The organism is Agathobacter ruminis (genome assembly GCF_002735305.1).
Taxonomy (GTDB): domain Bacteria; phylum Bacillota; class Clostridia; order Lachnospirales; family Lachnospiraceae; genus Roseburia; species Roseburia ruminis.
This window is the reverse complement of record NZ_PDYG01000003.1, coordinates 57,672-115,342: the sequence shown is the minus strand read 5'-3', so window position 1 is coordinate 115,342 and position 57,671 is coordinate 57,672. Positions and strand designations below refer to the sequence as shown.

The following is a 57,671-nucleotide window of genomic DNA, read 5'->3' as shown; positions in this document are numbered from 1 at the left end:
GGTTTGCGCAAGACAGATGCAGCAACCATGGAAGTTGCGGAAATGGTATTAAACAAAGTCAATAAATCTCTGGTAAAGCTCGTACAGGAGCTCGGTGTCAATGCAATCGGAATCAGCGGAAAAGACGGCGGTTTATTGAAGGTGACAAAGAAATATTCGGATGGACAGGACATCGGATTTGTCGGTGAAATCAATGAGGTCAATCCGCAAATTCTGTATGATTTGCTCGAAAAGGACTTTTTGCCGATTGTATGCCCAATCGGAATGGACAGCAATTATGAGACTTATAATATCAATGCCGACGATGCGGCATGTGCAATTGCACGTGCAGTCAATGCGGAGAAATTGGCATTTTTGACTGATATCGCAGGTGTTTACAAAGATTTTGACGATCCGAATTCTCTGATTTCGGAACTGACTGCATCTGAGGCCCGCGAATTAATCGAGAGCGGATATATCGGAGGTGGAATGCTGCCGAAACTTTCCAATTGCATTGATGCGATTGACAATGGAGTATCGCGCGTACATATTCTCGACGGACGGATTGCGCATTGTCTGTTGCTGGAAATCTTTACCAATAAAGGAATCGGAACTGCGATTTTAGGAGATAAGGAGGATCGTTTTTATCATGAGTAGTCAGGAGTATATGAACATTGCGGAAGCAAATTTGCTTCATACCTATAATCGGTTTCCACTCGTGATTGATCATGGAGAGGGTGTCTATCTGTATGATTGCGAAGGTAAGAAATACTTGGATTTTGCTGCCGGGATTGCGGTCAATTCTCTGGGATACAGTGACGAGTATTACAAAAATGCGCTGAAAAATCAGGTGGATGCAGTTTTGCACACATCCAATTTGTATTACAATCCACCGATTGCAAAAGCCGCGGAGAAACTTCTGAAGGCGGCGCAAATGGATCGCGTATTTTTTACCAACAGCGGAACGGAAGCCATTGAGGGCGCATTAAAGGCTGCAAAAAAATATGCCTATACCAAAACCGGACATGCAGGGCATGAAATTATCGCCATGGAACATTCTTTCCACGGACGTAGCATCGGTGCACTCTCCGTAACTGGGAATGCGCATTACCGCGAGGCATTTGAACCATTGATGGGCGGCGTGAAATTTGCGACCTTTAATGATTTTGAAAGTGTCAAAGCACAGGTCAATGAAAATACCTGCGCCATTATCATGGAGACCGTACAGGGCGAGGGTGGTATTTATCCGGCTGATCCGGATTTTCTGAAAGCAATCCGCAAACTTTGTGATGAAAAAGACATTTTGCTGATTCTTGATGAAATCCAATGTGGTATGGGCAGAACCGGTTCGATGTTTGCTTGGCAGGATTACGGCATCCGTCCGGATATTATGACCAGTGCGAAGGCACTCGGCTGCGGTGTGCCGGTCGGTGCATTTCTGATGACGGAAAAAGTGGCACAGGCTTCTCTGGTACCGGGAGATCACGGCACCACCTATGGTGGAAATCCGTTTGTGGGTGCGGCTGTATCTGCGGTAATGGATCGCTATGAGCAGCTTGACTTGTGCAATCATGTCAAAGAATTGTCTGCTTATCTCGATAGTAGATTAAACGGGCTGATGGAGCAGTATGACTGCATTACCGAGGTGCGCGGCAAAGGCTTTATGAAAGGACTTGTATGCACCAAGCCGGTCGGTAAAGTTGCGGCAAAAGCATTGGAGCAGGGGCTGATTGTGATTACAGCCGGAGCGGATGTGATTCGTTTGGTTCCGCCGCTTGTCATCCAAAAAGAGCACATCGATGAGATGATTGAAAAGTTGTCTGCCGTACTTTCTATGGAGATTGCATAAAAACCGAAATAAATTTGAAAACATCTTGTAATATTTTTAAAAACAATTTAAAATATGGATGGGCATGAAACCTCCTTCCCCATATCGGGAAGGAGTATTTTATGAAACTGAATTCGACAGTCACATTTGTGGCTGCTTTTTCGTTATTATTGATTGGTTGCGGCCGGGAACAGAAGATGGTGCTTGACCATGTCGATACTGAGAAGTCGACAATGGTAATTGAAGAAACGAGTACAAAAATCTTTGTCTACATCTGCGGTGCCGTACAAAAGCCGGGTGTATATGAGATGCCGGAAAATGCGCGCGTCTGCGATCTGATTCGTTGTGCCGGAGGCTTTTGCGAGAATGCAAAAGAGGACTATTATAACCAGGCCGAGTTGTTGTTTGATGGCGAAAAAGTTTATATTCCGACAGAAGATGAATTCATACAGAACGAATCGCAGGTTTCGACCGATTCCGGGAAAGTGAATATCAATCTGGCCGATTCAACGGAATTGATGACGATTCCGGGGATTGGTGCGACAAAGGCTGCAGCGATTGTTGCATACCGGGAGGCGAATGGAAAGTTTCAGCACATCGAAGATATTGTAAATGTAAGTGGAATCGGCGATTCGACTTATCAAAATATGAAAGATTATATTACAATAAGTTAAACCAAAGGAAAACAGTATGGCAAAGAAAGTTTTGGTCGTAGATGATGAAAAATTAATTGTAAAAGGAATCCGCTTCAGCCTGGAGCAGGATGGCTATGAGGTGGATTGTGCATATGACGGAGAGGAAGCACTCTCGATGGCACAGCAGAATGTATATGACATGATTTTGCTTGATATCATGCTTCCGAAGATGGATGGATATGAAGTATGTCAGGCAATCCGTGAATTTTCCAATATGCCGATTATTATGCTGACAGCCAAAGGGGATGATATGGACAAAATCCTTGGACTTGACTACGGCGCGGACGATTATATTACCAAACCTTTTAATATCCTTGAAGTAAAGGCCCGCATCAAAGCGATTATGCGTCGTACTGTCAGCGCACAGCCGGTTGTTTCAACCAATGAGTCTATCATCGAGAAAGGTGATTTGCGCCTTGACTGTGATAGCCGCAGATTGTTTATTCTCGGAGAAGAATGTAATCTGACTGCGCGTGAATTCGAAATTCTTGAGCTTTTGGTGCGCAATGAGAATAAGGTTTACAGCCGTGAAAATCTCTTGAATACTGTTTGGGGAGAGGGATATCCGGGAGATGTGCGTACAGTGGATGTACATGTGCGTCGCCTCCGCGAAAAAATTGAATCCAACCCGTCTGAACCGAAATATGTTCATACCAAATGGGGCGTTGGATATTATTACAACCAGAAGTAACAGGTGTCATGAACCATGAAGAAAAAAACACATTTTTATTATTTCATGAAAAGTCTTAAGACGCATATTATCTTACTCGTGATCATTCTTATTTTGTTCCCGAGTTTGATTATCAGTGCGGTTCTTGTCAAAAATTATGAGTCTCATGCGGTATCGGTTCGTGAAAGCGAAATCTCTGCGCAGGCGCTTCTGATTGCGAATCAGATCGGAAGCAGCGACAAATTCCAAAAAGACCAGATTACAAGTGATTTAGAATCTCAGATAGCAATCCTGTCTACACTTTACGACGGCCGTGTGCTTGTCGTAAATGATGTATACCGGATTATTTATGATACCTACAATCAGGATAACCGCAAAATAATTATTGCACGTGAAGTGATGCAAAGTCTGCGCGGCGAGACGATGATTTCGTATGACAGTGAAAACCGTTATATTGAGATGACGATTCCGATTACGAATCCGGAGGAGGCCAGTCAGAAGGCAAAAGGTGTGCTTGTTGTTTCGGTATCGACCGACAGCATCGGTCTCAACAAAGATTATCTGAAAAATCTGGCGATGGTTGTAGTTTCCATCATTGTTTTTGCGTTTGGCGCATTTGGAATATTTGCCGCATTTGTCCTGACGAGGCCATTGAAGAAAATTTCTTCCGCAATTGAGCATGTGCAGGGAGGATATCACGGCGAGGAAACATTGCAGGTCAATAATTTTACCGAGACCATTGAAATATCCGAGAAGTTCAATGAATTTTTCGCAAAAATGAAATTGATGAATGATTCGCGTGAAGAATTCGTATCCAATGTGTCACATGAGCTGAAGACACCACTGACTTCCATAAAGGTATTGGCGGATTCGATTAATTCTATGCCGGATGCACCGCTTGAGATGTATCAGGAATTCATGGGAGATATCACCAATGAAATTGACCGTGAGACAAAAATCATCAATGATTTGCTGTCACTGGTAAGAATGGACAAATCATCTTCTGATGTCAACATCGAGAACCTGAATATCAATGAATTGGTAGAACAGATTCTCAAACGACTGCAACCGATTGCGGACAAGCAAAAGGTGGCTCTGGTACTCGAGAGCTTCCGACCGATTATGGCCGATGTGGATGAAGTGAAGATTACGCTTGCGATTACCAATCTGATTGAAAATGCCATTAAATATAACAGAAATGACGGAGAGGGATGGGTCCATATTTCCCTCAATGCGGATCATCAGTATTTTTATCTCAAGGTGGAAGACTCGGGAATGGGCATTCCGGAAGAATCGCTGGATCATATTTATGAGAGATTTTATCGCGTTGATAAATCTCATTCCCGTGAAATCGGAGGAACCGGACTGGGACTTGCAATCACGAGAAATGCAGTCCTGATGCATCGCGGCGCCATCAAGGTATATTCTGTTCTCGGAGAGGGCACAACATTTGATGTGCGCATCCCGCTTAAATTTATTGTATAGGAGGCGCGGTATGAAAAAGAAAATGATTTCAATACTGTCTGTCCTTTGCCTGTTCCTGGGATTGTTTGCAACGGGTTGCGGCAAACAATCACATGACGGAGATATTCTTGTTTATTATTTGAATCTGGATGGAACATCCATCGAAGAAGGGTATTTTCATGTCGAGGATGCAAATGACAGACAGGGTGTTGATTTATATCTGTATGCACTTGCAAAAGGACCGGAAGCGGATGATATCACAAAAACAATTCCGGATTCTGTCAAAGTGCTGGATTATCATGTCAATGATTACTTTTTGTTTTTGAACTTTTCTTCGGAATATAATGATATTCCAAAGGAGGAAGAGGTGCTGATCCGGGCGGCCATTGTCCGGACATTGACACAGATTCCGGATGTGATGTATGTCAGCTTTCAGGTAGAGGGCGAGACTTTGACAGATGCCAGAGGCGACGCCATCGGACCGATGAGTGCAGAGAATTTCGTCGAGAACCCGGATGCGGCAATTAATACCAGCCATCATACGGATTTGACATTATATTATGCATCAAAAGACGGAAACACGCTGGTTCCGGAAGTGCAATCTGTATATTACAGTTCCAATGAATCCCTGGAAAAGCTGATTGTCAAGAAACTGATTCAGGGACCGAAAGATTCCGATCTGATGCAGACAATTCCGTCGTCAACCAACATTATTACGGTTTCCATGATGGACGGAGTATGCTATGTGAATCTTGATTCCAATTTTCTAAACCAGAATCAGGAAATTTCGGAAGAAGCGGTATTGTATTCCATTGTCGATTCGCTGACCGAACTCGAAGTGGTCAAAAAAGTACAACTTTCCATCAATGGTGATACCTCCGGAAAAGTGCGATATATTTATGATCTCTCTGAAATGTATGAGCGAAATGAGAGTCTGATTGAAATACCGGTTTCGACAGAGGAGGAGACGCAGGAATGATCAAACGCCCCGTGTTTTTTGTCGCGTGTGCGTTTGGATGCGGAATCCATTATGCGATTTTTCGTGATCCTTTGATATTACTAATCGGAGGAATTGTTCTGCTGTGTGGAACGGTTTCTCCGTTGCGTGCAAAGAAGAGAGGATGGTTCTTCTTTGCAATCTTTATTTATCTGACAGCCCTTGCACTGGGCTATTCTCATGGAGCTGCTTCCGAACACAGGAAGCAGATTCAACAAAACGGATTGTATGACGGCCAGTCGATTGATTTATGTGGCAAAATCGTCAAACGAATTCCCCAAAAGACAAGAACTGCATATTTGTTGCGCGAACAGGAACCGGTCGAAGGCCGCCTGGTATTGTTGTATGAAAACAAACCACAGGATTTCAGGGTGGGAGAGACTGTGATTTGCAACGGTACCGTTTCAGTATTTGCCCCGGCGCGTAACTTCGGCAATTTTGATTCAAAAACATATTATCAGTCGCTTGGAATTGCAGTTGCATTATATGATGCGGTTAAATTGAAAAGTGATGGCAAATATGATCTGCTGGCTGAATGGTACAACCGGTTGCACATACAAATCAGACAAAGATACGCACAATATCTGCCGACAGATACCGCAAATGCGTTGCTTGCAATGGTATGGAATGACAAGAGTGGATTGTCGGAAACAGTAGAAGAACGATATCGGAGGGCAGGCATCGCGCATGTCTTTGCGGTATCCGGGTTACATCTGTCCATTCTCGTTTTGGGACTCTATCATTTCCTGCGAAAGCGACGCGTGAGCTTTGCTTGTGCGGCTGCGGTCGGAACCTTGATCGGATGGGGCTATCTGGGAATCACCGGAAATGGGATTGCGACACAAAGAGCACTGTTTATGCTATTGCTTGTTTTATGGGCAAATGTATGCGGCAGGAGCTGTGATATGCTGAATTCGCTCGGTGCCTGCTTTTTGATTCTTTTGTGGTCGAACCCGTATTATCTTCAAAACACGGGATTTTTGCTTTCATTTGCTGCGGTGGGCGGCGTGGCGGTCTGGAATCTGTTTGGCAATCGGAAATGGACGCCTGTCGGGATTGCATTATTTACTTATCCTGTGATGTTATGGTTCTTTTATTATCTGTCATTGTATGCATTGTTTCTTAATCTTATTGTACTTGCGTTAATGCCGGTTTTGCTTGGGATGGCGTTTGCAGGCACGATTCTTTGCGCGGTGTTCGCGCCGGCACATCTGTTATTATATGGATGCAAACTCATTCTGGATTTGTTTTTATGGCTTTGTGATTTGAGTTCTCATTTGCCGTTTGCATGTTTGATTCGCGGCAGGCCGGCAATTTCATTTATGATCATCTATTATATGATACTTTTGTTTGGCATCTATTGTCTGAATCGGCATCCGGTTGGCAAGAGTGTGCTGATTGCAGGCCTTTTGCTTGCTCTGATTGTCCCGAAAAGCAGGCCTTTTTCAGTCGCTGTGCTGGATGTCGGGCAGGGAGATGGGACTTATATCCATACGAAAAGCGGAATGAATTTGTTTTTTGACGGAGGCAGTTCCGATATCGGCAAAGTGGGAAGCAATCGCATCCGGCCTTTTTTGGAGGCAAGCGGAGCAGGGAGGATTGATTACTGGTTTTTGTCGCATTTGGATGAAGATCATTATAATGGGCTCTGTGAAATGCTTGATGACGGATATCCGGTATCTCATATTGTGATGTCGGACTTCTCCGCACATACATTGCACGATGATGCGCCCGATTTATATGAAGCAATTCATAAAAATCAGATTGATGTGATTACGATGTCAAAGGGAAGCCTGATTTCCGACGAATCCATACGGATCGACTGTTTGTGGCCCCAAAAGGGCACTGTGGCTGATCGCAATGATGCATCTTTATCACTGGTCATACGAACAGATACATTCAATGGCTTGATTTGCGGAGATTTGCCGTCTTTTGCAGAACAGCAGCTGGTGCCACAGCTGGAGAATGAGAGAGTTGACTGGTACAAATGCAATCATCACGGGTCGAATTATTCGAGCATTGATGAATTCCTTTCCTGCATCAGGCCAACCTATACAACCATATCGTGCAGTCTCCATAACCACTACGGACATCCCGGAAAAGAATGTGTTTCGCGCCTGCTTGCAGTCGGTTCACAAATCCTGTATACTATGGATTCAGGACAAATAAGTTTATTTGCCGATCAAGATGGAATTAAAATTGAAAAATTTCTGATTTATGGTTGACAAAAGGAATAGGTTTGCCCTATTATATTTTAGTGTGCTTATGAAAGCTTTATCCGTGTCTTGCTTATCATAAGCGATTCATATTATTTTTAAGAAAACAGACTATCACAATTGGAGGTGAACAGATTGGCTAACATCAAATCTGCTAAGAAAAGAATTTTAGTTACAGAGACAAGAGCAGCTAGAAACAAAGCAATCCGCTCTGAGGTTAAGACTTGTGTAAAGAAGGTTGAGGCAGCTGTAGTAGCAGCTGATAAGGCTACCGCTGAGGCAGAGCTTAAGAATGCAATCGCTGTAATTGAGAGCGCAGCTTCTAAGGGCGTATATCACAAGAACAATGCAGCTAGAAAAGTTTCTCGTTTAACAAAGCTTGTTAACGGAGTAGCTTAATCGCTGTCAAAATCACCCTATAATAACAATAAATAAAAACCACTGGAACCGTCATTCCAGTGGCTTTTTTATTGTGAATGCCTGATGATAAACAACTCAACGGCAATTTGTTCATCGAGATTGCCGCGCTTAAATGCATAATCAAGATCGGCAAGTTCTTCGAGAATGTTTTTTAAATCCGCCAGCGTATAATTTTTGCACTGCGCAATATATTTCTTGACAAAAAATGATGCGACACCGGCTTTTTTGGCAATGTCATTGTAGGATGCGCTCGACATCGACTTGACGGTTAAGAGAATTTTGTAATGTCGTGCAATCAGATTGAGCGTTTTGACCGCTGCAACTTTTAATGTCAGCAAGTCATAATAGAGTGATAAAGCTTTGGCCTGGTTGCATACGCTGATGGCATCAATCATTTCAAAAACCTTGTCCTCAATGCGCGTACTGGTGATGGCTCGAATGTCCTCATCGGTGATCACAGGGCGCTCGCCGGTATAACTGATGACTTTTTCCATCTCCATATTGATGGTGCCCATGTCCGAACCGGTGCGGGACAGGAACAGATTCAATGTCTGTGCGGACAATTGTTTGCCTTCTTTTTTAAAGCGGGAGACAATCCATGTCTGGATGGTACGTTCATCCATCGTGCTAAAGTCAATGGCGCTTCCGTTTTTGGCAATGGCCTTGTATAACCTGCCACGCTTGTCTATGCTTTTTTCGCAAAAAATAAAATAGGTTGTCTCAGGAATCTCACTCATGTATTCGACAATGCGATCCGGATTGTCTTTGAAAAAAGAAGAATTCTCGATGAGAAGCAGACGCTTGTCGCTGAAAAAAGGCAATGTTTCTGCCAAATCGACGACTTCGGCAGAGTCGGTTTCTTCCCCTTCAAAGCGTGTGAAATTCATCGTATCTTCGCGCCCGGTAAGTGCATTGATCAGTTTGTCCCGGTATTGGAGAAGCAGATAACGCTCATCTCCAAACAGGAGATATACATGTTTCAGTTGTCCTGATTTAATATCTTCATCAATTGTTTTCATGAAGATATAGTATCATATATTAGCATTTTTAAGCAACAAATGGTATGATATAAAGATAATAAAAAAATAATAGGAGAGTTTGCGCTTATGGTTGATTACACAGAGGGAAGCGGTAAGCAATATCATACAAATGTAGGACCGGGAGATGTCGGCAAATATGTGATTCTTCCGGGAGATCCAAAAAGATGTGCCAAAATTGCAGCACATTTTGTTCATCCTGTACTGGTGGCAGATTCAAGAGAATATGTGACTTATACAGGTACAATTAACGGAACCAAAGTATCTGTCACTTCAACAGGTATCGGAGGTCCGTCCGCATCGATTGCCATTGATGAACTGGCAAAATGCGGTGCGGATACATTTATCAGAGTAGGAACAAGTGGTGGAATGCAGCCGGAAATCATCGGCGGCGATATCGTGATTGCAAACGGTGCGGTTCGAATGGAAGGAACCAGCCGAGAATTTGCACCAATCGAATATCCTGCAGTTCCGGATTTTCATGTCACCAATGCGCTTGTTCAGGCGGCAGACCGCTTAAACAAGAAATATCATGTCGGCGTGGTTCAATGCAAAGATTCCTTCTTTGGACAGCATGAGCCGGAGATTATGCCGGTCAGCTATGAACTTGAACAAAAATGGGAAGCATGGAAACGCATGGGATGCCTGGCATCCGAGATGGAATCAGCAGCTTTGTTTATTGCCGGTTCGTTCCTTCGTGTGCGTGTGGGAAGCTGCTTTTTGGTCGTTGCGAATCAGGAACGTGCAAAGCTTGGTCTTGACAATCCACAGGTGCATGATACGGAATCTGCAATCGAGTGCGCCGTGGAAGCCATTCGCATTTTGATCGAACAGGATCAGAGGGAAAGTTTATGAACAAAAGTGATTTAACAGAGATTCAAAAGAATAATTTAATAGATGCTGCATATTCTGCACGCAAATTTGCCTATGCGCCTTATTCCAAATATACGGTTGGAGCGGCACTGTTGGCAAAAAATGGTAGTATTTTTACCGGATGCAATATCGAGAATGCTGCATATACACCGACCAATTGTGCGGAGCGTACTGCTTTTTTCAAGGCGGTCAGCGAAGGCATTCGCGAATTTGATGCGATTGCAATTGTAGGCGGACCGGATGATGTCGAAGAACCGACTGCCGGAACTCCGTGTGGAGTCTGCCGTCAGGTGATGATGGAATTCTGTGATCCGCAGGAATTTTTGATCGTCCTGCCCGATCAGGTGATGACATTAAAAGAAATTTTACCGCTGGGATTCGGACCGGCACATTTAAATATCAGAGAATAATTTTTTTGGAGGATAACAATATGGATACAAACAAAATTTTAGGTGCATGTGATCATACTCTTTTGGCACAGACCGCAACTTGGGATGAGATTAAGGGAATTTGTGATGATGCAATGAAATATCATACAGCATCAATTTGTATTCCGCCTTGCTATGTAAAGCAGGCAGCTGAATATATGAACGGAGCGATTCCGGTATGTACCGTCATCGGATTCCCGAACGGAAATCATACCACTGCTTCAAAAGTTTTTGAAACCAAGGATGCCATTGCAAATGGCGCATCCGAAATCGACATGGTCATCAATATCGGACAGTTAAAAGCAAAGAATTATGATTATGTATTGGATGAAATCAAGCAGATTAAAGCTGCATGCGGCGATCTGGTATTAAAAGTCATCATCGAGACCTGCCTTTTGACTGACGACGAAAAAATCAAAATGTGTGAAATCGTGACAGAATCAGGTGCTGATTTCATCAAGACTTCGACCGGATTTTCTACTGCAGGTGCAACGTTTGCTGACATTGAATTATTTGCAAAACATGTCGGTAAAGATGTGCAGATGAAGGCTGCCGGCGGAATCGGTTCGTTGGAAGATGCAGAGAAGTTTATGGAACTTGGCGCAAGTCGTCTTGGAACCAGCCGCATTGTAAAGATCGTAAAGGCACAGGCATAACAAAAGAGAAGAGGTGGTGTCTATGGCACAAAAATATAATCGAATTTTCTTAATTGTTTTGGATTCTCTCGGAATCGGAAATGCAAAAGATGCAGCAAAATTCAATGATGAAGGTGCTGATACGCTCGGACATATCTCCGAAACCGTCAGCCATTTGAACATTCCGAATATGCAAAAACTCGGTTGGGCAAATTTAAAAGCATTAAAGCAGGTTGCCCCGGTAGACAAACCAATGGGACGCTTCCTGAAAGCGAACGAAGCTTCCAACGGAAAAGATACCATGACCGGTCACTGGGAAATGATGGGAATCCTAACCACAAAACCGTTTATCACCTTTACAGAGACCGGATTCCCGGATGAATTGATTCGGGAAATCGAAAAGCGAAGCGGTCGCAAGGTCATCGGAAACAAGTCTGCAAGCGGTACGGAAATTATCGAAGAACTCGCAGAGCAGGAAATCAATGAAAACAAACTGATTGTCTATACTTCGGCAGATTCTGTTTTGCAGATCTGCGGAAATGAAGAGACCATGGGTCTTGAAAAATTATATGAATATTGTGAGATGGCAAGAGAGCTGACCCTGCGCGATGAGTGGCGTGTGGGCCGTGTCATTGCGCGTCCTTATGTCGGCAAACATCCGGGCGAATTTAAGCGTACCTCAAACCGCCATGACTATGCACTTTCTCCAACCGGAAAGACAGCGCTTGATGCATTGAAAGAAAACGGACTGGATGTGATTTCGGTCGGCAAGATTCATGACATCTTTAACGGTGCGGGCCTGACGGAAGGTCATCATTCCGATTCATCGGTTCATGGAATGGAACAGACAATTGAAATTGCAAAGCGTGATTTCAAAGGACTTTGCTTTACCAACCTGGTAGACTTTGATGCCCTTTGGGGACATCGCCGCAATCCGATCGGATACGGCGAGGAGATTGAGCGCTTTGATGTCAAACTCGGAGAACTGCTTCCGTTGCTTCGCGAAGATGATTTGCTGATTCTGACTGCAGATCACGGAAACGATCCGACTTATACGGGAACCGATCATACCAGAGAACAGGTTCCGATGGTATTTTATTCTCCTTCCTTTGATCATGGAAATGAATTGCCGGAAGTGGATTCGTTCGGAGTGCTTGGTGCAACCATTACAGACAATTTTGGTGTGGCATATCCTAAGGACTGCATCGGAACATCCATTTTGGAAAAATTATAATTTAGAATAGGAATTTGTATTATGTCAATCGACCAGAGTAAAATCAGAAATTTTTGTATTATCGCGCATATTGACCACGGTAAATCTACCCTGGCAGATCGTATCATTGAAAAAACAGGAACACTGACAAGCAGAGAAATGCAGGCTCAGGTGCTGGATAATATGGATCTCGAACGAGAGCGGGGCATCACCATCAAATCTCAGGCTGTTCGCATTATTTATAAGGCCAAAGACAATGAGGAATATATTTTTAACCTGATTGATACGCCGGGCCATGTCGACTTCAATTATGAAGTGTCGCGCAGTCTGGCGGCCTGTGACGGAGCGATTCTCGTTGTTGATGCGGCACAGGGTGTTGAGGCACAGACACTGGCCAATGTTTATCTGGCAATGGATCATGACCTCGATGTATTTCCGGTTATCAACAAAGTGGATTTGCCATCTGCAAGACCGGAAGAGGTTGCAACCGAAATCGAAGATGTGATCGGAATTGAAGCAATGGATGCGCCACGCATTTCCGCAAAGACCGGACTGAATATCGAAGATGTGCTCGAGGCGATTGTACATAAGATCCCGGCGCCGACAGGCGACGCAAGTGCACCGCTTCAGGCGTTGATTTTTGACGCGGTATATGATTCCTATAAAGGAGTTATCACATTCTGCCGAATCAAAGAAGGAACGGTCAAAGTCGGCGACCGCATTTGTATGATGGCAACCGGTGCACAGGATATTGTCACGGAAGTGGGATATTTCGGTGCGGGCCAGTTTATTCCTTGTGAGGAACTTTCCGCCGGAATGGTTGGATATATTTGTGCAAGCATCAAAAATGTGCGAGATACCCGTGTCGGTGATACGGTGACCAATGCAGACCGTCCGTGCAAGGAGGCTCTGCCGGGATACAAGAAAGTCAATCCGATGGTTTACTGCGGTTTGTATCCGGCTGATTCCGCCAAATATCCGGATTTGCGGGATGCACTTGAAAAATTACAGATCAATGATGCATCATTGCAATTTGAGCCGGAGACTTCGTTGGCATTGGGCTTTGGATTCCGATGCGGATTCCTTGGCTTGTTGCATCTGGAAATCATTCAGGAACGTCTGGAGAGAGAGTTTGATCTGGATTTGGTCACCACTGCACCGGGTGTAGTTTATAAAGTGCACAAATCAAACGGGGAAGTGATTGATTTGACCAATCCGTCCAATCTCCCGGATCCGTCTGAAATTGAATATATGGAAGAGCCTTATGTTTCTGCCGAGATTATGGTGACAAAGGATTATGTTGGTGCAATCATGACATTGTGCCAGGAGCGTCGAGGCATCTATCTGTCCATGGAATATATTGAGGAGACCAGAGCCATCATCAAATATGAACTCCCGTTAAATGAGATTATTTATGATTTCTTCGATGCATTAAAATCACGTTCACGCGGTTATGCATCCTTTGATTATGAATTCAAGGGATATGAGAGAAGTGAGCTGGTTAAGTTGGATATTATGATCAACCGCGAGATGGTCGATGCGCTGTCCTTTATTGTATTTAAAGAGAGTGCATACGAGCGTGGCAGAAGAATGTGCGAACGATTAAAAGGCGAAATCCCTCGTCATTTGTTTGAAATTCCGATTCAGGCTGCGGTCGGCGGCAAGATTATTGCGCGTGAGACCGTCAAGGCGATGCGCAAGGATGTGCTTGCAAAATGCTATGGCGGTGATATTTCCCGCAAGAAGAAATTGCTTGAGAAACAAAAAGAAGGAAAGAAACGCATGCGCCAGGTGGGAAATGTAGAAATCCCGCAGGAAGCATTTATGAGTGTTTTGAAACTGGATGAGGACTAGTCAATCATGAAGAATTTTCGATTTATCTGGCATGGACTGTGGGTTGCCCCATATACCCTGTTTCGCCTGATTCCGCAGGCAAATCGTATCATTCGAAATGAACAATCCACAGTGGAAGAACGATTTCAAATGGCATGGAAGATTGTCAATTTTATGCGCAGACATTTCAAAACCAAAACTTACGTATATGGCCTTGAAAACATTCCGAAAGAGGATGGATTTGTCACTTACAGTAATCATCAGGGCAAGTATGATGCCCTTTGCATCTTCGAAGCGATGGACAGACATACCAGTGTGCTCTGGGAGCGAAAGCAGGCAAGCCGTATTTTAAGCCGACAGATTTGTTCCCTGATTGATGCGGTAAAAATTGATTTGCAGGATCCGCGTGATATCGTGAATGCAATTTCAAAATGCACGGATATCGTCAATTCCGGTCGCAATATCATCATCTTTCCGGAGGGCGGATATACGGACAATCATAATGAAATGCAGGATTTTAATACCGGATGCTTTACCGTGAATCTGCGAACCAAATGCACCATTGTTCCGGTGGTATTATATGATGCATATAAAGCGATGAATACGAATCATCTCGGGCGTGTTGAAACACAGGTCCATATCCTGCCGTCGATTCCTTATTCTGAATATGAGGGATTGAAAAAGGCAGAGATCGCAGAACTGGTAAAGGCGCGTATCGAGAAAAAACTGCAGGAGCTTCGTGCGCAATCGCCGGATCAAATCGGCATTGGCGCAGATAAGATATTGGAATACAAAAAATAATGGCTTATAAGAATCTCGAACTCTATGTGCATATCCCGTTTTGCATGAAAAAGTGTGATTATTGTGATTTCCTGTCATTTTCTGCAGATGAGAGGACACAGCGGGATTATGTGGCAGCGTTGTGCAAAGAAATTGAATATTATGGGAAGCAAATCGGTCATCTTTATGAGGTTTCAACTGTATTTCTGGGCGGAGGTACGCCAAGCTGGCTTGACACAGAATACATGGAAGCAATCATGGCTACACTGAAAAAGGCATTTCGCATCAGAGAGGATGCCGAGATTACCGTGGAATGCAATCCGGGAACCGTGACATTGCAAAAACTTGTCGCATACAAAAATGCAGGCATTAACCGGTTATCTATCGGTTGTCAGTCTGCGGATGCACAGGAGCTGAAACTGCTCGGCCGCGTACATACTTTTGAACAGTTTCTCAAAACCTATGAGCTAGCCAGAACGGTCGGGTTCCAGAATATCAATGTTGATCTGATCAGCTGTCTGCCGCATCAGACTGCAGAGAAGTTTTTGAAAACACTGCAGACAGTCTTACGCCTCAAACCGGAACATTTGTCGGTTTATACGCTGATCATAGAGGAGGGAACTCCTTTTTACGAGCGCTACAAATTCGATGATGTGCGACAGCAGGCGGGAATGCAGACAGAGGAACTTCCGACGGAGGATGAGGCATATCGCATTTACAAGATGACACAGGCTTATCTGACGGAAAACGGATATGAGCAATATGAGACCTCCAATTATGCAAAACCGGGATTTGCCTGTAGACATAACATCGGTTACTGGCGCAGAGAAAACTATCTTGGGCTGGGACTGGGAGCCGCTTCCTTATTGGAAAACATTCGTTATTCGAATACAAGGGACCTGTATCAGTACCTGACAGACTGTTATCAGATTACACAGGATCCTGACAAAGCGGGATACGGCAACAATCTGCATGAGAGTGTCTCGGAACTTTCGCGCAAAGAACAGATGGAAGAATTTATGTTCCTCGGTCTGAGAATGCCGGAAGGCGTGTATCGCAGTGATTTCGAAAAGGCATTTGCTATGCCGATGGATGTGATTTATCGGGATGTCATAGAAGAATTAAAAGAGCAGGAACTTTTGATTTCAAAAGAAGGACGTGTGACTTTGACGGACAAAGGACGCGATCTTTCCAATTATTGTATGGCGAAATTCTTATTGTAATTCGCACGATATCAAATTTGATCTCATTAATTATAAAGAAAACATAAAATTAGCATCACAATGTTGACAAGAAACATGGGTGGTGCTATTTTATTTATAGAGCAATTAGCACTCCAATTAAATGAGTGCTAACAACAAAGAAAAATTGCTGATATAGATGAAGGAGGATGAATGACAGAGCTGGAATTGGATGAGCGCAAAATCAAAATATTAGATGCAATCATTCGTAATTATCTTGAAACCGGTGAACCGGTCGGATCGAGAACCATTTCGAAATATACGGATTTGAATCTCAGCTCGGCAACCATCCGAAACGAGATGTCTGATTTGGAGGAGCTTGGCTATATCGTTCAGCCACATACCTCGGCAGGCCGTATTCCTTCAGATAAGGGGTATCGATTCTATGTAGACAATCTGATGCGCGACAATCGTGAAAAAGAGCGTCAGGTCAGCGAAATGAAAGAATTTGTCATTGAGAAGACCGAGAAGATGGAGCAGGTGCTCAAGCAGATGGCAAAGATGCTCGCGGCGAATACCAATTATGCAACAATGGTTACCGCACCGTCTTATCATGGCAACAAAGTAAAATTCATTCAGCTTTCCAAGATGACAGACGGACAGATCCTGGCAGTTGTTGTTTTGAACAACAATATTGTGAAGAACCAGGTAATTGCGGTGGATGAAGAGGAAGAACTCGATAATGATACCTTATTAAAACTCAACATCCTTTTAAACAGTGCGTTAAATGGTCTGTCGATTGATGAAATTAATCTGGCAACCATTTCAAAATTAAAAGAGCAATCCGGAATTCATCAGGGAATTGTCAGCAATGTGATTGATGCATTGGGACAGGCACTTTCCGAAGATGAGGATTTGGAAATCTATACCAGTGGTACGACCAACATCCTGAAATATCCGGAATTATCCACGAACGACAAGGCCTCCGAGCTTTTGTCCACACTCGAAGAAAAGGAAGAGCTTGCACAGCTTGTAAGCGATGTTTTTCATCCGGATGAGCAAAATGAAACCGGAATTCAGGTTTACATCGGTAATGAAGCTCCGATTCAGACCATGAAGGACTGTAGTGTGGTGACGGCAACTTACGAACTTGGCGAAGGTGTCAAGGGAACGATCGGAATTATTGGCCCGAAGCGTATGGATTACGAAAAAGTAATGGACAATCTGAAAAATCTAAAAACGCAATTAGATGACTTATTCGAGAAGAATAAGGGTCCGGGAAAGGAATGACATGTCAGTAGAAATTAAAGACGAAGAAATGAAAGACGAAGAATTAAAAGACGAAGCAACAAACGAGCAGGCTGAGGAAGCAACCGAAGCACAGGATGCAACCGAAGAACAGGAAGCAACCGAAGCACAGGAAGCAACCGAAGCACAGGATGCAACCGAAGCACAGGATGCGACCGAAGCAACTGAAGGCGAGGAAGCTGCCGAGAATGGCAAAAAGCTTTTTAAGAAGAAAAAGAAAGATAAAAGAGACGAGCAGATTGAGGAATTAACCGATCGCGTGAAGCGTCAGATGGCGGAATTCGAAAACTTCCGCAAACGCACCGAAAAAGAAAAAACACAGATGTTTGATATGGGTGCAAAGACCATTGTAGAGAAGATTCTCCCTGTAATCGACAACTTCGAAAGAGGTTTCTCAACAGTAGAGGAAGCAGACAAGGATGACGCATTCGTACAGGGGATGGATATGGTCTACAAGCAACTGATGACAGAGCTGACCAACGCAGGGGTTACACCGATTGAGGCTGTCGGCAAAGAATTCGATCCGGAACTTCACAATGCGGTGATGCAGGTGGAGAGCGAAGAGTTTGAATCCGGAGTGGTAGCACAGGAATTACAAAAAGGTTACATGTACAAAGACCAGGTGGTCAGACATTCCATGGTAGCCGTTGTAAGTTAATAAATGTAAATAATCCAAATGAAAATATTGTATCTAGGAGGAAAAAACAATGGGTAAAATTATCGGTATTGATTTAGGAACAACCAACAGTTGTGTTGCTGTAATGGAAGGTGGAAAGCCTACTGTTATCGCAAACCAGGAAGGTGCAAGAACCACTCCTTCCGTAGTAGCATTTACAAAGACAGGCGAGCGTCTTGTCGGTGAGCCGGCTAAGCGTCAGGCAGTTACCAACGCAGAGAAGACCATCGCATCCATCAAGAGACATATGGGCGAGGACTACAAGGTAGCAATTGACGACAAGAATTACAGCCCGCAGCAGATTTCTGCAATGGTACTCCAGAAATTAAAGGCAGATGCAGAGAGCTATTTGGGTGAGAAGGTAACTGAGGCAGTTATTACTGTTCCTGCTTATTTCAACGACTCTCAGCGTCAGGCAACCAAGGATGCAGGTAAGATTGCAGGTCTTGATGTAAAGCGTATCATCAACGAGCCTACCGCTGCAGCACTTGCATATGGTCTGGACAATGAGCATGAGCAGAAGATCATGGTATACGACTTAGGTGGTGGTACATTTGATGTTTCCATCATTGAGATTGGTGACGGTGTTATCGAAGTATTATCAACCAACGGTGATACACACCTCGGTGGTGATGACTTTGACAACAAGATCACACAGTGGATGATCGATGAATTCAAGAAGACTGAAGGCGTTGATCTTTCTACTGACAAGATGGCACTTCAGAGATTGAAGGAAGCAGCTGAGAAGGCAAAGAAAGAACTTTCTTCCGCAACTACAACCAACATCAACCTGCCATTCATCACTGCAACTGCAGAAGGACCAAAGCACTTTGATGTAAACTTAACCAGAGCAAAATTTGATGAGTTAACTCATGACCTTGTAGAGAGAACCGCAATCCCGGTACAGAATGCAATGCGTGACGCAGGCGTTACCAATGCAGATCTCGGACAGGTATTATTGGTTGGTGGTTCTACCAGAATCCCGGCTGTACAGGATAAGGTTAAGCAGTTGACCGGCAAAGAGCCAAGCAAGAGCCTGAACCCTGATGAGTGTGTAGCAATTGGTGCTTCTATCCAGGGTGGTAAGCTTGCAGGTGATGCTGGCGCAGGTGAAATCCTTCTTCTTGATGTAACTCCGCTTTCACTTTCTATCGAGACCATGGGTGGTGTTGCAACCAGATTGATCGAAAGAAATACAACCATTCCTACCAAGAAGAGCCAGATCTTCTCTACCGCAGCAGACAACCAGACCGCTGTAGATATCAATGTCGTTCAGGGTGAGCGTCAGTTCGCAAGAGACAACAAGTCTCTCGGACAGTTCCGTCTCGATGGAATCCCACCTGCACGTCGTGGTGTACCTCAGATCGAAGTTACCTTTGATATTGATGCAAACGGTATTGTAAATGTATCTGCAAAGGATCTCGGAACCGGTAAGGAACAGCATATTACCATTACTTCCGGAACATCCATGAGCGATGATGAAATCGAGAAGGCAGTTAAGGAAGCTGCTGAATTCGAGGCTCAGGATAAGAAGCGTAAGGAAGCAATTGATGCAAGAAATGATGCTGAATCATTTGTATTCCAGACTGAAGAGGCACTTGGACAGGTTGGAGAAGGAATCTCTGCAGATGACAAGTCTGCTGTTGAGGCTGACATTGCCGCTGTTAAGAGCTTCTTAGAGGCACATCCACAGGCTGAAGAAATGACCGAAGCTGATGTGACCGAGTTGAAATCTCTTCAGGAGAAATTGACAACATCTGCACAGTCTGTATTTGCAAAGATGTATGAGCAGGCTCAGGCTGCACAAGGAGCACAGGGTTCACAGTCTGCAGGACCTGATATGAGCGGTTCATATAATGCAGGTGATGCAACTCAGGCAGGTGCTGATGATGATGTAATTGATGCAGACTTCAAGGAAGTATAAAAATCATTATGGCAGATAAAAGAGATTATTATGAGGTACTCGGCGTAGCCCGAAATGCCTCGGATGCAGAAATTAAAAAAGCATTCCGCCAGACGGCAAAGAAGTATCATCCGGATATGCATCCGGATGATCCGGAATGTGAAGCAAAATTCAAGGAAGCACAGGAGGCTTATGCTGTGCTTTCCGACCCTCAGAAAAAAGCGCAGTATGACCAATACGGACATGCAGCCTTTGACGGAAGTATGGGTGGCGGAGGATTTGACTTCTCCGGCATGGATTTTGGTGATATTTTCGGAGATATCTTTGGCGATTTCTTCGGTGGCGGAAGAAGAAGCAGCGGAACGGAGCGCATGAAAGGCCGCAATGTCCGTATGCAGGTACGCATCTCTTTCGAGGAAGCGGTATTTGGATGTGAGAAAGAACTCGAATTCACATATCAGGAAGAGTGTGCAACTTGTCATGGCACAGGCGCAAAGCCGGGAACACAGCCTGAAACCTGTCCGAAATGTGGCGGTAAAGGAAAAGTGGTTTATTCTCAGCAATCCTTGTTTGGAATGATGCAGAATGTGCAGACCTGTCCTGATTGTGGCGGAAGCGGTAAAATTGTGCGTGAGAAATGTCCGGATTGTCATGGAAGCGGATATATTGCAAAGAAAATCCGCAAGACCATCAGCATTCCTGCCGGTATAGACAACGGGCAGAGTGTGCGCGTGAGAGATTTCGGAGAACCGGGCAAGAATGGCGGACCAAGAGGCGACTTACTCGTAGAAGTGATTGTTGCACGCAATCCGGCATTTGAGAGACAGGATATGAATATTTTCTCCAACGCTTCGATTTCCTATGCGATTGCAGCGCTTGGCGGAGATATCCGAATCAAGACCGTGGATGGAGATATCATTTATACAGTTGCAGCCGGCACACAGACCGGAACCAGAATTCGTTTAAAGGGCAAAGGTGTTCCGTCATTGCGTAACCAGAATGTGCGCGGAGATCACTATGTGACCTTAATCGTGAATACACCGACAGGCCTTTCCAAAGAGGCGAAAGAATTGCTTCGTGAATTCGATGCATTGACTGCCAATTCCCTGAATCAGGAGAATGGAGCAGATGCATCCATGAATAAAAAAGAAGGATTTTTTAGCAAAAAGAAGAAATGATAGTACGAACCTACTATTTTCATGACCTACTAAATATTGTATCATTGATGTGAAAGCGTAAATACATATTGAAACTGCTAAACTGATAGACCGAAATTGACGATATAATATGTAAAGGTTCTTGAAAAAGGGGAGACTGTTATGAGTTTCGAAGAAGAAAAGAGAGCTTTGGAAGCAGAACGACGCAATTTTGAAAAAGAGCGTAAGGAATTTCAAAGAAGAATCGAAATCGAAGATCGACGCCTGGAGCAGCAGCAAAAGCTTTTTGATATGAAATTTAAGATACTCGAAGACGAGCTGAAAAAACTTGCCGCTGAGAAAGAGCAGGTCGCAAAACAGAAAGAATTCTACAGTCGTGTCAGTGATTTTGAATCACAATCTGTGAATCGCTATGAGACTGCAGCTTCTTCCGAGATGTTCTTCTCCGGTGTGGGAAGCAAACAATCGCTTCGCAAGCGTTATCGTGATTTGATCAAGATTTACCATCCGGACAATGTGGATGGAGACAATGGTACCATTCAGGAAATCAATCGTGAATATGACCATTTGAATAAAGTATTTGGATAACAAATATTCCTTTAACTGCCATTTCAGTTGAAATGGCAGTTATTTTGTGTTTATATAACAATTATGAAGAATCAATTAGAATTATGTAATTTATGCCACCGGAATTGTGGTGTTGATCGCCATGCAAAGCAAACCGGATTCTGCGGGATGACAGATGAACTGCGGATTGCGCGGGCGGCTTTGCATTTCTGGGAAGAGCCGTGTATATCCGGAACCAACGGATCCGGAGCAGTCTTTTTCAGCGGATGTTCTTTGCGGTGCATCTATTGCCAAAACCATGAAATTGCCAATGGCAATCGCGGAATTGCTGTTTCTGATGAACGATTGAGCGATATCTTTTTGGAATTGCAGGAACAGGGGGCACACAATATTAATCTTGTGACACCGGGGCATTATATTCCGCAAATCAAAGAAGCATTGCTTCGTGCAAAAGAATTTGGACTTTCTGTGCCAATCGTGTATAATACAGGAAGTTATGAAAATCCGGAAGCATTGAAAACGTTGGAAGGGCTGGTAGATATTTACCTGCCTGACTTTAAATATATGGATTCAAAACTGGCACAGGCCTATTCAAAGGCCCCGGATTATCCGGCCGTTGCACAGGCTGCAATTGCCGAAATGGTACGCCAGACAGGACCGTGCAGATTCGAAGCGGAACCGGGAGAATCCCTGATGACAAGAGGCACCATGGTACGCCATCTGGTTTTGCCGGGGGCACTTGATAATTCGAAACAGGTACTGGAATATCTGTATCGCACTTATGGGAATCGGATTTATATCAGTCTGATGAACCAATATACGCCGTTAAAACGGATTGAGGCATATCCGCAATTGAATCGAAAAGTGACGGAAGAGGAATTCGAAGAAGTTTTTTCGTATCTTTGTGATCTGGGCATTGAGAATGGATATGTCCAGGAGGGCGAGACGGCAGAGGAAAGCTTTATACCATCATTTGATGGGGAAGGAGTGATTGCAAAATGAAATGGAAGAAATATACCATCGATACGACAACCGCAGCAGAGGATTATATGAGCTCCATGCTGATGGAACTTGGCATCGAAGGAATCGAAATTGAAGACAATATCCCTTTGACAAAGGCGGATCAATCCGAAATGTTTATTGATTTTCTGCCGGAACTGCCGCCGGATGAGGGCAAGAGCCGTGTCAGCTTCTATATTGAGGATGACGGAAGCGATACCACGGATTTGCTGATTGCAGTCAAAAAGGGACTTGAAGAATTGAGAAATACGGTGGAAGTTGGAAGCGGAGAAATCACTTCCTCAGAGACTGAGGACCTCGATTGGATTAACAATTGGAAGAAATATTTTTCATCTTTTACAATTGGCAATATTTTGATCAAACCGACATGGGAAGAGATTCAGGCAGAAGATGAAGACAAACTGTTGATCGAAATTGATCCGGGTATTTCCTTTGGAACCGGAAAGCATGAGACAACACAGCTTTGCATCAGACAATTGCAAAAATATATTGGCGATCGTCATCCGAAGGTACTCGATGTCGGATGTGGAAGCGGTATCTTGTCGATTGTGGCATTAAAATTGGGCGCAAGTGCCGTTGTAGGAACCGACCTTGATCCGGACTGTATGACATCCACACGTGAGAATATGCAGGTCAACGGATTGAAGCCGGAATTGGGTGAATTTTATGTCGGCAATCTGATTGATGATGCCGAATTGCAAAATAAAGTCGGCGAAGAAGAATATGAGATTGTCGTTGCAAATATTCTTGCAGATGTGATTATTCCGATGGCACCTGTGATTCCGGCACGTTTGAAGAAAGGCGGTATCTTTATCACCTCAGGCATTATTGATTTCAAAGAAAATGAAGTCAAAGAAGCAATCGAGTCTGCCGGCCTTACGGTTTTGGAAATCAATCATCAGGGAGAGTGGGTCAATATCACCGCTCAAAAAGGATAGGATATGTATCAGTTCTTTGTAGACAATTCGCAAATTCTCGGTGAAAAAATTGCAATATGCGGAGATGATTATAATCATATTGCCAATGTCCTGCGCATGAAGGCAGGCGAAAAAGTGCGCATCAGTGATGAGGATGGACGCTCTTATTTGTGTGCCATTGATTCGTTTGATGTCGATACGGTTTATGCAATGATTTTGGAATATGATGGACTGGGAACAGAATTGAATCATAAAATTTATTTATTCCAGGGTCTTCCGAAAGGAGACAAGATGGAAACAGTGATCCAAAAGTCCGTAGAACTAGGCGTTTATGAAGTGATTCCGGTTGCAATGAAGCGCTGCGTGATGAAGCTCGATGCCAAGCGTGCGGAAAATAAAATCCGCAGATGGAATGCAATCGCAGAAAGTGCCGCAAAGCAGGCCAAGCGCACCATCGTACCTAAAGTGACAGAGCAGATGACCTACCAGCAGGCGCTTGAGATGGCAAGAGAACTGGATGTGGTACTGGTTCCGTACGAAAATGAGCGCGGTATGGATTACACGAGAGAAACCATTCGCAATATCAAACCGGAACAGTCAATCGGCATTTTTATAGGACCGGAGGGCGGCTTTGCGGATGAAGAAATCGCAAAACTTGATGCAGATATGCACAAAATATCGCTTGGACGCAGAATTCTGCGCACGGAGACGGCAGGACTTGCTACCCTGGCTATGCTGATTTATGAACTTGATACCTAGGAAAGGAGCATTTGCTTTCATGGAATGCTATTTGGATAATTCTGCCACGACCAAGTGCAGCCAGGCTGCAACCGAAAAGATGGTAGAACTGTTGACAAAAGAATTTGGCAATCCCTCTTCCATGCATGAAATGGGGATGATTGCCGAAAATGAGGTAAAGGCGGCTGCGGAGAAAATCGCATCCACACTCAAAGTACAACCGAAGGAAATCTATTTTACTTCCGGAGGAACGGAATCCAACAACCTTGCAATTTTGGGTGTGGCGGATGCGGCAAAGCGCAGAGGAATGCATGTCATCACATCGATGATTGAGCATCCGTCTGTTGCAAATCCGTTTCATGTACTCGAAGAGCGCGGTTATGAAGTAACCTATCTTCCGGTGGATGAGCAGGGGCATATTACGCTTTCGGATTTGCAGAATGTCATCAGAGATGATACTATTTTGGTGTCTTTGATGTATATCAATAATGAAATCGGTGCAATTGAACCGATTTCGGAGATCGGTAACTGGCTTAAGGCCAACTATCCTGAAGTGGTTTTTCATGTGGATGCCATTCAGGCCTATGGAAAAATTCTGATTCGCCCAAAGAAGGAAGGAATTGATTTGCTTTCTGTCAGTGGACACAAGATTCACGGACCGAAGGGCAGCGGATTCCTTTATATTCGTGACAAAATCAAAATTCATCCGATTATTTTCGGAGGCGGACAGCAAAAAGGCATGCGATCCGGAACGGAAAACGTACCGGCCATTGCCGGACTTGGTGTTGCGGCACAGGAAATCTATGAGCAGTTTGACGAAAAGATTGCGCATTTGTATGAACTGCGTGATTATTTCATTTCGGAAGTGTCCAAAATCGATGGGGTACGTGTCAATGGTGCAGCCGATCACAGCAATGCACCGCATATTGTCAGTGTCAGCACAAAAGGTGTGCGTGCGGAAGTGTTGCTGCATGCACTTGAAGACAAGCATATTTATGTCTCTGCGGGCAGCGCATGTTCATCCAACAAGCCTGCAGTCAGTGCAACCCTAAAGGCAATCGGATTGCCGAACGATTTGTTGGATGCAACGGTTCGATTCAGCTTCTCTGTTCATACAACCAAAGAAGAACTCGATTATGCATTATCGCAGATGAATCAGCTGATTCCAATGCTACAAAAATATACGAGACATTAGAAAGAGGAAAAACATGTATCAGGCTTTTTTAATCAAATATGCAGAGATTGCAATCAAAGGAAAAAACCGCTATTTATTTGAAGATGCACTTGTGAAAAATATCAATATCAATTTAAAGCAGGTGGATGGCAATTTTAATGTGCGCAAAGAAAACGGACGCGTATATGTCGAGACAGAAGGAGACTACGATTTTGATGAAGTCGTGGAAGCTTTGTCACGCGTGTTCGGAATTGTCGGAATCTGTCCGGTTATTATGATTGAAGATACCGGATTTGATGATATGGCAAAAGCTGTCATCGATCATATCAATGAAGCATATCCTGACAAGCATTTTACCTTCAAAGTGGATGCGAGAAGAGCGCGCAAAAACTATCCGATGACTTCCATGGAAATCAATGCTGCCATCGGAGAACGGATTCTGGAAGCATTTCCGGAAACAAAAGTAGATGTCCATCATCCACAGGTGATGATTCATATCGAGGTCCGTCCTTTAATCAATATCTATTCGACGGAAATTCCAGGACCGGGTGGTATGCCGACCGGTACAGCCGGAAAAGGAATGCTGCTTTTGTCCGGTGGAATCGATTCTCCTGTAGCCGGATATATGGTTGCAAAGCGTGGCGTATCTCTTGAAGCGACTTATTTCCATGCACCTCCTTATACTTCAGAGCGCGCGAAGCAAAAAGTAGTGGATCTGGCAAAAAAGGTTGCAAGATATGCAGGCCCGATCAAATTGAATATTGTCAATTTTACGGATATCCAGTTATATATTTACGAAAAATGTCCGCATGAGGAACTGACGATTATCATGCGTCGCTATATGATGAAGATTGCGGAACATTTCGCAAAAGAGGACGGTTGCCTTGGATTGATTACCGGTGAAAGCATCGGACAGGTCGCAAGTCAGACCATGCAGTCGCTTCTGGCGACCAACGAAGTCTGTGAACTTCCGGTATATCGCCCACTGATTGCATTTGATAAGAATGATATTGTAGCGGTTTCTGAGAAGATTGACACCTATGAGACTTCCATTTTGCCATATGAAGACTGCTGTACCATCTTTGTGGCAAAGCATCCGGTGACAAAACCGAATCTGGAACGAATCAAAAAATCAGAACTTGCATTGAACGAAAAGATTGACGCATTGTTTGAAGAGGCAATTGCATCAACAGAAGTTGTAATCTGCAAGGGAGAATAAAAAACAAAAGAGTCACATTTCTGTGACTCTTTGCTTATGATTAATGAATCGATATAATTATCCCTCGATGAGATATGGTTTTAATACTTCCATGATTTCGTCCAGGTTTGTATCGGTATGAATTGCAAGATCAATCGGTTTTGAAAGATCAAGACTGAAGATACCCATGATGGACTTCGCATCAATAACATAACGACCGGAAATCAGGTCAAAATCAAAATCAAATTGAGAGATTGCATTGACGAAAGACTTTACCTTGCCAATCGAATTTAAGGAAATCTGTACTGTATTCATAATAGTTAGCCTCCTTCGTTTAATATCTATGGTTTGATGTTATCTGTTTTAGGCAAAAAAGTCAATTGCATAAAGGATGAAATTTATGAAAAAAGCTGCCCTACATAATTTAGGTTGTAAAGTAAATGCTTATGAAACGGAAGCAATGCAGGAAATGCTTGCCTGCGCAGGCTATGAAATCGTTGATTTTCATGAAATTGCGGATGTTTATGTAATTAATACATGCTCGGTGACCAATATCGCAGACCGCAAATCAAGACAAATGATTCATCAGGCAAAAAAACGCAATCCGGATGCCATTGTTGTCGCTGCCGGATGCTATGTGCAGACTTCCGAGGAGGAAGCACGCCTTGACCCTGCGATTGATGTTATCATCGGCAATAATCAAAAGAATCAGCTGCTGGACAAAATCAATCAGGCTGCGCAGAGCCGTGCGTTTGAAGAAGCTTATTTTGATATCAACAAAGAAAAAACAATCTTTGAAGAAATGCAATTGAGCAATACGGCAGAGCATACGCGCGCTTTCATTAAAGTGCAGGATGGCTGCAATCAGTTTTGCAGTTATTGTATTATCCCATTTGCACGAGGCCGTGTCAGAAGCCGCAGAATGGATGATGTGGTAAATGAAATCACGAAACTTGCGGCACAGGGATTCCGTGAAGTGGTACTGACCGGAATTCATCTGAGCTCTTATGGGGTAGATTTTGAGGAAAAGACAACACTTTTGGATTTGATCAGAAGTGTGCATGCAATTAACGGCATTGAGCGGATTCGATTTGGTTCACTTGAACCGATGGTGGTGACAGATGAATTTGCATCGGAATTGTCCAAAATGCCAAAAATCTGTCCGCATTTCCATCTGTCTTTGCAGAGCGGATGCGACAAGACCCTGAAAGCGATGAATCGCAAATATACGACAGCGGAATATCTCGAAGGTTGCAACAGACTGCGCAAATATTTTGACAATCCCGCAATTACCACAGATGTCATTGTCGGCTTCCCGGGTGAGACGGAAGCAGACTTTGCGGAGACATTCGCATATCTTGAACAGGTTCATTTTTATGAGATGCACATTTTCCCTTATTCGAGACGAAAGGGAACCGTTGCGGACCGTATGCCGGATCAGATTCCGGAAAAGGTCAAAAAGGAGCGCAGCCACAAATTGCTCGAGTTATCCGCAAAAATGTCTGATGAATATCGCCAAAGCTTTGTGGGAAGAGAAGTGGAAGTACTTTTTGAAGAGCCGTTTACCTATGAGAACCGTGAGTATTATGTGGGCTATACCAAGACTTACATCAAGGTTGTTGTGCCTGCAACAGAAGATTTTACCAATGTGATTTTGAAAGGAAAAATTACCGGTTGCCTTACAAATGAAATCTTTATATTTGAACCGGTTGTATTTTCGGCTGTTCTAGAGTAAAATATATATGATTATCTATTTTCGAGAAAGACAGGGAAATTATGCAGGATATTAACAAGACACAATTTTTCTCCGTTCAACAGGAGCAGGAAGAAGTCAGCGTAAAAGATGTCATTCGTGATGTCTATCACGCTTTGGCAGAAAAAGGATATAATCCGGTCAATCAGATGGTTGGATATATTATGTCCGGAGATCCGAGCTTTATCACCAGCCACAATAATGCGCGCAGCCGCATTATGAAAGTGGAACGTGACGAACTGGTAGAAGAAGTCTTAAAAACATATATTGATAATCATTCCTGGGAGTAAGCAATGCGAATTTTAGGACTTGATTTTGGCTCGAAAACGGTAGGCGTTGCGGTTTCGGATCCGCTCGGGATTACTGCCCAGGGCGTAGAGATTATCACTCGGAAATCACCGGGCAAATTGCGCCAGACACTCGCCCGTATCGAAGAATTATGTGCCACCTATGAGGTTGGACAGATTGTGCTTGGTTTCCCTAAAAATATGAATAATACCGAAGGAGAGCGCTGTGAACTGACGCTTGAATTCAAAGAAATGCTCGAACGCCGTACAGGGCTGCCGGTGGAACTGTGGGATGAAAGACTGACTACGGTATCTGCAGATCGTGCAATGATGGATATGGGCATTCGCCGTGAAAATCGCAAACAATATGTGGATGAGATTGCTGCGATTTTTATTTTGCAAGGTTATTTGGATTTGAAAAGTAATCAAATGAAATAAATTGAGGATTGTATATGGATCGAATTGTTTTTGTAGACCCTGAAACGAATGAGGAATTTGAATTTCAGGTAGAAGAAGAAACAGAAGTTAACGGAACAAAATATTTAATGGTTAGTGACGCTGAGGATTCTGCGTTTATTTTAAAGGAAATTCGCACAGAAGATGAGGAAGTACTTTACGAGGAAGTGGAAGACGATGTCGAATTCAATGCACTCGTGAAAGTATTTGCTGAGCTTTTGGACGAAGAAACATCCTTAGACTATTAAGAATTGTACGGAAAATAATTTTAGGAGGTTTATTTTGAAGAAAGAAAAAAAATTAAATAAAGGCCCAAAGCTTAAGATTATTCCATTAGGCGGATTAGAGCAGATTGGAATGAATATTACAGCTTTTGAGTATGAGGACAGTATCATTGTGGTGGATTGCGGACTGGCATTCCCGGAGAATGATATGCTCGGTGTTGATCTTGTTATCCCGGACGTGACTTATTTGAAAGACAACATCGATAAGGTCAAGGGCTTTTTTATTACCCACGGACATGAGGATCATATCGGTGCGATTCCTTATGTCTTAAGAGAGGTAAATGTGCCTATCTATGCGACCAAGCTTACAATCGGCATCATTGACCATAAACTCGAAGAGCATGATTTGCTCGGAAAGGTCAAGAGAAAGGTTGTAAAATACGGACAGCATATTAATTTAGGCTGTTTTCGTGTGGAATTTATTAAAACAAATCATAGTATTCAGGATGCTGCAGCACTTGCGATTTATTCGCCGGCAGGAATTGTGGTACATACCGGAGACTTTAAAGTAGATTATACACCTGTATTTGGTGATGCAATTGATTTGCAGCGCTTCGGAGAACTGGGCAAAAAGGGCGTGCTCGCGCTGCTTTGCGATTCGACCAATGCCGAGCGACCGGGATTTACCCAGTCGGAAAGTGTGGTTGGAAAAGCATTGGATAATATCTTCTCCGAACATAAAGATTCGCGTATCATCATTGCAACATTTGCTTCCAATGTGGACCGTGTACAGCAGATTATCAACTGTGCACATACCTACGGACGAAAAGTGGCAATTGAAGGTCGAAGCATGGTGAATATCATTTCGATTGCTTCGGAACTTGGATATTTATCATTACCGGATAATATTTTGATTGAGACGGACAGCCTGAAAAACTATCCGGACAACCGTACGGTAATTATTACGACCGGCAGTCAGGGCGAGTCTATGGCAGCTTTATCAAGAATGGCGATGGATACCCACCGCAAGCTGACCATTAAGCCGGGCGATACCATTGTTTTTAGTTCCAATCCGATTCCGGGAAATGAAAAGTCTGTTACGGATATTATCAATGAACTGATGCGCAAGGGTGCGGATGTCATCTTCCAGGATGTGCATGTATCAGGACACGCCTGCATTGAAGATATCAAACTGATTTATTCTCTGGTGAATCCGAAATATTCCATTCCGGTGCATGGAGAATACAAGCATCTTGTAGCACAGGCAAAGATCGCAAAAGAGCTTGGATATGACAATGACCATATTAGGATTCTCTCTTCGGGAGATGTCCTTGAAATTGATGAGGAATCTGCAAAGGTAACCGGCAAAGTACATGTTGGAAATGTCATGGTTGACGGACTTGGTGTCGGTGATGTCGGCAATATCGTTATCCGCGATCGTCAAAAACTCGCGGAAGACGGAATTATTATTGTTGTCATGACACTCGAGCGCGGAAGCGGACAGCTTCTCGCAGGACCGGACATTGTCAGCCGTGGATTTGTCTATGTCCGCAATTCCGAAAGTCTGATGGATGATGCGCAAAGCGTATTGAATGCGACGATGGAGTATTGTCAGGATCATAATATTACAGACTGGGGCAAAATCAAGAATCTAATCAAAGATGATCTTGGTGATTTCGTATGGAAAGAGACACAGCGTCATCCGATGATTATGCCAATCATTATGGAAGTATAGGAGTAATTATGAATGTAAACAAAGCGTTGATTGCTTTTATCAAAGCAGGTATCGCGGTAATCTTTATTTTGTTGATTATTTATATGGCAATGCATTTTAGTGGTGTGGGATTCGATTTTGGATATCGAATCTTCACCGAATCTGCAGTTGACAAAGCGCCCGGCACCGATGTGGTGGTACAGATCAAAGGCGATATGTCCGCTGCAGAAATCGGAGAAATGCTACAGGAAAAAGGCCTGGTTCGCGATGCCAAATTGTTTGAATTGCAATTAAAACTGTCTGCTTATTCCAAAAAAGTCAAAGCAGGTATGTATACTTTGAATACTTCACAGACAGCCAAAGATATGATTGTGATCATGAGCGGTGATACAGTCGAATCGACGGAAGAAACACAAACTACTGGAGAATCAAAATGATAGTGGATGAACGACTTGTGACATTCATCAATTCATTTGATACCGGAAACACACCGATTTTGGATGAAATCGAAAGAGAAGCTCTGGATACCTCCGTTCCGATTATTCGGAAGGAAATGCAGAGCTTTTTGAAATTCTTGCTGGCGGCGCAGCGTCCGCTTCGTATTCTTGAAGTGGGAACGGCTGTTGGCTTTTCGGCAATTTTGATGTGTGAATACAATCCGGTGCAATGTGAACTTGTCACGATTGAAAATTATGAGAAACGTATTCCGATTGCAAAAGAAAATATCAGGCGCGCAGAAAAAGAAGCGCAGATTCGCTTGATAGAAGGCGATGCGATGGAAATTCTTCCAACGCTCGAAGGCGAATTTGATATGATATTCATGGATGCGGCAAAAGGGCAGTATATCAATTTCTTCCCGGAAATCATGCGTTTGCTGAAGCCAAACGGAATACTGGTATCCGACAATGTACTACAGGATGGGGATGTAATCGAAAGCCATTTTATTGTAGAGCGCAGAAATCGTACCATTTATAAGCGTATGCGTGATTATTTGTTTGAATTGACGCATCGCAGAGATCTCGTCACCACCATTTTGCCTGTGGGCGACGGAATCACAGTATCAGTCAAAAAGGAAAGTGTAGAATCATGAACAGAAAAGTAGAATTGCTTGTACCTGCATCGAGTCTGGAAGTGCTGAAAATTGCAGTTATCTATGGCGCAGATGCCGTTTATATCGGAGGCGAAGCTTTCGGACTTCGCGCCAAAGCCAAGAATTTTACCATGGAAGAAATGGCAGAAGGAATCGCTTTTGCACATGCACACAATGTAAAAGTACATGTAACTGCCAATATTCTTGCACATAATTATGACCTTGAAGGGGTGCGTCAGTATCTGACGGAACTTGAAAATATGAAGCCTGATCGTCCGGATGCACTGATTATCGCTGATCCTGCCATCTTTATGATTGCGGGAGAAGTGGCGCCTCATATTGAGCGTCATATCAGTACACAGGCCAACAATACAAATTATGAGACCTATCTGTTCTGGCACAAACTGGGCGCAGACCGCGTTGTGGCAGCAAGAGAATTGTCTCTAAAGGAAATCAAAGAAATCCGTGCACACATTCCGGAAGAGATGGAAATAGAATCTTTTATCCATGGTGCAATGTGCATTTCATATTCCGGCCGTTGCCTGCTTTCCAACTATTTTACGGGAAGGGATGCCAATAAAGGTGCCTGCACACATCCATGTCGCTGGAAATATTCTGTCGTCGAAGAGAAGCGTCCGGGAGAGTATCTTCCTGTCTATGAAAACGAGCGAGGAACCTTTATCTTTAACTCCAAGGATTTGTGCATGATTGAGCACATTCCGGATATGATTGATGCCGGTATCGATTCGTTCAAAATCGAAGGACGTATGAAGACTGCATTATATGTAGCTACTGTAGCCCGCACTTATCGCAAAGCCTTTGATGATTTTTTTACATCACGCGAGCAATATGAAGCAAACATGGACTGGTATCGCGAGCAGATCCGCAGCTGTACCTATCGTCAGTTTACAACCGGCTTCTTCTACGGAAAACCGTCCGAAGATGCGCAAATCTATGATAACAATACCTATGAGCAGGGATATACCTATCTCGGAATTGTCGGCAAACCGAATGCCGACGGTCTTTATCGTATGGAACAGCGCAACAAATTCTCGGTCGGCGAGCAAATCGAAATCATGAAGCCGAACGGAGAAAACCAAATCGCAACCGTTACTGCAATGCGTGATGAAGACGGGCTACCGATTGAATCCTGTCCTCATTCCAAGCAGATATTCTTTGTCGAGCTTGACGAGGGTCGGACACTCGATGAATATGATATCTTAAGACGACGCGAGAACCATCCAATCGCATTGGATTAATATGGAATAATAAAAAACTCCGCCATCATATGATGACGGAGTTTTTTATCCAATCGCTTTGGGATTATAAGTCTGCTGTCAACGCCTTTTGAAGAAGAATGGCATCGATAAGGGTCAGACAGGTCATGGCCTCGACAACAGGTACCGCGCGCGGCACAATGATCGGATCGTGGCGTCCTTTGATGGAGACGGTGATCTCTTCGTGGTCACGATTGACGGTTTGCTGCGGACGGCTGATGGATGGCGTCGGTTTGACAGCCGCACGAAAGATGATAGGAGTGCCGTCGCTGATACCGCCGAGAATTCCGCCGGCATGGTTGGTGGATTTGGTGACGGATCCGTTTTGCGGATCAATGACAAATGCATCATTGTTTTCGGAGCCAAGCATATTGGCAACAGCAAAGCCGTCACCGATTTCAAATCCTTTCACAGCACCGATGGAAAAGATGGCTTTTGCAAGGTTCGCATCGAGTTTTTCGAAGACCGGATCTCCGATGCCGGCAGGGACACCCCGGATGATGCATTCGATGATGCCGCCTGCGGAATCACCTTTTTCCATGCATTCGACAAGATAATCCTCAGCTTTTGAAAATGCATTTGCATCCGGCATACGAAGCGGATTTTGCTCGATTTGAGAAAAATCATAGGTTTCGCAAATAATCGGACCGATGGATTTTGCATATGCGGTCACCGTGATGCCCATGGACTTTAAGAGCAGATCGGCGATTGCACCTGCGGCAACGCGTCCGATGGTTTCACGCCCGGAAGAGCGGCCACCGCCGCGATAATCGCGGAAACCGTATTTCTGATCGAAACAGTAGTCTGCGTGACCCGGACGATAATAGGATGCAATTTCACTGTAATCCTTGGATTGCTGGTTTTGGTTGTGAACCATCATCATGATTGGTGTTCCTGTGGTTTTTCCTTCAAAAACACCGGACAGGATTTCAACGGCATCGCCTTCTTTGCGTGGGGTTGAAAATTTGGATTGCCCCGGAGCTCTGCGGTCGAGATATGGTTGAATCAGGGATTCGCTGAGCGGTAAGCCGGCCGGACAGCCGTCAACGGTTACTCCGATGGCTTTGCCATGTGATTCTCCAAAGGTTGTAATACGAAAAATTGTTCCAAAACTTGATCCTGCCATGAAATGCTCCTTTAATGTAATAAATTAATTAAGTCTCATTATATTGAAACCGATGTGAAATCGCAAGTTTTCACGGCGAATTCATGGAAAAACACGGATAATCATGTTATACTAGCATATGCTAATTGGGTTTTTTTAAAATTTCAATAGATTCGGAGATTATTATGGCAAAATATGATTTGTTAAAAACAGAAGGCCGCGCCAAACGAGGTGTGTTTCATACCGTTCACGGTGACATTCAGACACCTGTATTTATGAATGTCGGCACGGTCGGCGCTATCAAAGGTGCCGTTTCCACAGAGGATTTAAAGCAGATTAAATGTCAGGTGGAATTGTCCAATACCTATCATCTGCATGTGAGAACAGGAGACAAGACCATCAAGGAACTCGGAGGCCTGCACAAATTCATGGTATGGGATCGTCCGATTTTGACCGATTCGGGCGGATTCCAGGTATTTTCTCTTTCCAGTCTGCGCAAAATCAAAGAAGAGGGTGTCCATTTTCGCTCTCATATTGACGGAGCAAAGATTTTTATGGGGCCGGAAGAGAGCATGCAGATTCAGTCAAATCTCGGTTCTACGATTGCGATGGCATTTGACGAATGTCCGCCGGCACTTGCCGAGCGCAAATATGTGGAAGATTCCGTTGCACGCACGACGCGCTGGCTGAAGCGCTGCAAAACGGAGATGGCGCGTCTGAATGCACTTGAGGATACGGTGAATCCAAACCAGTTGCTGTTTGGTATCAACCAGGGCGCGGTATATGATGATATTCGCATCGACCATGCAAAAGAGATTGCAGAGCTCGATCTGGACGGATATGCAGTTGGCGGACTTGCGGTTGGTGAAAGTCATGAGCAAATGTATCATGTGCTCGAGGAGACAGTACCATACTTGCCGCAGAACAAACCGACTTATCTGATGGGTGTCGGTACACCGGCCAATATTCTCGAAGGGGTAGAGCGTGGTATTGATTTCTTTGACTGTGTATATCCGAGTCGAAACGGCAGACATGGTCATGCCTATACAAGATTTGGCAAACTGAATCTGAACAATAAGAAATTTGAAAAGGATATGCGTCCAATCGAAGAAGGATGTCAATGTCCTGCGTGCCGCAACTATTCGCGCGCATACATCCGCCATTTGTTAAAAGCCGGTGAAATGCTTGGGCTTCGTCTGATGGTATTGCACAATCTTTATTTCTACAACAACATGATGGAAGAAATCCGCAATGCGCTGGATGAAGGACGATTTGCACAATACAAAGCTTCCATGCTTGATTCCATGGAACATGGGCAGGATTAAAATTTTATAAACAGCGGGAAAAGGCTTGATTGCCATAGGTTTGTTGTGTAAAATGATTTTTAGCATATTTATTTAGGAGGAACACAAATGTTATCTGTTTTATTAGATTCCGCAAATGGTGCAGCCAATGCGGGTGGCACAGCCGGAATGTTTACAATGGTATTGTGGCTGGTTATTTTATTTGGAGTAATGTATTTCCTTATGATTCGTCCACAGAAGAAGGAGCAGAAGAAAAAGGATGCAATGTTAAGTGAAGTTGGAATCGGTGATACCGTTCTTACAACAAGTGGTTTTTACGGAACAATTATCGATATTCAGGATGATACCGTAATCGTTGAATTCGGAAACAACAAGAACTGCCGTATTCCAATGGCAAAGTCAGCTATTGCTGATGTTGAGAAGCCGGAAGATGCAGCTGCAGCAGCAACTGCTGTTGTAGAAGACAAGGCTGAAGAAAAGAAAGGCCTTTTTGGCAAAAAGAAAAAGGACGCAGAATAATTGCGAAGGGACTACGAGAGTAGTCCCTTTTTTTACGTGATTAATTTTAGTAGTCTCTAAGATGAAATTTTTTAAACATAGAGATTTTTCGCTTGTTTTCTGATATGATATCTTTCAGATGCGAAAATCTAATTTTAAGATGAAATGAAATTCAATATAAGAGTACTGAATGTTATAAAAGACAGATATAACAATATGTTATAAAGCTTATGAAAAAGTACGATATTCAATTTGGTTGAAAACCCTGTTTTATTGCTTTAATATAGTACATGATAACTTTATGATAAAGAGAGGTATAGGAATATGGAATTTCATGTTGGTGTGATTTCCGGAGACGGAATTGGACCGGAAGTCGTGTCTGAAGCAAAAAAAGTGCTTGATGGAATCGGAAAGAAATTTGGCCATCAGTTTCAATATACAGAGATTTTGATGGGAGGATGCTCAATCGATGCAACCGGCGTGCCGCTTACGGATGAAGCAATTGCTGCAGCCAAAGCAAGCGATGCGGTTTTGATGGGTTCCATCGGTGGCAATACCGCAACCAGCCCATGGTACAAACTCGCTCCGGAATTGAGACCGGAAGCAGGACTGCTGAAATTGCGCAAAGCATTGAATCTGTTCGCAAATTTAAGACCGGCATATCTGTATAAAGAACTGTCTGCTGCATGTCCGCTTCGCGCAGATATCATCGGAGACGGTTTTGATATGATGATCATGCGTGAATTGACAGGCGGATTGTATTTCGGAGAGCGCCATACAGAAGAAGTAAACGGCGTGATGACTGCTACCGACACACTGACCTATACGGAAGAAGAAATTCGCAGAATTGCAAAGCGTGGTTTTGAAATCGCGCAGAAGAGAAGAAAAAAGGTTACATCCGTTGACAAGGCTAATGTGCTTGATTCCTCCAGATTATGGAGAAAGATTGTCGAAGAAGTCGCAAAGGATTATCCGGATGTTTCCTTTGAACATATGTTGGTAGACAATTGCGCAATGCAATTGGTAAAAGATCCAAAGCAGTTTGATGTCATTTTGACAGAGAATATGTTTGGAGATATTTTGTCAGACGAGGCAAGTATGGTAACCGGATCAATCGGAATGCTTTCCTCTGCCAGCTTAAATGATACCAAATTCGGACTCTATGAGCCAAGCGGTGGATCCGCACCGGATATCGCAGGACTGGGCATTGCCAATCCGATTGCAACCATTCTTTCCGCTGCGATGATGCTTCGCTATTCGTTTGATCTGGACAAGGAAGCGGATGCAATCGAAAATGCGGTCAGAAAAGTGCTCGCAGACGGTTATCGTACCGGAGATATCATGCCTCAGCCAGGAGAACCGAATGAGGGAATTACAAAAGTAAATACCGCTCAAATGGGCGATTATATTTTAGAGAGAATCTAACAAAAAAGGAGAGAGAGCTATGATCAGTGATAACGCGAAAGCAGGAATGCAACAGGCTCCGGCTCGAAGCTTATTTAATGCTTTGGGTTTTACAAAAGAAGAATTAAAGAAACCAATGGTCGGCATTGTCAGTTCCTATAATGAGATTGTGCCAGGTCATATGAATATTGACAAAATCGTCAATGCAGTCAAGCTTGGCGTTGCAGAAGCAGGCGGTGTGCCGGTAGTCTTCCCTGCAATTGCAGTCTGTGACGGAATTGCAATGGGACATGTGGGAATGAAATATTCCCTTGTAACCCGTGACCTGATTGCAGATTCCACAGAATGTATGGCGATTGCACATCAGTTTGATGCACTTGTTATGGTGCCTAACTGTGACAAAAACGTACCGGGTCTTTTGATGGCTGCAGCGCGTCTGGATTTGCCTACAGTATTCGTATCCGGCGGTCCTATGCTTGCAGGACATGTAAAAGGACAGAAACGTTCCCTTTCATCCATGTTTGAGGCAGTTGGCTCATATGCTGCCGGAACCATGACAGAAGAAGATGTCGATGAATTTGTCGAGAAGGTTTGTCCGACCTGCGGATCCTGCTCGGGAATGTATACCGCAAACTCCATGAACTGTCTGACTGAGGCACTTGGTATGGGATTGCGCGGAAACGGAACCATTCCGGCTGTATATTCGGAGAGAATCCGTCTTGCAAAACATGCAGGTATGGCTGTTATGGAACTCTGGAAGAAGGGAATTACCGCCAGACAGATTATGACAAAGGATGCCATCATGAACGCATTGACCGTTGATATGGCTTTGGGATGCTCAACCAACTCCATGTTGCATTTGCCTGCAATTGCACATGAGATCGGATTTGATTTTGATATCAGTTTTGCAAACCCAATCAGCGAGAAGACACCGAATCTTTGTCATCTTGCACCGGCAGGCCCGACCTATATGGAAGACCTGAATGAGGCCGGCGGTGTCTATGCGGTTATGAATGAATTGGCAGAAATCGGACTGATCAATACCGATTGTATGACGGTAACCGGTCAGACCATGGGCGAGAATATCAAAAATGCAAAAAATCTCGATCCGGAAGTGATTCGACCTCTGGACAATCCATATTCAAAGACGGGTGGACTTGCCGTATTAAAGGGCAATCTTGCACCGGACGGCTCTGTGGTTAAGCGCTCTGCCGTTGTTGATGAGATGCTGGTACATGAAGGCCCTGCAAGAGTATTTGACTGTGAAGAAGATGCCATTGCTGCAATCAAGGGCGGCAAAATTGTGGCAGGTGATGTCGTGGTGATTCGATATGAAGGACCAAAGGGCGGCCCTGGTATGCGCGAGATGTTAAATCCAACTTCCGCAATTGCCGGTATGGGACTCGGAAGCTCTGTTGCACTGATTACCGATGGTCGATTCTCAGGCGCAAGCCGCGGTGCAAGTATCGGACATGTTTCACCGGAAGCTGCAGTCGGCGGACCGATTGCTTTGGTGGAAGAGGGCGATATCATCAAGATTAATATCCCTGCCATGACAATTGAACTTGCGGTATCGGACGAAGAACTTGCTGCAAGAAAAGCAAAATGGCAGCCGCGTGAGCCTAGAGTGACAAGCGGATATTTGAGAAGATATCAGGCAATGGTAACTTCCGGTGCGATGGGAGCTATCCTGAAAACACCTGAAATGTAATAGAAACGTAAATGAGAGGACAAATCATGCAATTGACAGGATCACAAATTTTAATTGAATGTTTAAAAGAGCAGGGAGTGGATACCGTTTTTGGATATCCGGGCGGTGCAATTTTAAATGTTTATGATGAACTTTATCTTCATCCTGAAATAAAGCATGTTCTGACAAGCCATGAACAGGGAGCCAGCCATGCAGCGGACGGATATGCCAGAAGTACGGGCAAAGTCGGTGTATGCTTTGCAACAAGCGGACCGGGAGCAACCAATCTTGTGACCGGTATTGCAACCGCATATATGGATTCCGTTCCAATGGTAGCAATTACATGCAATGTTGGTGTATCGTTACTTGGAAAGGACAGCTTCCAGGAGATTGACATCACAGGTATCACGATGCCGATCACCAAACATAATTTTATTGTCAAAGATGTTACAAAACTTGCGGATACCATTCGCCGTGCATTTTCGATTGCCAGAAACGGCAGACCGGGTCCGGTATTGATTGACATACCAAAGGATGTAACCGCAAATAAAACCGATTACAAAAAAGCAACCATTGATTTCACCAGGAAACTCGAAGAAGTGGATATGGATTCGGTTGAGGCTGCTTTGAAATTGATCAAGGCGTCCAAAAAGCCATATATCTTTGTCGGCGGCGGTGCTGTAATCTCGGAAGCAAATGCAGAACTGAAGCAATTCGCAGAACTTGTGGATGCTCCGGTTTGCGATACGCTGATGGGAAAAGGCGCATACGACGGCACTTCCGTGCGCTACAGCGGAATGCTCGGTATGCATGGAACCAAAGCATCGAACCTTGGTGTCAGCAAATGTGATTTGCTGATTGCAATCGGAACACGCTTCTCGGATCGTGTACTCGGAAATGCAAAGACCTTTGCAAAGAATGCGAAAATTTTGCAGATTGATATCGATCCTGCGGAAATTAACAAAAATGTTGTTGCCTTCAGCTCGGTTGTGGGTGATGTCAAGCAGATTCTGACCATCATCAATGAGAAGCTTGAACAGCAGAATCATAAGGAATGGGTAGAATATGTGGAAAATCTCAAAGAACAATTCCCGTTATCCTATCCGAAAGAGGGACTTTCCGGTCCGTATATCATCGAGAATATCTTCGAACAGACAAAGGGCGATGCCATTATTGTGACAGAAGTAGGCCAGCATCAGATGTGGGCGGCACAATATTACAAATATAAGAGCCCGCGTACACTGTTGACTTCAGGCGGTCTCGGTACCATGGGATATGGACTTGGTGCATCCATTGGTGCACAGACGGCAAATCCGGACAGAACGGTAGTCAATATTGCCGGCGACGGATGCTTCCGTATGAATCTGAATGAACTTGCAACAGCATCAAGAGAACAGTTGCCATTGATTGAGGTCATCATCAACAACCATGTGCTTGGAATGGTTCGTCAGTGGCAGACATTATTTTATAACAAACATTATTCTGCAACCGTTTTGGATGACGGTGCGGATTATGTAAAAGTAGCAGAAGCGCTCGGCTGCAAGGCAAAGCGCGTTACTACCCAGGAAGAATTTGAATCGGCATTTGCGGAGGCTCTTTCCTCAAAGAAGCCTTATGTAATCGATTGTATTATCGATTCCGACGACAAGGTTTGGCCAATGGTTGCACCGGGCAAGCCAATTAATGAAGCATTTGACGAGGCAGATTATAAAGCGAAAAACAGCTAGGAGGATATGAAAAAATGAGCAGAGTTTACAATTTTTCCGCAGGACCGGCAGTGCTTCCGGAGGAAGTATTGCGTGAAGCCGCCGATGAGATGATGGATTACAAGGAATCCGGAATGTCTGTTATGGAGATGAGTCATCGTTCCAAAGTATATGATGATATTATCAAAGAAGCAGAGCAGGATTTGAGAGATCTGATGCAGATTCCGGATAACTACAAAGTGTTATTCCTTCAGGGTGGAGCAAGCCAGTTCTTTGCAGAAGTTCCGATGAATATGATGAAGAACAAAAAGGCCGGATATATTATCACCGGTCAGTGGGCAAAGAAGGCATTTGCCGAGGCAAAGATTTACGGTGAAGCCGTAGAACTTGCAAGCTCTGCTGATAAGACATTTTCTTATATTCCGGATTGCAGCGATTTGCCAATCACTGATGATATGGATTATGTTTATATTTGTGAGAATAATACCATTTACGGTACCAAATTCCGTGAACTTCCAAATACCAAGGGCAAGACTCTGGTATCGGACGTATCTTCCTGCTTCCTGTCTGAACCGATTGATGTATCCAAGTATGGTGTGGTATACGGCGGTGTACAAAAGAATATCGGACCGGCAGGTGTCGTAATCGCAATTATTCGTGAAGACCTGATTACCGATGATGTGCTTCCGGGAACACCGACCATGTTGAAGTGGAAAACACAGGCAGACAACGATTCTCTTTACAATACGCCACCATGCTACAATATCTATATTTGTGGCAAGGTATTTAAGTGGATCAAGAAGATGGGCGGCCTCGAAGGAATGAAGAAGCACAATGAGGAAAAGGCAAAGATCCTTTATGATTTCCTTGATGAGAGCAAACTTTTCAAAGGAACCGTAGAAAAGAAAGACCGTTCATTGATGAATGTTCCGTTTGTGACCGGTAATGAGGATCTGGATGCAAAATTCGTAAAAGAAGCTGCTGCTGCAGGCTTCGTGAATCTGAAGGGACATCGTACCGTCGGAGGAATGCGTGCGTCCATCTACAATGCAATGCCGAAGGAAGGCGTTGAAAAACTGGTTGCATTTATGAAAGAATTTGAACAGGCAAATGCGTAAGCGAAAGGAGTATCATACATCATGTTTCAGTATATGTGCTTAAACCCAATTGCAGGTGTGGGATTAAATCTGTTTTCCAATCAATATGAAAAAGTAGACGATATCAAAAATGCTGATGCGGCACTGGTTCGCAGCGCGGCAATGCATGACATGGAATTGGGCGATCGCTTACTTGCCGTAGCAAGAGCCGGTGCCGGAGTGAACAATATTCCGCTTGACAAATGTGCAGAGCAGGGAATTGTTGTATTCAATACTCCGGGAGCCAATGCAAACGGTGTAAAAGAGCTTGTATTTGCCGGAATGCTTTATGCATCCCGCGATATCGTAGGTGGAATCGACTGGTGTCTGAAAAACCAGGACGATGAAAACATCGCAAAGACTGCCGAAAAGCAGAAAAAGAATTTTGCAGGTACAGAGATTCAGGGCAAGAAGCTCGGTGTCATCGGACTTGGAGCGATCGGTGCCCTGGTTGCAAATGCAGCAATTGAACTTGGCATGGAAGTATATGGTTATGATCCTTACATTTCCATTCAGGCAGCATGGAGCTTAAACCGCAGCGTAAAGCATGTGACCAATGTCGAAGACATCTACAAGGAATGTGATTTTATCACCATTCATGTACCGCTTTTGGATTCCACCAAAAAAATGATTGATGCAAAGGCAATCAGTCTGATGAAGCCGACTGCAATTGTATTGAATTTCGCACGTGATCTGCTTGTGGATGAAGAGGCAATTGTCGATGCGCTTTCAGCCGGCAAATTGCGCAAATATGTTTCTGACTTCCCAAATCCAACCACAGTTGGTGCAAAGGGATGTATCGTAACACCGCATCTTGGCGCTTCCACAGAAGAGTCAGAAGACAATTGTGCGATTATGGCAGTTCGTGAAGTGAGAGATTATCTGGAAAACGGTAATATCGTTCACTCCGTAAACTTCCCGGCAAACAACATGGGCGCCTGCACGACTGCAGGAAGAATCGGAATTCTTCACAAGAATGTAGCCGGAATGATTGCACAGTATACCACCATTCTCGGTGCTGCAAATGTCAATGTTGCAGACCTTTCCGACAAAGGAAAAGGAGATTATGCATATGCATTGATCGATGTGGATTCTCCGGTAGATGAGGAGACCATCGCAAAATTGCGTGAAGTAGATGGGGTAATCCGTGTTCGTGTGATTAAATAACAAACGCTAGACCGGCCTGTAGTATTCAGGCCGGTTTTTTCATAAGGAGAGGAACCATGGCAGATATCAAACCATTTGCGTGTATCAGACCAACAGAGAATATGGCATCCGTCATTGCGGCTTTGCCATATGATGTATATAACAGAGCGGAAGCAAAAGAAGAAGTTAAAAAACATCCGGACAGCTTTCTGGCGATTGACCGCGCGGAAACACAATTCGATGATTCCGTGGATACCTACGATGATCGTGTATATCAAAAAGCGGCGGAGCTGTTTCACGAACGGCTTTCGCAGGGCAAATTCATACGGGACAATCAACCGTGCTATTATCTTTACGAACTGACAATGGACGGCCGGGTGCAGACAGGTATCGTAGCCTGTGCATCCATCGATGATTATCAGAATTCCATCATCAAAAAACATGAAAATACAAGGGCGGACAAAGAAGTGGACAGAATCCGCCATGTGGACAGCTTAAGCGCGCAGACAGGTCCGATTTTCCTGGCATATCGCGCCAATCCTGTCATCCGTGAGATTGTACAAAAGACGAAAACACAGGCACCTTTATATGACTTTTGCGCGGAAGACATGATTACGCATCGCGCATGGAAAATTGACGACGAAAATGATGTTTTTGCAATTAAACTTGCATTTGAGAACATGAATGAAATATATATTGCGGATGGACATCATCGTGCAGCGAGCGCGGTAAAGGTAGGATTAAAGCGCAGAGAGCAGAATCCGGATTATGATGGAACGGAAGAATTCAATTATTTTTTGAGTGTATTATTTCCCGATGACGAATTGATGATTATGGATTATAATCGTGTTGTAAAAGACTTGAACGGGATGACACCGGATTCTTTTCTGGCCAAAGTAAAGGAACTGTTTTCTGTGACAGAATTACCGGAAGCGGCTCATCCGACGCAAAAAGGCAATTTTACCATGTTTCTTGATCATAAATGGTATTCCTGCCAAATGCCTGACTGTAATCAGGACGATCCGGTAGCGGGACTTGATGTGTCTGTTCTGCAGGAGAAACTGTTGCAGCCCCTACTTGGAATCGGGGATCCCAAGACAGATCAACGAATTGATTTTGTCGGCGGAATCAGAGGCTTAAAAGAACTCGAGCGTCGTGTCATGACGGATTGTGCGGTTGCCTTTGCCATGTATCCGACTGCCATTGCGGAACTGTTTGCTGTCGCAGATGCGGGTAAACTGATGCCACCGAAGTCAACCTGGTTCGAGCCAAAACTCAGAAGCGGATTATTTATTCACGAAATCTAGGAGGAATCGGTCAAGTGTTATTATTATTGGATTCATCAACTCAGACAGAGCTGATTGATAAGGTGAAAGAACCGGGTGTGATTGTACAATATTTCAAGAATTCCATCCCGTTTTTGCTTTCTTTTGCAATTCAGGTTGTTGTTGCGATTCTGATTTTGCTGATTGGAGGCAAGCTCATTAAATGGGTGGTTAAACTGGTGCGCAAATCACTCGAACGCAGTCGCATTGAGGAGAGTGTATCGGGATTTCTGGGCTCGCTGATCAAATATGCATTGTATTTTGTGCTGATTATGGTTATCCTGTCCCAATTTGGTCTGACTACGGGATCTGTTGTGGCAGTACTGGGATCTGCCGGCCTGACACTGGGATTGTCATTCCAGGGCAGTTTGTCCAATTTTGCAGGCGGTGTGCTGATCCTGCTGCTAAAGCCATTTAAAATCGGTGATTATATTATGGAAAAGGCAACCGGGCTCGAAGGTACTGTCAATGATATTACAATCTTTTATACCAAGCTTACGACAGTTGACAATAAGGAAGTCTATGTGCCAAACGGAACTTTGTCCAATACAAGTATTGTGAATCTGACCAGAAATCCAACCAGACGTGTGGAAATCAAGGTGTCGGTTGATTATCATACCGATTTGAAAAAGGCGCGTGCAATTCTCGAAAATGTTGCGCGCAAACATGAACTGGTATTGAAGGATGAACCGATTGTCGCATTTGTATCAGAGCTGGGGGACAGCGGAATTGATATGGAATTGCGTGCATGGAGTCAGACCGAAAATTACTGGCAGGTGAAGTGGGATTTGACGGAAAATGTAAAAAGTGCATTAGAAGAAGGTGGAATTACCATCCCATTCCCACAATTAGATGTGAAAATTAAACAATAATTTTTAAAAGTATTGCAATTAAATGTACAATATGTTAAATTAACTATGTTGTATTTTTAGTTTTTTAGGAGGTTTTTAGAAATGAAACAGGGAACAGTAAAGTGGTTCAATGCCAAAAAGGGTTACGGTTTTATCACCGATGAAAGCGGAGAAGAGATTTTCGTACATTTCTCAGCAATCAATTCCGAAGGATTTAAGGAATTGAAGGATGGCGAAAAGGTTGAATACGAAGTCGTCGATGGAGAAAAAGGACCGCAAGCGGCAAATGTATCCCGTTTAGGAGCATAAAAGTTGAATCAGTAAGAAGCTATCGTATGATAGCTTCTTATTTTTTTGAAAAGGGTACAAAAAAAGGCAGAATTGTAGTAAGATGAAGTATATGTTTTTTGGAGGATGATAGATGATAAACTGGAATCAATTGACAGCTTATGAGCTGCTGAAAGAAGAGAATCTTGCAGATATTTCATCAAAAGGATATCTGCTGAGACATAAAAAGAGTGGAGCCCATATTGCATTGGTCTCCAATGATGATGACAATAAGGTATTTTCAATTGCTTTTCGTACACCGCCATCAGACGAGACAGGTGTGGCACATATTACAGAGCATACAACGCTTTGTGGATCTGCCAAATATCCGCTCAAAGATCCGTTTGTGGATTTGGTAAAGGGATCGCTCAACACATTTCTGAACGCAATCACTTATCCGGACAAGACGGTATATCCGCTTGCAAGTTATAACAATCAGGATTTCAAAAATCTGATGGATGTCTACCTTGATGCGGTGTTCAATCCTATGCTTCTGAAGGAGCCGATGATTTTCGAGCAGGAAGGTTGGCATTATGAACTGGAGGATGAAGAAGGCGAGCTGACCATCAATGGTGTGGTATATAACGAGATGAAGGGCTCATATTCTGACCCGGATGGCATTCTTTATCATGAGATTTTGAAGGCGCTTTATCCGGATACTGCATATCGAAATGATTCTGGTGGTAATCCGCGTGCAATTCCGAATCTGACTTACGAAGATTATGTCGCATTTTACAAGAAATATTATCACCCATCCAACTCCTATATTTATTTGTACGGAGATATGGATATTGAAGAGCGTCTGCTTTATCTGGACCGCGAATATTTGTCAAAATATGAGATGCTGGAGATGAATACTGCCATGAAATTGCAGGCACCGTTTTCAAAAACCTGTGAGCTCGAAGGTGATTATTCGGTAGCCTCAGACGATTCTACCGACAAATCCACTTATCTGAGTTACAGCTGGGTTGTGGCGGATGCGTTGGACAAAAAGCGTCTGATGGCAATTGAAGTACTTGAGAGTGCCTTGATCAGTTCACCGGGGGCACCGGTTGTCAAAGCTCTTTTAGATGCAGGAATCGGCTCGGACGTATATTCGGATTCCAATAACGGATTGCGTCAGGCATCTATTTCCGTGGTCGCAAAAGGTGCGGAAGCGTCAGAAAAAGACCGCTTTGTTTCCATTGTGCGCGAAGTGCTTGAAAAGCAGGTGAGAGAGGGAATCAATCATGATGCATTGCTTGCTGCAATCAACAGCAGGGAATTTCATTTCAGAGAAGCAGACTTCGGTCGCTTCCCGAAGGGATTGTTATATGGCCTTTCCGCATATGACGCATGGACTGTGGATGAAATGCAGCCATTTCTGTTCATGAATCAGCTGGACATCTTTGCGGAATTAAAAGAAGAGATCAGCACAGGATATTTTGAGCAGATTGTCAAAGAACAGTTCCTGGATAATCCACACAGTGCAATTCTTGTTTTGAAGCCGAATCCCGGGAAATCCTTGCGTGAGGAAGAGGCATTGCAAAAGAGCCTGCAGGAGTACAAGCAGACACTTTCCCGGGAACAGATTCGGGAGATTGTGGAGCATACCAAAGCGCTGCACGAATATCAGGAGACTCCGTCTGATGAAAAATACAAAGATTGTCTGCCGATGCTGACACGCGCGGATCTGCGTGAAAAAGCAATGGAATTCAAAAACACGGAAGTGTTCGAGGATGGCATCCCGATTGTCCATCATGAATATGATTCCAACGGAATCGATTATGTGACCATGCTGTTTTCCGTGGAAGACCTGCGGCCGGAGGATCTCTCGTTATATCGCATGTATCTTTCCCTGCTGAGCTACATGGATACAGAACATTATGATTACAATACATTGTCAAATCAGATCAATATCTATTCCGGCTCAATTGCATTCCGCCCTTACAGCTACACGGATTCAAGAACCGGAAAACTGATGCACAAACTGGCAGTCAAATTCAAAACACTCGAAGAGAATTTTGACAAGACGTTGGAATTGATTGATGAGATCATTTACAAAACAGATTTTTCCGATGTGAAGCATTTGCTTGAACTGGTAAGACAGTCCAAATCAAGACTGCAAAGCGATTTGTCGTCCTCTGGCAACAGCACCGCAAGTACGCGTGCACTGTCCCATTTCTCGGAGGGTTATCGCCTGATGGAAGAGATGAACGGAATTGCCATGTATCGTGCAATTGTCAAAATGGAAAAACAGCTTGAATCCGATCCGCAGAGCTTTATCGATCAGATTCGCTATCTGCATGAGAGAGTATTTGCAAAAGACCGTCTGATGATCAGCTTTACCGGAAAGCAGGACGTATTTGAGCGTGCGCTTCCGATTTTGCGTAAACATCTCGCCTTGCTTCCTGACACATCGGAGAAGATGACGGGGGGCAAATTTGACTTTGAGAATGTAAAAGAAGGATTCACGGATGCGTCACAGATTCAATATGTCTGTCGCGCCGGTGATTTTAAAGCGCATGGATATCAGTTCTCAGGATATCTTCGTATGCTTAAAATGATTTTAAGCTATGATTATCTGTGGACCAATGTTCGAGTTCTCGGCGGTGCATATGGCTGCTTTGCCAATTTCACACGTGAGGGAGAGGGCTATTTCGTCTCGTATCGTGATCCGAATTTGTCCAAGACCAATACCGTTTTTGAGGGGGTTCCGGAATACCTGAAGAATTTCGACCCGGATGAGAGAACAATGACAGGCTATGTCATCTCGACATTTGGTGCTGTTGATACCCCGATGGGAGCGGAAGCAAAAGGAACCCGATCCATGAATGCATATCTGACAGGAATCTCTTATGAGCAGGTACAGCGCGAACGAAGCGAAATTTTACATGCATCCGCGGAAAATATCCGTGCACTTGCACCGCTGGTACAGTCGGTTCTTGACGACGGTTATTTCTGTGTTGTCGGAAACGAAAAGAAAATTGCAGAGGAAAAAGACTTATTTACGCATATCGAGAAGATGTGTGAATAATCAGAGGCAGAAAATATGAATGAACAGTTTAAATCCGGTTTTGTAACCATTATCGGCCGTCCGAATGTCGGAAAATCAACCCTGATGAATCGCCTGATTGGACAAAAAATTGCAATCACATCCAACAAACCGCAGACGACGCGCAATCGTATCCAGACGGTTTATACGGATGTTGAAAAAGGACAGATTGTTTTTCTGGATACACCGGGAATTCACAAAGCGAAAAACAAGCTTGGCGAATATATGGTCAATGTCGCAGAGAAAACATTAAACGAAGTGGATGTCGTATTATGGCTTGTGGAGCCGACAGATTATATCGGTGCCGGCGAGCAGCATATTATCGAACAATTGAAAAAAATCAAGACACCGGTCATCCTGATCATCAACAAAGTGGATACGGTAGACCGTGAAAAAGTTTTTTCGTATATCGATGTATATCGAAAGGTGTATGATTTTGCGGAAATCATTCCGACTTCTGCTTTGCGTGGCCAGAATATGGATGATGTCATTGATTCCATTTTCAAATATCTGCCTTACGGACCGATGTTCTATGATGAAGATACCATCACCGATCAGCCGGAGCGTGCAATCTGCGCCGAGATTATCCGCGAGAAAGCATTGCATGCTTTAAACGATGAGATTCCGCATGGAATTGCAGTTGCAATCGATCAGATGAAGGAGCGCAAAGACGGCGCTTTGATAGATATTGATGCGACCATTGTATGTGAGCGCGACAGCCATAAAGGAATTATCATCGGCAAGCAGGGCAGTATGCTCAAAAAAATCGGCTCCAATGCGCGTTATGAGATGGAGCGGCTGCTTGATACCAGGGTAAATCTGAAGCTTTGGGTCAAGGTAAAAAAAGACTGGCGTGACAGCGATTTTCTGATCAAAAATTTCGGTTATCGCGAAGACGAATAAAATTGGAATTGATATGAGTGACAGCATTATTGTAACCGGCATGGTATTGACTTCTATGCCGGTTGGTGATTATGACAAGCGAATAACAATTTTGACGCTGGATCGCGGCAAAATCACGGCATTTGCAAGATCTGCGAGGCGGCCGAAGAGTGCTTTGGTCGCCTGTACCAATCCGTTTGCCTTTGGTGATTTTGAACTGTATCCCGGCAAAAATGCATATACACTTGTCAAGGCGGATATCAAAAATTATTTTCGGGAATTGACGATGGACCCTTTTGCGGCTTATATGGGGTTCTATTTTTGCGAGTTCGCGGAATACTGTTGCCAGGAAAACAATGACGAAAGGGAAATGCTCAGGCTGTTGTATCAGTCCTTGAATGCTTTGAAATCAGGGAAATATGACAATTCCTTTGTCCGCGCGGTCTATGAGGACAAGGCCCTGACCATTATCGGCGAAGGTGCAAATGTATTTGAATGTGTCGCGTGCAAAAAGAAATCGCCGCTGGTCGCCTACTCTCAGGAAAAAGGCGGACTGCTCTGCGATGAATGCGGCAAGACACATAAGAATCAGATTTCTGATGCGACGCGTTATACCCTGCAGTATATCGCCGGATCGTCAATTGAAAAATTATATTCTTTTAAGGTGACGGACGAAGTCCTTGCGGAACTGATTCATGTCGTGGGATTGCATTACAGCAAAATGATTCGTCATTCGTTTAAATCTCTTGAAGTTATGCGCGAGCTTACTTGAAATCACAGCGCGAAATGTGTATAATAACTTGAACTTTTAATTAGAGATAGAGGAGAAAACAATGAAAAAATTTCTGTGCCTCACACTTTGCGTGATTCTCTGTTTGGGAATTCTTACAGGGTGCGGGAAAAAGTACAATGTGTCTGACAGCACAATCTTTGTAGAAAAGAAAGGTGCGATTGTTGCAACGGATGTGCAGACATTTGATGCATCAAAATATAGCGAGGAAGACCTCGAAAAATTTGTCGATGAGCAAATTGATGCTTATAATGAAAAAGCCGGAGATGACGTGATTTCCTTAAAATCACTCGAGGTGGAAGAAGGCGTATGTACATTGGTAATCAAATATGATTCCTATGAGCATTTTGCCAAATTTAACGGTTATGAGATCTTTGTGGGATCTGTTGCCGAAGCACTTGCGGCCGGATATACCTTTGATGATGTTGCATTTGCAAGCGTTAAGGATGAGACTGCCACAGAGTGCGACAAATCTTCCTTCATGGATTCTGATGAAGATTACAAAGTTGTGATTTTTAAGAATGAGCCATACAGTGTTCATACCTATGGCGATGTGCAGTTTGTTTCAATCGAACATACCAAGATTGTAGATGAAAATACCATTTCATTTGCTCTGGGAAATCATTTGCAGGGAACCAAGGCGCCTTCCACCGAATCTACGGAGCAGGCAACCGAAACAACGGAAAGCACAGAAGGAAATTCTGCAAGCGATGGTTCTGTAACCGATGAGGAGCTTGAAGGAGAGGGCGAGACTTCAACCGAAGAAATCGTATTCCCGTTTGACGAGCAGCCGAAGGACGAGGACATCGCAGAATCACTTGGATATGTATATATTATTTTTAAATAAATGAGTAGGAGATATTAAAATTATGGAAAAGACAATGGACAAGATTGTTCAGGTGGCAAAAGCAAGAGGTTTTGTATATCCGGGATCCGAGATTTACGGCGGTCTTGCAAACACATGGGATTACGGAAATCTTGGTGTGGAACTGAAAAACAATGTGAAAAAAGCATGGTGGAAAAAATTTATCCAGGAAAATCCATACAATGTCGGTGTGGACTGCGCGATTCTGATGAATCCACAGACCTGGGTTGCTTCCGGACATCTTGGTGGATTCTCCGATCCGCTTATGGATTGTAAGGAATGCCATGAGCGTTTCCGCGCAGACAAGATCATTGAAGATTATGCTGCAGAAAAAGGAATCGAATTAAAGTCTTCCGTAGACGGATGGAGCAATGAGGAGATGGTTGAATTTATTGAATCCAACAACATTCCATGTCCTTCCTGCGGCAAGCATAATTTTACCGATATCAGACAGTTTAACCTGATGTTTAAGACATTCCAGGGTGTTACAGAAGATGCAAAGAATACGGTATATCTTCGCCCTGAGACTGCACAGGGTATTTTTGTAAACTTCAAGAATGTACAGAGAACTTCCCGCAAGAAGGTTCCGTTTGGAATCGGACAGATCGGAAAGTCATTCCGTAATGAAATTACGCCGGGTAACTTTACCTTCCGCACCCGTGAATTTGAGCAGATGGAGCTGGAATTCTTTTGCAAGCCGGGCACACAGGATGAATGGTTCTCTTACTGGAGAGGGTTCTGCCGTGACTGGTTACTTTCTCTTGGAATCAAAGAAGATGAGATGAGACTTCGTGATCATGATCCGGAAGAATTGTCATTCTACTCTACAGGAACCACTGATATTGAATTCCTGTTCCCATTTGGATGGGGTGAATTATGGGGAATCGCAAGCCGTACAGACTATGATTTGACCCAGCATCAGAATGTATCCGGACAGGATATGACTTATTTTGATGACGAGCTGAACCAGAAATATCTCCCATATGTAATCGAGCCGTCACTTGGTGCTGACCGTGTGGTTCTTGCATTCCTTTGTGCTGCATATGACGAAGAGAACATCGGCACGGAAGAAAAGCCTGATGTGCGTACCGTAATGCATTTCCATCCGGCACTTGCACCGGTTAAGGTCGGTGTACTTCCGCTGTCCAAAAAATTGAACGAAGGAGCAGAAAAAATCTTTGCAGAATTAAGCAAATATTACAACTGTGAATTTGATGATCGCGGAAATATTGGTAAAAGATACCGTCGTCAGGACGAAATCGGAACCCCTTATTGTGTAACTTATGATTTCGATTCTGAAAATGATGCTTGCGTAACAGTACGTAATCGTGATACTATGGAGCAGGAGAGAATTAAAATTGAAGACTTAAAAGCATATTTCGATGAGAAACTTGCTTTTTAATGCATTTCGAAGTTGGGAATTTTGGAAGGCGGACAAATGTCCGCCTTTTTTTCGTATTTTTTCTGTTTCTATTTTTTCGATACGGTCACATGTAGGTCACACAAAACATATTACCTAAAAAAATTGTCTCAGACCTATTTACTTTTTCAGAAAAAATGCGATATTATATGCTCGGTTTCGAAATGAAGGGGCAAACACCAAGATGAAACAAAAAGATTTAAAAAAATTATCCAGAAGCGAATTGTTGGAAATGCTTCTTGACCGGAGCAAAGAGGTGGAACATTTGCGAAAGGAACTTAGCGAATTAAAACAAAATGTTGCTTCGTTGGAGGAGGAGTTAAACAATTCAGGCAGGATAAATGATGTCATTACGAAACTTGAAACAATGGTTGCGAAAAACGAAAAAGAATAATCAAAAACATAAGAAGCAGGAAACAACGGAAGATACCATCGTTCAAATCCTGACCGATGAAGAGGACTTTGATGATTTACGAGTCAAAGACTTGCGGCAGGAATTGCGAAGGGTCAAATATAATCAAAAATTTATCGGATCGTTGTTTAATACGATTGGAACACTGATTGTTGCGGCAGCACTTGCAATTATCATATCCAACGTATTTATGCCGGTGCTTCAGGTGACGGGCAACTCTATGGCACCGACACTCGAAGAGGGGGAAATACTTTTGGCAAACAAAAATGCCAAGTTTAATACCGGCGACATCATTGCTTTTTATTATAACAACAAAATTTTAGTAAAAAGGGTAATTGCTACGGCAGGGGATTGGATTAATATATCAGCGGACGGAACCGTCTATGTAAATGATATTGAAATCGATGAGCCGTATTTGATTGACAAAGCATTGGGTGATTGCAATCTTGATTTTCCGTATCAAATTCCGGAGTCAAAGATTTTTGTGATGGGGGATCATAGAAGCGTATCACTCGATTCTCGAAATTCAAACATTGGTTGTATTTCGGAAGAGCAAATTGTTGGCAGGGTTGACTTATGCATCTGGCCATTATCGGGAGTGCGTAAAGTCAATTAGGAGAAGGCATATAATGTAAAAGGGGAGGGGAGTTTCTCGTGAATCAGGATATCGAGCGTCTTGGAAGTGTAAGATTACAGCGTCACAAGAAACGAAATATTTGGATAAGTGCAGTTGCGGCACTTTCTTGCATAGTACTTGCAATCTCATTGTACTCTTTAATCAAACCCGCATCAGCATCGACAAGGGATTTAAAACCTTATCTGACTGCGGTATATGAGAGAGGCGACATTACTTATGATCCAATCAACGATTATTATATCGGTGATTCCATGGATATTGAGTTTAAGTTGCCGAAGGGTACACTCTCAGCGGACAGCAAGGATTATTCATACACCTATCCGAACGGGATCAGTATGGATCAATCATTGCTGGACACGAATTATATTCTTTATGATTCAAACAATATCACAGCAGGAAGTTACAAATTCATAAAAAACAACAACGGCTCTTATTCGGTATTGCTGTCATTCAATGACAAATATGTCGCGAATCTAAACGGTGGAGCGGTTCAGGGATCTGTCTATTTTGCGGGAATTTATTCCAAGCAGACCGTGGAGAACAATGACAAGATTCATGTGCAATTCACGGACAACCTGAGCATCGATATTCCGTTGAAACAGGTGACCACAGAATACGATCTGCAGGTTGATAAGAGCGGAACAGTGGCAGATGACAAAAACAGCATTACTTACAAAGTAATTGCTTATTCGGTTAACGGAACACCTGATGTCATTGCATTCCAGGATGTCTTGAAATTGAGCGGAAGCGATAATATGTCTGCCAAATTCGACAGCATCACGGTAAAGAAAGCATCCATTACTCAAAAAGAGGGTGGTGGCTACACAGTCACAAATATCGGAGAACAGGTTAAGGTAAAGGCTGAGACTTCTAAAAATTCGGATGCTACGAAAACGATTTCGTTAACACTGCCAAAGCTTGAAGCGGCCTCTAAATCATCGGATGGAAAGACGCTAGTCTGCAACGGATATGAGATTACATACAAGTATACGTTGAATGTACCGACGGATACCACACTGACCGGTCGAAACGATGTTAAGATTTCTTCCTTCGACAAAAAGAAGGGTAAATATGTGGAAGATAGCGATTTCTATTCCTTCCGCATCGACAAGAGACTGGATATTAAGAAAAGCGGATGGAATTCAAACGGCAGAGGCGTATGGAGCATTTATGTAAACTCCAATCGCGTGAATATCGCCGGCATGGAATTAAAAGATGATATGTTCCATGGATATGACATCAAAGATTTTACGGTTTCGCCGAATAATGGATACGAATACATTTATGATCGCAGCCGCAATATCACAGGAATTCGATTCAAGGCAGTTAAGAACGGACAAAACACACAGGCGTATACCATCAATTACAACACTGAGCTGGCAAGCGACACAGAACCGACTGTCAACAAGGTAACGATTGAGGGCAAAGAAGCAACCGCAACGGTTTATCCGTATCATGAAGAAGAACATCATGATGATCCGGAACCTGGCGACAAGACAACGGTCGAAAAGCAAAATGACGGGGCTTCAATTTCGGCAGATATGAATACGCTGACGCTGGAGTGGTCGACAAAGATTACATCTTCGTCAAACGGATTGCCAAAGGGCGCATTGATTCGTGATAATCTGAGCATTTGGAATGAATGTCGTCAGTATTTCAGCTACGATCAGCTCTTAAACATTTATCAGATGCTGCAAAATTCAGCGCCTTGGGCAGGCAAAACCGACAGGTTCCGTGTCTATGCAAACAAGCGTGACTTCTCAGAATGGAGTAGACAGGTCAACTGGTCTGATTTGACCGAGAAATTCTGTGAAGAATATTATGTTTACGGTTTCAGCTTTGAGTTGACGGATGCAATTGCATATTCCCCGAGTGGATTGGAACTGCATTATTTCTCAAGCGTAGATTTGTCAACTGCCGCAAACAGACAGGAATTCAATAATACATTTGATGTGGATGGCGCATCTGCATCAGCGACCTATACTTACCAGAAGGCATCATTCAAAAAGACGGATGCCGACGGCAATGAAACTGACAGCGAAGTGGTGGATGACAGCGGCAAGCTGACCTGGGTTGTCGAAGCAAAGCTTGATTCCCTTCAGGGATATGACACCGCAACGATTACAGATTATCTGCCGACGGGAATCTCTCTTGAATCTGTGGACATGGAAGTCGGATGGATGAAATGTTCGATTGATTCGATTCCGCAGGATGGCAACATCGTGGAAGGCAATATATTCAAGTACTCGAGCGATGAGAATGTGCATTATCAGTTTGGATTTGACAAAGATAGCGGACAGGTGGTCATCAAGCTTTCACGCACCAATGATCAACCGATGGATTTTAATTCCAAGATTCGCATCACATATCATTGCAAGGTAAAAACGGATCGCATTGAGAATTACAAAAAGGGAAATAAATATTCATTCACTAACTATGCAACCATTCAAATGGGCGATCTGGTTTTGGAAGGATCACAGACACAGTGGTGGAAAGAAGAATATGAAGTCGTGAAAAAGACCGGAACATGGGATTCATCGGCACAGCGAATTCATTATTCCATCAAGATCAATGAATATGCAGATGATCTGGTTGCGGGAAGCGACACATTGCAGCTGGAAGACATTTTGTCTTATGCGATTGACAAAGATGATGAAGACCGTACGGTCTCACTGGTACAGGATACGGTTAGGCTCTATGTCTGCAAGATCGGTTCCGACGGCACGATTACAAAGAATGAGATGACGAATTGGAACTGGGAATATGAGTCCACTGAGTATTCCGCTGATGTGACCGGTGATGTCGATCGCCATGTCAACAAGATTACAGCGACGATTCCTGACAGCACCTTCCTGATTCTGGAATATGATTATATTCTGGCAGGAAACTTTGAGAGTGTAGAACATCCGACACTGGGTGTGAAGAATACGGCAACCATTTCCGGAACATCATATATCTCGATTGATGACAAGGAAGAATATGAATGGTCCAAGTCAACACATAATGCGGTTGTATCCGGAAACTTCCAATATACCTTCTACAAGGTTGAGAAAGCAAACTTCGGAAATGCTTTGAAGAATGCGAGATTCACATTGTTTGAATACACTGACGGATCGAATGATATCGATACGCGCAAAGTATACAAGACAAATGAATTCGGAACATTCAGCATTCATTACCAGACAGAGGATGAACAGCAATATGCATTCAAGAAGGACACTTTGTATTATGTGATGGAAACAAAGGCTCCGGACGGATATGAACTGCCGGCAGAACCGGCCCGCTATTATTTCTTCTTCAGTGACAGAGATAAGATTGATTTGCCGAGCGGTATTCGCGCAATTAATCTCCTGAAACATGGCGGAAGTGAGTATGTAGTCAATGATATCAAACCGATTTCTATCGAAGTGGAAAAAATCTGGAGAGATGGA

General features: G+C 43.7%; 53 protein-coding genes and 1 pseudogene (2 of these 54 cut by a window edge). 51 read left to right on the top strand and 3 right to left on the bottom strand.

From position 1 onward, the window contains the following. From argB to rpsT, 8 genes are all read left to right on the top strand, one after another. Nucleotides 1-636: the 3' portion of an acetylglutamate kinase gene (argB, locus tag CSX02_RS01335; RefSeq protein ID WP_099385342.1), read on the top strand. Its footprint begins 267 nt before the window's first position; the window shows 636 of its 903 coding nt (coding positions 268-903); the start codon falls outside the window, past its left edge; it ends in the stop codon at nucleotides 634-636. After that, complete coding sequence (locus CSX02_RS01330) at nucleotides 629-1,828, top strand: aspartate aminotransferase family protein (protein WP_099385341.1); 1,200 nt, start codon at nucleotides 629-631, stop codon at nucleotides 1,826-1,828. The genes argB and CSX02_RS01330 overlap by 8 nt, the downstream gene beginning before the upstream one ends. 101 nt (nucleotides 1,829-1,929) lie before the next feature. After that, complete coding sequence (locus tag CSX02_RS01325) at nucleotides 1,930-2,481, top strand: helix-hairpin-helix domain-containing protein (RefSeq protein ID WP_099385340.1); 552 nt, start codon at nucleotides 1,930-1,932, stop codon at nucleotides 2,479-2,481. A 16-nt stretch (nucleotides 2,482-2,497) separates the two neighbouring features. Then, nucleotides 2,498-3,193 (top strand): response regulator transcription factor, encoded by a 696-nt coding sequence (locus tag CSX02_RS01320; RefSeq protein WP_031543093.1) that lies wholly within the window; start codon nucleotides 2,498-2,500, stop codon nucleotides 3,191-3,193. 15 nt (nucleotides 3,194-3,208) lie between these two features. Beyond that, nucleotides 3,209-4,657 carry a sensor histidine kinase gene (locus tag CSX02_RS01315; protein WP_099385339.1) on the top strand — a complete coding sequence of 483 codons (1,449 nt, stop codon included), beginning with the start codon at nucleotides 3,209-3,211 and terminating at the stop codon, nucleotides 4,655-4,657. A 10-nt stretch (nucleotides 4,658-4,667) separates the two neighbouring features. After that, nucleotides 4,668-5,615: a GerMN domain-containing protein gene (locus CSX02_RS01310; protein WP_189281271.1), complete on the top strand. Its 948-nt coding sequence runs from the start codon at nucleotides 4,668-4,670 to the stop codon at nucleotides 5,613-5,615. Further along, the gene (locus CSX02_RS01305) at nucleotides 5,612-7,858 is read left to right on the top strand and encodes a ComEC/Rec2 family competence protein (RefSeq protein ID WP_099385337.1); all 2,247 of its coding nucleotides are present in this window, start codon (nucleotides 5,612-5,614) and stop codon (nucleotides 7,856-7,858) included. The genes CSX02_RS01310 and CSX02_RS01305 overlap by 4 nt, the downstream gene beginning before the upstream one ends. Before the next feature lie 126 nt (nucleotides 7,859-7,984). Next, a complete protein-coding gene (gene rpsT, locus CSX02_RS01300; protein WP_031543102.1) occupies nucleotides 7,985-8,248 on the top strand; it encodes a 30S ribosomal protein S20 in 264 nt (87 codons plus the stop codon). Nucleotides 8,249-8,316: 68 nt separating this feature from the next. Here rpsT and holA read toward each other — a convergent pair whose 3' ends face one another. Then, a complete protein-coding gene (gene holA, locus CSX02_RS01295) occupies nucleotides 8,317-9,288 on the bottom strand; it encodes a DNA polymerase III subunit delta (protein ID WP_099385336.1) in 972 nt (323 codons plus the stop codon). Between the two features lie 87 nt (nucleotides 9,289-9,375). Here holA and udp point away from each other — a divergent pair, with 87 nt between their 5' ends. From udp to thiI, 17 genes are all read left to right on the top strand, one after another. Next, nucleotides 9,376-10,161, top strand: a complete 786-nt coding sequence (gene udp, locus CSX02_RS01290) for a uridine phosphorylase (RefSeq protein WP_099385335.1) — start codon at nucleotides 9,376-9,378, stop codon at nucleotides 10,159-10,161. Then, on the top strand, nucleotides 10,158-10,589 hold the full coding sequence (locus CSX02_RS01285) for a cytidine deaminase (RefSeq protein ID WP_031543107.1): 432 nt from the start codon (nucleotides 10,158-10,160) through the stop codon (nucleotides 10,587-10,589). Before udp ends, CSX02_RS01285 begins: the two co-directional genes overlap by 4 nt. 20 nt (nucleotides 10,590-10,609) lie before the next feature. Next, nucleotides 10,610-11,263, top strand: a complete 654-nt coding sequence (deoC, locus tag CSX02_RS01280) for a deoxyribose-phosphate aldolase (RefSeq protein WP_099385334.1) — start codon at nucleotides 10,610-10,612, stop codon at nucleotides 11,261-11,263. Nucleotides 11,264-11,285: 22 nt separating this feature from the next. Then, complete coding sequence (locus CSX02_RS01275) at nucleotides 11,286-12,476, top strand: phosphopentomutase (protein WP_099385333.1); 1,191 nt, start codon at nucleotides 11,286-11,288, stop codon at nucleotides 12,474-12,476. Nucleotides 12,477-12,497: 21 nt separating this feature from the next. Next, complete coding sequence (lepA, locus tag CSX02_RS01270) at nucleotides 12,498-14,309, top strand: translation elongation factor 4 (RefSeq protein WP_031543112.1); 1,812 nt, start codon at nucleotides 12,498-12,500, stop codon at nucleotides 14,307-14,309. Between the two features lie 6 nt (nucleotides 14,310-14,315). Next, nucleotides 14,316-15,089: a lysophospholipid acyltransferase family protein gene (locus CSX02_RS01265; RefSeq protein WP_099385331.1), complete on the top strand. Its 774-nt coding sequence runs from the start codon at nucleotides 14,316-14,318 to the stop codon at nucleotides 15,087-15,089. Then, nucleotides 15,089-16,291 (top strand): radical SAM family heme chaperone HemW, encoded by a 1,203-nt coding sequence (hemW, locus tag CSX02_RS01260; protein WP_099385330.1) that lies wholly within the window; start codon nucleotides 15,089-15,091, stop codon nucleotides 16,289-16,291. The genes CSX02_RS01265 and hemW overlap by 1 nt, the downstream gene beginning before the upstream one ends. A 171-nt stretch (nucleotides 16,292-16,462) precedes the next feature. Then, entirely contained in the window at nucleotides 16,463-17,539 is a 1,077-nt protein-coding gene (gene hrcA / locus CSX02_RS01255; RefSeq protein WP_099385329.1) for a heat-inducible transcriptional repressor HrcA, read from the top strand. A gap of 1 nt (nucleotide 17,540) precedes the next feature. Next, nucleotides 17,541-18,215, top strand: coding sequence for a nucleotide exchange factor GrpE (grpE, locus tag CSX02_RS01250; RefSeq protein ID WP_099385328.1), 675 nt, complete (start codon nucleotides 17,541-17,543; stop codon nucleotides 18,213-18,215). Nucleotides 18,216-18,264: 49 nt separating this feature from the next. Beyond that, on the top strand, nucleotides 18,265-20,157 hold the full coding sequence (dnaK, locus tag CSX02_RS01245) for a molecular chaperone DnaK (RefSeq protein WP_099385327.1): 1,893 nt from the start codon (nucleotides 18,265-18,267) through the stop codon (nucleotides 20,155-20,157). An 8-nt stretch (nucleotides 20,158-20,165) separates the two neighbouring features. Beyond that, entirely contained in the window at nucleotides 20,166-21,314 is a 1,149-nt protein-coding gene (gene dnaJ / locus CSX02_RS01240; RefSeq protein ID WP_099385326.1) for a molecular chaperone DnaJ, read from the top strand. Between the two features lie 141 nt (nucleotides 21,315-21,455). Beyond that, nucleotides 21,456-21,881, top strand: a complete 426-nt coding sequence (locus CSX02_RS01235; RefSeq protein ID WP_051637861.1) for a hypothetical protein — start codon at nucleotides 21,456-21,458, stop codon at nucleotides 21,879-21,881. 63 nt (nucleotides 21,882-21,944) lie between these two features. Further along, nucleotides 21,945-22,862 (top strand): radical SAM protein, encoded by a 918-nt coding sequence (locus CSX02_RS01230; protein WP_099385325.1) that lies wholly within the window; start codon nucleotides 21,945-21,947, stop codon nucleotides 22,860-22,862. Next, nucleotides 22,859-23,818 carry a 50S ribosomal protein L11 methyltransferase gene (gene prmA / locus CSX02_RS01225; protein ID WP_099385324.1) on the top strand — a complete coding sequence of 320 codons (960 nt, stop codon included), beginning with the start codon at nucleotides 22,859-22,861 and terminating at the stop codon, nucleotides 23,816-23,818. The genes CSX02_RS01230 and prmA overlap by 4 nt, the downstream gene beginning before the upstream one ends. A 3-nt stretch (nucleotides 23,819-23,821) precedes the next feature. Next, a complete protein-coding gene (locus CSX02_RS01220) occupies nucleotides 23,822-24,556 on the top strand; it encodes an RsmE family RNA methyltransferase (protein WP_099385323.1) in 735 nt (244 codons plus the stop codon). Between the two features lie 19 nt (nucleotides 24,557-24,575). After that, entirely contained in the window at nucleotides 24,576-25,730 is a 1,155-nt protein-coding gene (locus tag CSX02_RS01215) for a cysteine desulfurase family protein (protein ID WP_099385322.1), read from the top strand. Nucleotides 25,731-25,743: 13 nt separating this feature from the next. Then, nucleotides 25,744-26,928 (top strand): tRNA uracil 4-sulfurtransferase ThiI, encoded by a 1,185-nt coding sequence (gene thiI, locus CSX02_RS01210; RefSeq protein ID WP_031543133.1) that lies wholly within the window; start codon nucleotides 25,744-25,746, stop codon nucleotides 26,926-26,928. Between the two features lie 57 nt (nucleotides 26,929-26,985). Here the strand turns inward: thiI and CSX02_RS01205 are convergent, their stop codons facing one another. Then, nucleotides 26,986-27,222, bottom strand: coding sequence for an HPr family phosphocarrier protein (locus CSX02_RS01205; RefSeq protein WP_031543135.1), 237 nt, complete (start codon nucleotides 27,220-27,222; stop codon nucleotides 26,986-26,988). An 85-nt stretch (nucleotides 27,223-27,307) separates the two neighbouring features. Between CSX02_RS01205 and mtaB the strand changes: the two genes are divergently transcribed. The 8 genes from mtaB to CSX02_RS01165 are packed head-to-tail and all read left to right on the top strand — an operon-like array spanning nucleotide 27,308 to nucleotide 33,690. After that, a complete protein-coding gene (gene mtaB / locus CSX02_RS01200; RefSeq protein ID WP_031543137.1) occupies nucleotides 27,308-28,642 on the top strand; it encodes a tRNA (N(6)-L-threonylcarbamoyladenosine(37)-C(2))-methylthiotransferase MtaB in 1,335 nt (444 codons plus the stop codon). Nucleotides 28,643-28,683: 41 nt separating this feature from the next. After that, complete coding sequence (locus CSX02_RS01195; RefSeq protein ID WP_031543139.1) at nucleotides 28,684-28,950, top strand: IreB family regulatory phosphoprotein; 267 nt, start codon at nucleotides 28,684-28,686, stop codon at nucleotides 28,948-28,950. Between the two features lie 3 nt (nucleotides 28,951-28,953). Beyond that, nucleotides 28,954-29,385 carry a Holliday junction resolvase RuvX gene (gene ruvX / locus CSX02_RS01190; RefSeq protein ID WP_031543141.1) on the top strand — a complete coding sequence of 144 codons (432 nt, stop codon included), beginning with the start codon at nucleotides 28,954-28,956 and terminating at the stop codon, nucleotides 29,383-29,385. A 14-nt stretch (nucleotides 29,386-29,399) separates the two neighbouring features. After that, nucleotides 29,400-29,651 (top strand): DUF1292 domain-containing protein, encoded by a 252-nt coding sequence (locus tag CSX02_RS01185; RefSeq protein WP_031543143.1) that lies wholly within the window; start codon nucleotides 29,400-29,402, stop codon nucleotides 29,649-29,651. A 34-nt stretch (nucleotides 29,652-29,685) separates the two neighbouring features. Next, nucleotides 29,686-31,362 carry a ribonuclease J gene (locus CSX02_RS01180; protein WP_031543145.1) on the top strand — a complete coding sequence of 559 codons (1,677 nt, stop codon included), beginning with the start codon at nucleotides 29,686-29,688 and terminating at the stop codon, nucleotides 31,360-31,362. Between the two features lie 8 nt (nucleotides 31,363-31,370). Beyond that, entirely contained in the window at nucleotides 31,371-31,778 is a 408-nt protein-coding gene (locus CSX02_RS01175) for an endolytic transglycosylase MltG (protein WP_099385321.1), read from the top strand. Then, nucleotides 31,775-32,431, top strand: a complete 657-nt coding sequence (locus CSX02_RS01170) for an O-methyltransferase (protein ID WP_099385320.1) — start codon at nucleotides 31,775-31,777, stop codon at nucleotides 32,429-32,431. The genes CSX02_RS01175 and CSX02_RS01170 overlap by 4 nt, the downstream gene beginning before the upstream one ends. Further along, nucleotides 32,428-33,690: a peptidase U32 family protein gene (locus tag CSX02_RS01165; protein ID WP_099385319.1), complete on the top strand. Its 1,263-nt coding sequence runs from the start codon at nucleotides 32,428-32,430 to the stop codon at nucleotides 33,688-33,690. Before CSX02_RS01170 ends, CSX02_RS01165 begins: the two co-directional genes overlap by 4 nt. A gap of 64 nt (nucleotides 33,691-33,754) precedes the next feature. Here the strand turns inward: CSX02_RS01165 and aroC are convergent, their stop codons facing one another. After that, complete coding sequence (aroC, locus tag CSX02_RS01160) at nucleotides 33,755-34,834, bottom strand: chorismate synthase (protein ID WP_099385318.1); 1,080 nt, start codon at nucleotides 34,832-34,834, stop codon at nucleotides 33,755-33,757. A gap of 164 nt (nucleotides 34,835-34,998) precedes the next feature. Between aroC and tgt the strand changes: the two genes are divergently transcribed. From tgt to CSX02_RS01070, 18 genes and pseudogenes are all read left to right on the top strand, one after another. Beyond that, a complete protein-coding gene (tgt, locus tag CSX02_RS01155; RefSeq protein ID WP_099385317.1) occupies nucleotides 34,999-36,138 on the top strand; it encodes a tRNA guanosine(34) transglycosylase Tgt in 1,140 nt (379 codons plus the stop codon). An 87-nt stretch (nucleotides 36,139-36,225) separates the two neighbouring features. Further along, nucleotides 36,226-36,558 (top strand): annotated as a pseudogene (gene yajC / locus CSX02_RS01150) (preprotein translocase subunit YajC); the annotation flags it as partial. Between the two features lie 381 nt (nucleotides 36,559-36,939). Further along, a complete protein-coding gene (gene leuB, locus CSX02_RS01145) occupies nucleotides 36,940-38,040 on the top strand; it encodes a 3-isopropylmalate dehydrogenase (protein WP_099385315.1) in 1,101 nt (366 codons plus the stop codon). Between the two features lie 19 nt (nucleotides 38,041-38,059). Further along, a complete protein-coding gene (gene ilvD / locus CSX02_RS01140) occupies nucleotides 38,060-39,730 on the top strand; it encodes a dihydroxy-acid dehydratase (RefSeq protein ID WP_031543160.1) in 1,671 nt (556 codons plus the stop codon). 26 nt (nucleotides 39,731-39,756) lie between these two features. Then, the gene (gene ilvB, locus CSX02_RS01135) at nucleotides 39,757-41,436 is read left to right on the top strand and encodes a biosynthetic-type acetolactate synthase large subunit (RefSeq protein ID WP_099385314.1); all 1,680 of its coding nucleotides are present in this window, start codon (nucleotides 39,757-39,759) and stop codon (nucleotides 41,434-41,436) included. 14 nt (nucleotides 41,437-41,450) lie between these two features. Next, a complete protein-coding gene (serC, locus tag CSX02_RS01130; protein ID WP_099385313.1) occupies nucleotides 41,451-42,533 on the top strand; it encodes a 3-phosphoserine/phosphohydroxythreonine transaminase in 1,083 nt (360 codons plus the stop codon). Nucleotides 42,534-42,554: 21 nt separating this feature from the next. Then, entirely contained in the window at nucleotides 42,555-43,718 is a 1,164-nt protein-coding gene (locus tag CSX02_RS01125) for a phosphoglycerate dehydrogenase (protein WP_099385312.1), read from the top strand. Between the two features lie 56 nt (nucleotides 43,719-43,774). Next, complete coding sequence (locus CSX02_RS01120) at nucleotides 43,775-45,004, top strand: DUF1015 domain-containing protein (protein WP_099385311.1); 1,230 nt, start codon at nucleotides 43,775-43,777, stop codon at nucleotides 45,002-45,004. 14 nt (nucleotides 45,005-45,018) lie between these two features. Continuing rightward, entirely contained in the window at nucleotides 45,019-45,894 is an 876-nt protein-coding gene (locus tag CSX02_RS01115; RefSeq protein WP_242970389.1) for a mechanosensitive ion channel family protein, read from the top strand. Between the two features lie 81 nt (nucleotides 45,895-45,975). Then, nucleotides 45,976-46,182, top strand: a complete 207-nt coding sequence (locus CSX02_RS01110) for a cold-shock protein (protein WP_031543172.1) — start codon at nucleotides 45,976-45,978, stop codon at nucleotides 46,180-46,182. Between the two features lie 112 nt (nucleotides 46,183-46,294). Then, nucleotides 46,295-49,216 carry an insulinase family protein gene (locus CSX02_RS01105; RefSeq protein WP_099385310.1) on the top strand — a complete coding sequence of 974 codons (2,922 nt, stop codon included), beginning with the start codon at nucleotides 46,295-46,297 and terminating at the stop codon, nucleotides 49,214-49,216. Nucleotides 49,217-49,231: 15 nt separating this feature from the next. Next, on the top strand, nucleotides 49,232-50,137 hold the full coding sequence (gene era / locus CSX02_RS01100; protein WP_099385309.1) for a GTPase Era: 906 nt from the start codon (nucleotides 49,232-49,234) through the stop codon (nucleotides 50,135-50,137). A gap of 13 nt (nucleotides 50,138-50,150) precedes the next feature. After that, nucleotides 50,151-50,888: a DNA repair protein RecO gene (gene recO, locus CSX02_RS01095; RefSeq protein ID WP_099385308.1), complete on the top strand. Its 738-nt coding sequence runs from the start codon at nucleotides 50,151-50,153 to the stop codon at nucleotides 50,886-50,888. A 61-nt stretch (nucleotides 50,889-50,949) separates the two neighbouring features. Beyond that, complete coding sequence (locus tag CSX02_RS01090) at nucleotides 50,950-51,753, top strand: hypothetical protein (RefSeq protein WP_099385307.1); 804 nt, start codon at nucleotides 50,950-50,952, stop codon at nucleotides 51,751-51,753. Nucleotides 51,754-51,775: 22 nt separating this feature from the next. Further along, a complete protein-coding gene (locus CSX02_RS01085; RefSeq protein WP_099385306.1) occupies nucleotides 51,776-53,173 on the top strand; it encodes a glycine--tRNA ligase in 1,398 nt (465 codons plus the stop codon). A gap of 202 nt (nucleotides 53,174-53,375) precedes the next feature. Beyond that, a complete protein-coding gene (locus CSX02_RS01080) occupies nucleotides 53,376-53,585 on the top strand; it encodes a hypothetical protein (RefSeq protein WP_051637871.1) in 210 nt (69 codons plus the stop codon). Continuing rightward, entirely contained in the window at nucleotides 53,563-54,219 is a 657-nt protein-coding gene (gene lepB, locus CSX02_RS01075) for a signal peptidase I (protein ID WP_242970388.1), read from the top strand. The genes CSX02_RS01080 and lepB overlap by 23 nt, the downstream gene beginning before the upstream one ends. A gap of 38 nt (nucleotides 54,220-54,257) precedes the next feature. Next, nucleotides 54,258-57,671, top strand: partial view of a SpaA isopeptide-forming pilin-related protein gene (locus CSX02_RS01070; RefSeq protein ID WP_099385304.1) — the 5' portion only. It continues 468 nt past the right edge of the window; 3,414 of the gene's 3,882 nt are visible here — the first part of the coding sequence; its start codon is at nucleotides 54,258-54,260; its stop codon lies off the right edge, out of view.

Excerpts from the sequence above, each read along its gene's own strand:
- CSX02_RS01330 (WP_099385341.1), top strand. The coding sequence starts at position 629 with ATGAGTAGTCAGGAGTATATGAACATTGCGGAAGCAAATTTGCTTCAT.
- CSX02_RS01325 (WP_099385340.1), top strand. The coding sequence starts at position 1,930 with ATGAAACTGAATTCGACAGTCACATTTGTGGCTGCTTTTTCGTTATTA.
- CSX02_RS01320 (WP_031543093.1), top strand. The coding sequence starts at position 2,498 with ATGGCAAAGAAAGTTTTGGTCGTAGATGATGAAAAATTAATTGTAAAA.
- CSX02_RS01315 (WP_099385339.1), top strand. The coding sequence starts at position 3,209 with ATGAAGAAAAAAACACATTTTTATTATTTCATGAAAAGTCTTAAGACG.
- CSX02_RS01310 (WP_189281271.1), top strand. The coding sequence starts at position 4,668 with ATGAAAAAGAAAATGATTTCAATACTGTCTGTCCTTTGCCTGTTCCTG.
- CSX02_RS01305 (WP_099385337.1), top strand. The coding sequence starts at position 5,612 with ATGATCAAACGCCCCGTGTTTTTTGTCGCGTGTGCGTTTGGATGCGGA.
- holA (WP_099385336.1), bottom strand. The coding sequence starts at position 9,288 with ATGAAAACAATTGATGAAGATATTAAATCAGGACAACTGAAACATGTA.
- udp (WP_099385335.1), top strand. The coding sequence starts at position 9,376 with ATGGTTGATTACACAGAGGGAAGCGGTAAGCAATATCATACAAATGTA.
- CSX02_RS01285 (WP_031543107.1), top strand. The coding sequence starts at position 10,158 with ATGAACAAAAGTGATTTAACAGAGATTCAAAAGAATAATTTAATAGAT.
- deoC (WP_099385334.1), top strand. The coding sequence starts at position 10,610 with ATGGATACAAACAAAATTTTAGGTGCATGTGATCATACTCTTTTGGCA.
- CSX02_RS01275 (WP_099385333.1), top strand. The coding sequence starts at position 11,286 with ATGGCACAAAAATATAATCGAATTTTCTTAATTGTTTTGGATTCTCTC.
- lepA (WP_031543112.1), top strand. The coding sequence starts at position 12,498 with ATGTCAATCGACCAGAGTAAAATCAGAAATTTTTGTATTATCGCGCAT.
- CSX02_RS01265 (WP_099385331.1), top strand. The coding sequence starts at position 14,316 with ATGAAGAATTTTCGATTTATCTGGCATGGACTGTGGGTTGCCCCATAT.
- hemW (WP_099385330.1), top strand. The coding sequence starts at position 15,089 with ATGGCTTATAAGAATCTCGAACTCTATGTGCATATCCCGTTTTGCATG.
- hrcA (WP_099385329.1), top strand. The coding sequence starts at position 16,463 with ATGACAGAGCTGGAATTGGATGAGCGCAAAATCAAAATATTAGATGCA.
- grpE (WP_099385328.1), top strand. The coding sequence starts at position 17,541 with ATGTCAGTAGAAATTAAAGACGAAGAAATGAAAGACGAAGAATTAAAA.
- dnaK (WP_099385327.1), top strand. The coding sequence starts at position 18,265 with ATGGGTAAAATTATCGGTATTGATTTAGGAACAACCAACAGTTGTGTT.
- dnaJ (WP_099385326.1), top strand. The coding sequence starts at position 20,166 with ATGGCAGATAAAAGAGATTATTATGAGGTACTCGGCGTAGCCCGAAAT.
- CSX02_RS01235 (WP_051637861.1), top strand. The coding sequence starts at position 21,456 with ATGAGTTTCGAAGAAGAAAAGAGAGCTTTGGAAGCAGAACGACGCAAT.
- CSX02_RS01230 (WP_099385325.1), top strand. The coding sequence starts at position 21,945 with ATGAAGAATCAATTAGAATTATGTAATTTATGCCACCGGAATTGTGGT.
- prmA (WP_099385324.1), top strand. The coding sequence starts at position 22,859 with ATGAAATGGAAGAAATATACCATCGATACGACAACCGCAGCAGAGGAT.
- CSX02_RS01220 (WP_099385323.1), top strand. The coding sequence starts at position 23,822 with ATGTATCAGTTCTTTGTAGACAATTCGCAAATTCTCGGTGAAAAAATT.
- CSX02_RS01215 (WP_099385322.1), top strand. The coding sequence starts at position 24,576 with ATGGAATGCTATTTGGATAATTCTGCCACGACCAAGTGCAGCCAGGCT.
- thiI (WP_031543133.1), top strand. The coding sequence starts at position 25,744 with ATGTATCAGGCTTTTTTAATCAAATATGCAGAGATTGCAATCAAAGGA.
- CSX02_RS01205 (WP_031543135.1), bottom strand. The coding sequence starts at position 27,222 with ATGAATACAGTACAGATTTCCTTAAATTCGATTGGCAAGGTAAAGTCT.
- mtaB (WP_031543137.1), top strand. The coding sequence starts at position 27,308 with ATGAAAAAAGCTGCCCTACATAATTTAGGTTGTAAAGTAAATGCTTAT.
- CSX02_RS01195 (WP_031543139.1), top strand. The coding sequence starts at position 28,684 with ATGCAGGATATTAACAAGACACAATTTTTCTCCGTTCAACAGGAGCAG.
- ruvX (WP_031543141.1), top strand. The coding sequence starts at position 28,954 with ATGCGAATTTTAGGACTTGATTTTGGCTCGAAAACGGTAGGCGTTGCG.
- CSX02_RS01185 (WP_031543143.1), top strand. The coding sequence starts at position 29,400 with ATGGATCGAATTGTTTTTGTAGACCCTGAAACGAATGAGGAATTTGAA.
- CSX02_RS01175 (WP_099385321.1), top strand. The coding sequence starts at position 31,371 with ATGAATGTAAACAAAGCGTTGATTGCTTTTATCAAAGCAGGTATCGCG.
- CSX02_RS01170 (WP_099385320.1), top strand. The coding sequence starts at position 31,775 with ATGATAGTGGATGAACGACTTGTGACATTCATCAATTCATTTGATACC.
- CSX02_RS01165 (WP_099385319.1), top strand. The coding sequence starts at position 32,428 with ATGAACAGAAAAGTAGAATTGCTTGTACCTGCATCGAGTCTGGAAGTG.
- aroC (WP_099385318.1), bottom strand. The coding sequence starts at position 34,834 with ATGGCAGGATCAAGTTTTGGAACAATTTTTCGTATTACAACCTTTGGA.
- tgt (WP_099385317.1), top strand. The coding sequence starts at position 34,999 with ATGGCAAAATATGATTTGTTAAAAACAGAAGGCCGCGCCAAACGAGGT.
- leuB (WP_099385315.1), top strand. The coding sequence starts at position 36,940 with ATGGAATTTCATGTTGGTGTGATTTCCGGAGACGGAATTGGACCGGAA.
- ilvD (WP_031543160.1), top strand. The coding sequence starts at position 38,060 with ATGATCAGTGATAACGCGAAAGCAGGAATGCAACAGGCTCCGGCTCGA.
- ilvB (WP_099385314.1), top strand. The coding sequence starts at position 39,757 with ATGCAATTGACAGGATCACAAATTTTAATTGAATGTTTAAAAGAGCAG.
- serC (WP_099385313.1), top strand. The coding sequence starts at position 41,451 with ATGAGCAGAGTTTACAATTTTTCCGCAGGACCGGCAGTGCTTCCGGAG.
- CSX02_RS01125 (WP_099385312.1), top strand. The coding sequence starts at position 42,555 with ATGTTTCAGTATATGTGCTTAAACCCAATTGCAGGTGTGGGATTAAAT.
- CSX02_RS01120 (WP_099385311.1), top strand. The coding sequence starts at position 43,775 with ATGGCAGATATCAAACCATTTGCGTGTATCAGACCAACAGAGAATATG.
- CSX02_RS01110 (WP_031543172.1), top strand. The coding sequence starts at position 45,976 with ATGAAACAGGGAACAGTAAAGTGGTTCAATGCCAAAAAGGGTTACGGT.
- CSX02_RS01105 (WP_099385310.1), top strand. The coding sequence starts at position 46,295 with ATGATAAACTGGAATCAATTGACAGCTTATGAGCTGCTGAAAGAAGAG.
- era (WP_099385309.1), top strand. The coding sequence starts at position 49,232 with ATGAATGAACAGTTTAAATCCGGTTTTGTAACCATTATCGGCCGTCCG.
- recO (WP_099385308.1), top strand. The coding sequence starts at position 50,151 with ATGAGTGACAGCATTATTGTAACCGGCATGGTATTGACTTCTATGCCG.
- CSX02_RS01090 (WP_099385307.1), top strand. The coding sequence starts at position 50,950 with ATGAAAAAATTTCTGTGCCTCACACTTTGCGTGATTCTCTGTTTGGGA.
- CSX02_RS01085 (WP_099385306.1), top strand. The coding sequence starts at position 51,776 with ATGGAAAAGACAATGGACAAGATTGTTCAGGTGGCAAAAGCAAGAGGT.
- CSX02_RS01080 (WP_051637871.1), top strand. The coding sequence starts at position 53,376 with ATGAAACAAAAAGATTTAAAAAAATTATCCAGAAGCGAATTGTTGGAA.